This is a genomic window from Enterococcus sp. 5B3_DIV0040 (assembly GCF_002140755.1).
In the GTDB taxonomy this organism is placed as follows: domain Bacteria; phylum Bacillota; class Bacilli; order Lactobacillales; family Enterococcaceae; genus Enterococcus_D; species Enterococcus_D casseliflavus.
The window spans coordinates 205830-263093 of the sequence record NZ_NGLC01000003.1; the positions used below are offsets into that span (position 1 = coordinate 205830).

Here is a 57264-nt window from a genome sequence, read left to right on the forward strand (position 1 = left end):
TGATAAAAGTGAATTAAGAAGTTGATGAACACGTACAGAATATGTCAACTTTTACAAATAAAGTGAGTAGCATAAAGTAGGAGGGTGAAAAGAATGATAGAAATCAAAAATATCTATTATACAAATGGTAATAACTATTCTCCAAATGATCATGGCGCAAATGGTTGGGCTATCCTGTTGAGGAAGAAAGGACTGTATATGGAGAAATCTGAGGTAGAAATAATTCTGATAGAATCACATATGATCTTCCATTACATTTCGCAGAGCTTACTGAATCAAATTATTATTGTCGAGTTGAATTTATTTTGTAAGCCTTCTTCAAACTATATTCAAAAGATTGATCTGATAATCAATCAAGAGTTATCTAGCTTAATCCAGTTACTTTTCACAAGGTTTGAAACGAGAGATCGAACATATGTAGTGAATCCTGCTATCGAAATAATAATAAGAAAGGCATTTCGCTTGAATCTTTCTACGCTAAAAGAATACTTTGAAATATTTAAGTTAATAGCATTCATACAAGAGAATTTATCTGGAAATGTGACCGTTAGTGACTTAGCAGAGTTTATGCACATGTCCAAACCAACTTTAAATCGTTTTTGTATGAACAAATTAAATAAAGTGCCTCAGGACTTAATTAATGATATCAAAATTACGTTAGCGAAAAATTTATTGGAATCGACAGATGAAAAAATTTTTGAGATTGGTGAGAAAGCTGGTTTCTTTAACGCCAGTGCATTTACTATTTTTTTTAAAAAGGAAACCGGGTTATCTCCAAAAGAATATAGACAAAACTATTTTAATTCTTGGAAAGAGCACAGCCTAACTATTTAGAGGTGAAAGTGATATGGGAAGTAGAGAAATAGAAACTCGTCTAATAGAAATCATGGATGAAATTGTTACTTTATCAAAAGAATATGTTCTGTTAAAGAATCAAAGATTTGAATACGACAAGAAAGTTTCGCAAGAGAGAGTTTATGAAGAATATGTAAGAGAGAATTATTACCAAAAATATAAGAATAATTATGACATTATTTCGTTATATATAGCTTCTTTTTTAAAAGAAAAAGGTATCCCAACTAGCTCTAAAACTATTTATGAATACTTGGTGAAAGAAAAGCTAATATCTATATCTTATAGTAATTTGCAAAGCAACTATCTTAAGAGGATGCACAATGATACTCATGTTAATGTTGAGCGAGCATATAAGGGATATTATCAATATAGAAGAAAATCAAAATGAACGATAAATGAATCCAGTGGCGTCTTCAATCACTAACAATTAATTGAAGGAAGGAGACATACTGTTCTTTTAGAATCACTAGTTTTTGTGTTTCGGATCAACTACTTTTCAATATGTGTCATTCTAGCCTGTACTTATATATCTTCTGAAAAAAATTTGGTAAAACTATTTTAGAAAGGAACGCTTTCGTTCTTTTATTGCTCATTGATAACCGAATAGCCCATTTTCTAAATTCTTTTCAGTGATTAAGTAGCAGGCAACTTTTGCGCCAAGATCTCTTAGATTTGAAGGAGCGATAAACCAAAAGTTGCGACTAAAGCATGGAAACTTTAGGCAAAGAGATAATTGTTGAAGATAATGATACTCACGTAAGCGTCCCGCTGATGAACAGGGGGAGGAGGAGACTCCTGTGTACCTTTTCCAAGGTGGTTTAGAAAATGTTTAAAATAAAAAAAGGAACAGCATAAATGTTTTCGAAATGCTTTCGCACCAACATTTACCTGTTCCGTGGGTTTGGCACCCAATGGGCCATGAAGGACTCGAACCTTCGACACCTTGATTAAGAGTCATTAATGTCAATTTTTAAATAAAATTAATATGCTTCTTTTAGTATTAAGCTATCACTCTTTATCCTATGATAAATCAATGTTTTTAAGTATTGGCAGATATATATTAACACCAAATAATATTGATTGAAAAAGATAAGGAAAGGAAAAAATAGAGAAAAACTAGGAAAGAATGTTGGCAAAAATTTTGACAAATTTGAATTAAAAATAACAAAATCACGTTGTATCGACAGTTTAAGTTAAAAAATTGATAAAAGGAGGTTTCTTAATATAATAAGAAATAAAAAGTATTGTTGGAAGCTACTTTTTTTGCAGGCTTAATAATGACACAAGCAGTAGAAACAGCACAAAAAACAACTGCTCCTCAAGTTTTTCCTATTAAAAATGAAGTAGAAGTACATTCTGTTTCATTAAAAAATACAGTCAAAGAAGAAATGCTGGCAGAAATTGTTTCAACGATGGGAGCACCTTCAACAAAGGAAAAAACAGTGCTCGATGAAACGATTGGGAAAAGCCAATAACTGTGAGATAGATCAGTTGGAAGAAACAATAGGGGTTCAAGTAATTCCTAAAAAGGAAAACCCACTAGAAGAGAGTATTCCTACTGAGATAAATGAAGGGACAGAATCAGTCAACCCAGAGAATTCAGAAGAAGTAAAGATATCAATTGAATCTACTAAAGAAGTACTGGATTCTGACATTTCTTCTGAAAAAGAAGAGAAAACAGCTTTTTCGATAGAAACTCATCAACCTGAACTAAAAATAGAAGTAAGAGGATAGAGAAATCTGTCATCTTTTTTGTTGTTCAGGCGGAAGGGGAGATTCATGAAACAACTAACCGAAACGGTCGGTTTAAAGGTTCGATTCCTTATATTTGTATAGGGGCTAGAAATAGCTCCCAAAGCTAATTGATTGATTCTCTTTCTGGATGATCAGTATAGTTTCCGCCGGATCTTTATTGACTATACTGAGCCGCAGGTATTCAGATGTTTTGACATTGGCGAGTACGGGTTCGACTCCCATTGCCTGCTTACAAAATTTTATGAGGTTTTTCTATTTCTCCCGGCGGAGAAGTGGGAAATCCTAGAAAGAAGGATGAACATGGCAGATATTACAGTAAATCAATTAGCCACACATACGTTTTATCAAATTCCCCAAATCTTTATGACACGGACAGAGCGAATCAAAGATAGTATGGGAAAAGTGATTAAAAAGATTCGTTATACGAGCGATTACGCACAATTATCCAATGATGCCAAATTGGCGTATGGGGCATTGTATAATCGCTGTCAGTTATCGATTCGTTCGTACGAATCTGGAAAACGAGAGTTTGTCGATGAACAGGGTTCTGTCTTCTTGATTTTTACGGTAGAAGAATTGATGGAGTTACTAGATAAATCAAAACCAACGGTTACGAAATTAAAACAAGAACTAGCAAAATTGAACTTGTTGCGAGAAGTAAAACAAGGATTAAATAAACCCAATCGTTTGTATCTTCAATTAGTGGAAGCGGATCATCAAATTATTGAAGAATATGATTCAGAAAATCAATTGATCAAGCGGTTGGATTATCTTGGAAATGCCCTTCCTCTTCCAGAGGATAAAAAAAGTGATAATTCAGAAAAAACGGCTGAATCCCTTGGGGGACAAGGACGTGTAAATTTTACACGTGTAGAAAATACACGTCTGGAAGTGAAAAATTTACACACAAGTAATACTGAATTAAGTAATACTGAGAATACAAACGATACCAATCGATACGAGAAACCAACAGATGTTTCTCTTTCAGAAATTCCAGAAGCAGAGCTGCTCAAAATGGGGGACTATCCATTTTTGACGAAGCGAACCATTGAGCTACTTACTCATTTCGGGACAGATGCACAAAGATTGATTGATAAAATCTATACCGCAAAACGCAAAATAGAAAAAGAGTATGCGGATATTCTAGCGATCCATTATCGTGTCTTGCCTCGATTAAACGGAGAGCTTTGGGCACAAGATTTGGAACACGAAGTAGAGAAATTCATTTTTAAATATCGTACGAGTTGTCATGAAGGAAAACCGATTCAAGAACCATTTGCTTATTTTTATCGGATGATGCTTCATTTCTGGAAATTGGTGTTGTTGGCAGAAACCGTTGTTTCTTTTTCTGAGATCGAACGCTTAAGACAAGAATGGTTATCAGGTGAACGGACAGAACCAAGCGTGCTTCAAGCGATTTTCCCTGATAAATATACGTTGACGCAATTGGATCACGAATTGCTTTGTTTGCGCGAAACAGCAGTAAAACGTGGGGACAAGGAGGAAACCCGATGATGTATCAATCAACCAATCGGGCTTGTTACAATAGCTATTATGTGCCGTTTGAGACACTGGCCTATGCCAGCTGGCCGCCAACCTATGTGACGTGTGATTGCGGCAGTTTTGAAGAAACCAAGCGCCTTCATTTCTCAGATGGCTCCATTGAGAAAATTCCTGTTGTTCGATTCTTTGAATGGCACAAACACCAAGGCAAATTTCGTGAATACTTAGTGATTCCTGAACCACCCACTCGAAAAAAGCGATACAACACGCAACGGTTTTACTTAGAGCGCTATGGGTTTGAGGAATTGTTGCCGAAGATCGCAACCATCTATGATTTGAATGGGTTCTTGATTGCCCAACGCAATCATCCGTATCAACCCTTCCATTGGGTCTGTCGAAGGACATTTTATCGGACAGACACCCAAGAATACTTGACCACCTATCAGCTGAAAAGGAGGCGAAAGAACCGATGGAAAAACAATCAAACATCCTAGAAAAACCAATGCCACGAGTGAAAGAACAAGGGATTTTTCGCATGACAGATATTCAACGATTAGGGGCAGAATGCCAGTGTTTTCCCACGCTCGAGACGTTTCATTTGCCGGGAGGAAAAACCCGGATCGTTCGTCGCATGCGCACCTTTCGTATTGATGGCCGAAATGTCGTGGAATTTGCGGAATATCATGAGGGCACGGAGCGCAAGCGCTATGAGAAACAGATATTGCCGTTAAAAGCGATCTATCCAGAAATCAAGCGTGTAACCGATGCTTCTGGAAAGACGATCGCTCGCCGATTGAAACCGGATCAGCCGTTGCGTTGGGTACTTCCAACAACAGGACACCATAGCGAATCCTAAAAACTGAATATACCAAAATAAAATATATCCTGTTCTCTTTTTCGATGTACCTTAACATCTGATCGAAAGGCATTGGAGACTTGGAAAGTCCATGGAGAACTTAGCGAATCCAGTAGCACTTAGGGAATCTGCGGGTAAAGTTAGGGCATACGTGCTAGACCTTTTTTGAAACCAACGTCGGTTCTCTTTTACGCAGGCATAACAACAAATCGGTGCCTGTGAGTCCATGCTGGCAGGAGCTGGGGACGGAAATGAACGGAAACGATGAGGGTTTTCGGTAAACCATGGATGGCATAGGTGAGAAGATGGTCGGAACGATCAGCGATAGCGCCTTATCTAATCAGAACCGCTACTAAGGGGATAAGGTTACGTACATTTATGAAATAGGAAATCAGATCTTCAGTAATGAGGAGATCACTTAGAAAAAAGTTTTTAACAGACTTGTTTCTAAGCGTATGCGGGGAGTACATGTAGGCACTTGCCAGGACCCGATTCAAACGATCGGTGAGCATTTACCGTTGTCTACTAGGGTTCTGGATCCGGACGCCATAATCCAGTCGAATGCCCGTTAGGGTAGATCGAAGAAGAGAACACCCACGAATGGTGGACACAGGAACGAACAACTGACTGCGAAAAAATGAGTTTGTAAGGGAGACAAGAAGTAGATGGAAAACAGAACAACCGAAAAACAGAAAGCCTTTCGACCAAAGAGACCCGTAAAACGAATGCCAAACCAGCAGGAGCTGTTGGCACAAAAGAAAGCGAACTGGTCGATGAGGCGAATATGTATCATTTGTGGGTTTTCCCACCGGGGATAGGACTTCCTTTTGGGTTGACTTAAAAAAGCAAGGGAACGGAGGAAATGAACCATGAGCCAAGTGGTCTATGGATTGGTGTTAGGTGGTACGTGTTTGTTGGTGTGGGGAATGTTTCGTTTGTTGGATCATTTGATCCATTGGTTGGTATCGAAGGTTTGGTTGGTACTAGAGAAACGCCAGAAAAGGCTGGATGCCAAGAAAAAAAGACTGTCGTGAAAGGATAAACGACAGTCCCTGAGCTAGATGGGTTAGGGTTGATGGGTATTCATGAAATCGGTCATATGCAACCATCTAGCTCATGTCTAGTATACAACAGAAAATAACGAAAAAGAAAGAGAAAACAAATGGTTGGTTGACCGGTGCGAGTGTTTCAAAACTCCTTGTAGAAACAATGGATCAAAGACTTTTAGAAAACTTTTCGCTAAAAACTTCCAACATAAATTCTTGACAAAAAATCGACGTGCAGTGAACACTCGTACCGGTCAGTCAATCAAAAAAAGAAAGGCGGTAAAAGAAGATGGAAAAAGCAATCAATGGGTGTGTGCGATTGGAAAAACAAGGGAATCACTTATCGATGGTGTCAGAAGAGTTAGGCGCAATGGAGGTGTTACTCTTCACGCTTTTTAGCGCTGTATCTCTAGCAAAGTCAGAGGGGATTCCCTTGGAACGGCTTCACGAGATGTTAGACACTTTCGATCAGCGCTTAGAGCTAGAGGAGTGTGAACAAAAGCATGAGTGAACACCTGGCCACAAAGAAAAACCACCAGCTAAAGAAGCTGGCAAGAAAAGCATTATTTGAATTAACCGACGAAGAATATCATCCAAATTGGTTCAATGATCCGCAAGCGATTAAACGTCGGGATCGATTACTGGTGATTTTAGGTACGCCGATCGATCCGGTTCGAAAAGTTGGGGAAACAAAAGAAGCCTTTCATCAACGAGCGTGTCAGTATTTCTTCGATGTACGTCCAGGATTAGAAGAACGAGTGATTTCCGACTTGCTTGCAGGAAAGAAAGTCAAGCATGTATCCGAAGCTTATCAGATTCCACCATCCAAATTGACGTATTTACGAAAAAAGTATCATTTGTTTCCTAAGCAGCCAACGAATACCAGTTAGTTTAGTTGATACATGAAGTATTGGTTGCCTTTTTGAGCCAACCCCACTTGTTGGGCAATGACAAGATTCTTTGGTGCATAGTTGACTGTAGGAAGTGTGATTTCGTTTTGATCCTGATTGGTAACCTCAATAGGAAAGCTCAATTCTTTTCCATTTGTGGTAGTGAGAATGGCTTGGGTATTTCCTTTAAAAATGATGGTTTCAATTTGCCAAATGCCGAGATCTTTCAGGTCGGCCCCTTCTTTTTCTTGAAGTTGGGCAAAGTCAAACGTTTGTGCTTCGTTCGTCGTATCGGTTGAAACGATTGATTCTATCGCTGGTTGGTTGTCTTTTGGCTGTTTTTGTAAGTGTTCAAAAGCTAGAACAGCGAACAGCCCTGCTAGTATCAAGAGGGCACCGAATAAGTATTGGAATGGTTTTGTCATCGATCATCGATCCTTTCGTAAGTGTTAGATTCAGTATAAAACGATGGGTTTTCCTCTGTCTAGTACGAAAAAATGAGAGGAATTATTGAGGACCGATTCCATGAAAACAAACCAAAAAGAGATAAGAAAAGAATAAAAAAACTATAGAAAAAATATTGACGGGGGGGGGGTACATGTTAGACTAAGAATATAAGATATCTTAAATCACATGTACAAGGAGTAGATGATGGGAAAAACAAAAGAGAATTATAGCATTGGAATTGATGTCATTACACGTGAACAAATAGAAGCGATAAAAGAAGCCTGGGAGAAAGAGAATCGTCATGTGAAGTATTCTCGTCAAGGCATTGTTGGGCAATTAGTGGAAGATGAGTACGAGCGATTGAAGAAAGAAAACAAAATATAATCCGAAAAATCTATTTACAAAAATAACAGCTTGTTTCAAACTGTTGATAAATAAACGCAAAAACAAAAAAGTAAGGAGAGAAAAAGCAGATGAAAAAAACAGTGTTAGGAAGTTTTATTTTAGGAGCTGCATTAGGCGTGGTGTTTTTCACGAGTGGAAATGAAGCCCAGGCGTCAGAAGTAGATGGTGTGTGGACACCACGTACGGTGGAACAAATCAAAGCAGACATAAACAAAGCCAAAGACAACAAGTATACGATTGTCTGGGGTGATACCCTAAGTGGCATTAGCCAAGCAACGAATATCACGGTACAAAAATTGGCGGACATGAATAAGATTGCGAATGTTGATTTGATCTACGCAGGCAATACGCTCGTCTTTGACGGCAATGTCGTGACAGCTAAGAACGATAAGGGAGAAACGGTGGCACAAACAACGATTCAACCAAAAGACAAGAACGATGCGAATAAACCGGTAGGCAAACAAGAACCTGTAAAACAAGCAGAAGAAAAAGCACAAGGAACACCAGCGTCTTCTCAATCACAAAACAAGCAAGGAACAAAATCAAGCAAACCAGCAGAACAACCAAGCACTCCGGCTGAGAAACCAAGTACACCGTCTCAACCGACAACACCAACACAACCAAGTACTGGTGGAAACCAAGGAGGAACAACCACACCTTCTGAAACACCGAAACCAGAAAAAGATATGACACCTATTAATATGGGAAATAGTGGGAAAGTGTTTGATTCAGAAGCAGCGGCTTCTGAATATGGGTATGCGGAAATTGCGAATGAAAAAAGTCCATGGTATGGGATGCGTTTTGGTTCAAGTCAATTAGTAAATAAAAATTATGAATTGATCGGAACTTGGACAGTAGATTTTAGAGAACATGGTTCAGCTAGCACAAATTATGTAGAGTAAAAAGGTATCAGTAAACACTGGTATCTTTTTTGTTTGGAGGAAACCATCATGAGAAAATACCCACAAATACGCTCCCCGGATCAAAACAAATAGAAAAAATTCACGTCGTTATCCATTCCGATAGCGGCGTTTTATTATACAAAAATTTTGAGAAAGGAAATGATTCTTGTGCAGCTAAAAACAAGAAAGAATTGGTTAAAAGCCGCTGCGGTTTTGGCATTTTCTCAGTTCTGCTTTTTGACCGGGACGTTTCAAGCACAAGCGGAAGAAACAGCTGTTGGACAACCAACGGTAGAAACGACAACACCAGCTCCCGTTGAAGCAGTGGAAGTTCAACCGGTAGAAGAAGCTGTCCCAGCTGTAGAAACACCCACTGAACCTGTGCCAGAGACCGATGCACCGACAACCAATTCAAAAGCAACTCTCGATCAAACGATCGGGGAAACACAAAATCCAGGTGACAGTCCAGCGGTCACACAACCGGTAGAACCAGAAACACCTGAAACAGACAGTTTACCGGAATCATCAGAAGAAAGTACGTCAAGTACCGCATCCTCTTCTGAACCAGTAGAATCAACAGAGCCAACAGAGGCAACCACTCCAGAAACGGATTCAACACCTGCTTCAACAGAACCTTCTGTAGAAAACGCGACAGAAACACCTGTTACGGATACAGAAAAACCAGCGGGACAACCGGTAGACACTAAGGACACGGTAGAGAAAGTAGAAGCTGAAAAAGCAGAAACATCGGTAGTCGCTTCTGACACGAAAGAAACCACGGTTTCCGAGAAAGAAGTAAAAGAAACGTTTGTAGTTACACAACCACGTGCTGCTCGTGTTCGTCGTGCCGCCGTTTCTATCCGTGCCGCAAATGACAATATTGTTCGTGAAAATTTAGTTGGTCAAGGCATTAACTGGGCAATTGTAGATGATCCAGGACGTAAAGGATTTACCTTTAATGGCATTCCAATGTTTACAGTCAATGGACAAGCCGCATTTTGTATTCAACCAGGGGTAGATTTTAAGGGAAATGGACAAGTCCATTCGACTGAAGCGTTGAATACGTATTTAAAAGATCCCATTAAAAGAGATAAGATTACTTTGATTTCTTATTTTGGTTATGTCAATAACCCGGATAAGTCCAAAGAACAATATTTTACCACACAATTAATGATCGGCGAAGTTTTAGGACGTAAAGTCACTTGGACCTATGCACCATTGAATTACAATGCTCGTAAAGCGGCGATCAATAAATTAATTGCTAATTTTGATAATAGAGCCTCTTTTAACAATCAAACAAAGACGGTAAAAGTTGGCGAAACAATCAAAGTAAATGATACAAGCGGCTTTTTATCTCGAGTGAAAGAGGTTAAAGCGCCTAAAGGGATTACCGCAAAAATTCAAGGAAACGACTTAGTCATCACTGTGACAAAAGATGCACCGGAGAAAGCACAAGTAAGATTAGCGCAAATTAAGCTTGCCAGTGCACCAATGGTGTATAAGAAACCAGGCTCACAAACGATCGGGGTATTGAATCCAACAGAACCTGGAGATTCAATCTTAAACTTAAATGTTCTAAAACAAGGCAACCTGGAAATCTTAAAAATCGACGCAGATACTAAGAAACCTTTAGCCAATGCCGAAATCAAAGTCACAATCAATGGCAAAGACCAAACTGTCAAAACCAATGATAAAGGGATTGCGACGGTTAAGAACATTACTCATGGCACAAAAGGCACGGTTGTTGAAATCAAAGCCCCAACGGGCTACGTTTTGAACAAAACAAGCAAAAAGTTCACGATCGAAGCCAATAAAACCATCAAAGTGACCCTTGAAAACAAGGCCCAAAAAGGGATTGCGCGCATTTTCAAAGAAGATGCCGAAACGGGTAATAAAGCCCAAGGTGCTGCGACCTTAGAAGGCGCAGTCTACGGACTGTACCAAGCAGACGGCACAAAAATCAAATCCGTTACGCTAAAAAATATCAATGGAAAAGTCCAAGCAGAAGTGAAAGACTTGAAACTCGGAGCTTATTACTTCTTAGAAGAAAAAGCGCCAGTCGGATACAATCTCAATACGAATAAGATCCACTTTGAGTTAGTCTATGGTGGACAAGACAAAGAAACTGTCACAAAAGAAGTTATCGCAAAAGACCAAGTAATCAAAGGAACGATTGAAGGGGTCAAGGTCGGCAATAAAGACTTTGTGGATACGAAAGATCCTGACAAGAAGCCAAAACTTGCAGGCATTGAAATTTCTTTAACCTCAAAAACAACGGGGAAAGTTGTCAAAGCAGTTTTGACTGACAAAGACGGGTACTTTACCTTCGGTAAAAACGCGGTGGTCTTTGATACCTATATTGTTTCTGAAACCAAAGGTAAGGAAGGCTATAAATTGTTTGAACCGTTCGAAGTAACGATTTCCGAACAAGGTCAAACCTTCCGTTATGTGTTAGAAGACCAAATCATTGAGCAACAAGTCAAAATTGTCAAAGTCGATGCAGAAACAGGCAAAGTCATTCCACTTGCCAATACAGAATTCAAGATCTTTGATACCTTAGCCAACAAGTATGTCACATTTGCCATTCCAAATGATACCGAAGTCACCGATATTTTCCGGACAAATGCCAAAGGCTATCTCGTTACAAACGGTACGTTTACCTATGGAAACAATCGGTACCGTATCGAAGAAATCAATGCACCGAAAAATTATGTCTTAAACAAAACACCGTTGGTGTTCTCGATTACCGATGACACAGAACCAATCAAAGTGATCAATTTTGCGAACCGCCAAGCACGGAAAAATGTGAAATTGTTCAAGTATGAAGAATGGAACAAGAAGAAAACACCACTTTCTGGTGTGACGTTTACGCTGTATAACCAAACAGGCAAAGCCTTAGGAGAATACACCACCGATAAAAACGGGGAACTCCTGGTCAAAGGGTTAGTTGCCGGGGCTTACTATTTCTTGGAAAATGCGCCATTAGAAAGCTTCCAACCAAATACAGACAAACAAGCATTCACCGTCGCATTCAAACAAAATGCGCCCGATGATGGGGAAACGTTGTTGGTTTCTGTACGCAACTATTTGATTCCACCAACCTTGGAAACACAAGCATCGAACAAAGAAGATGGCGAAAAAGTCGTTGATCCATTAGAAACAATCGTGATCAAAGACAGTGTTTCTTATACGAATTTGTTTGTCGGTAAAGAATACACCATTTCAGGGGTATTGATGAACAAGGCAACGAATGCGCCGATCCTGCAAGATGGCAAAGAAATCACCAGTACCTTGACTTTTGTTGCAGACAAAGCCAACGGTACGAAAGACCTGGAGTTTGTGGTCAATGCCAGCGTCTTGAAAGGTCAAACCATCGTTGTCTTTGAAAAACTCTTCCGTGACGGCATTGAAGTTGCGGCATATGAAGACATTACTGATGTAGCCCAAAGTGTGAAAGTAAACAATCCAAGCGTTCATACGACAGCTGTCTTTGAAGATGGCTTAACCGTCGCAGACCCAACGGGGCTGTTTACCTTAAACGATACCGTTGAAATCAAAGAAATCCTTCCAGGAAAAGCGTATCTGGTCAAAGGGATCTTAATGGACAAAGCCACCGGTGAACCATTGCTTGTGCATGGAAATACGGTAGAAACCAGTGTTGGTTTTATCGCCAAAGCAGAAAATGAAACGGTGATCGTACCATTTACCTTTGATCTAACCGGCTTAAATGGTCGTGAAATCGTTGTGTTTGAAAGTCTCTTTAGAAATGACGAAGAGCTGGCAAACCACAAAGACATCAATGACAAAGGCCAAACGGTGCGGGTAACGAACCCAAGTGTTCGTACCACCGCTACGCATAAACCAACGGGACTAAAAGCAGTAAATCCATTAACGAAAGTCACGATTACCGACGCTGTGAAGTATCACGATTTGATCGTTGGAAAGACCTACACCGTCAGTGGTGTGCTAATGGATAAAGAAAGCGAAAAACCAGTCTTAGTGGATGGCAAAGAAGTCACGAGTACCTTGACCTTTGTGGCAGAAAGTACCGACGGTACAGTACACTTAGACTTTATCTTAGACGCTCGTGCGTTACGCGGAAAAGAAGTGGTCGTCTTTGAAGATTTGTTTAGGGACGGTGTATTATTAGCCTCTCATGCAGTGATCACGGATAAAGACCAAACCATTACAATCGTTAATCCAACCATTACCACCAAAGCGACCAACGCCGAAGGTGGAAAAGAGATTTTGGCATTGCCAAATCAAAAAGTATTGGAATGGGTTCAAGTCAACGGTCTAGCAATTGGTCAAATCTACAAACTGATTGTTCAAGGCTACTTAACCCCAGACGGTACACCATTTGAAGGCACCCATGCCGAAAAAATCTTTACGGCAGACAAAGAAACCATGGAATTCTTGTTTGAATTCCTAGTAGACGGTCGGAACCTTGCCGGAAAAGGCTTAAGCTTTGCGGAATGGCTCCAAGCCAAAACCGAAGACGAGGAAGAAATGTTTGAAGAAGTCGCGAAACACAATGTGGATCTAACGAACAAAGATCAAACCGTTCACTTTGTGGAAGCACCAAAACCAGCCACACCAAAAACACCAGAACAACCAGAAGTCAAACCAGCTGCAACAGTACCAATGTTGCCAAAAACAGGCTCTCAAGACAATGGTGTATGGGTTGTAATTGGATTGATCTTTGTCCTTGCGGCAAGCTTGATCGGATATGATTTGTACAAGGTCAAAGACTAAACAAGACGAACAAGCGGTTAGACCACTAGCCGCTTGTTTTTAGACAATTTGGAATGATCAAGAAAGAGTAAGAGAGCGGGTTATTAGACTACTCACAACATTCTAAAAACCGGAAGGGGGAAAGCTCCTTATCGCTTACTCTTCAGTAAAAGGCAGCACCACTCATGAGTGTGCTGCCTTTTTTTTCAATAAAAATAAGCAAGGAAAAGAATTCCCTTGCTCATTGTGCGGCTAATGCTTTTTGACTTAATACATCCAAGACTTCTACTGAAGCTCTCGTAGCGGAAGTGACGGAAAATTGAATGAGTAAATCAACGATTTTTTCAATGGTGGCTGCTTCTTCTAGCGTAAACGCTTTGTCGGGAAACAATGAGATCAAACATTCCACTAACGTATCACGCATTGTATCATGTTCAGCGCCATGATTTCGCTCAATCGCTTTTTCTACAATCTGATTTAGTTCATCTTGTGTCAATGAAAGCTGCATGTTAACCCCTCCGTTTTTATTTTTTATCAAATTATACCAGAGAAAAACAGTTTGTGGAGGTGAATCGGGATGTTTTCTTGTTGTGATTGTTATACGGCAGAGGAATTACTCGAGGGGATTCGAATGTACCAAGAAGAACGTGAGTGGGCAGAGTCGCTTAGGTTGTCATGGGAGTATGAACCCATTGCTTCTTCAGTGATTCAAGCCATCGAAGAAGCGGGCTATTTTTGTGAAGCACATTTTGATGCACTTCATAACATTTCTTATTACAAGTGTTACTTTGTTCCTGTGCCAGAAAAGCAACGAGTGTGTAACCAACAACGAATCAAAGAACAAGAAGAACAGCGCAAGAAGGAACGACAATGGGATATTCTAGAAACGTCGTTGACGATCCTTGTCCTTCTTTTCTTTATTGTGGTGGGTTATCTTTTATGTTGTTAGTTCTATTCATTGATTTGTGGAAATAAGCTGTATTTTGCGATTTGAGACGTTTTAGTCGATCAATGAAGAATTTAGTCGAAAAAGTTTTTAAAACCTCGGAGAACGCAATTCTCGAGGTCGTTTTTTGTTAAAATGCAAATTTTTAGAAGGAGGAGGGAAAAGTTGAATGAGGATGTTTCTTGATTGTTATTTTGAAGAAGAATTACAACGCAATGGATTTGATGTGACATTGGAAGAACTACAAGAGATGTATATCAAAAGTCAGAAAAGAAAAGAGGAAAAAGAGAAAAGAAAAAAGGATCAACAAGAAGCAAACAGCGAGAATGCGAAGGAAAATGCGTCTGTTTTGCGTTCTAAGACGTTTGAATGAATCAATGAAGAAATTAGTCGAAAATGTTTTTAAAACCTCGGATACCGCAATTCTCGAGGTCGTTTTTTTGATAAAATGCAAATTTTTAGAAGGAAGGGGAAGGAAAGCATGTTAATTATACCAAATCTTTTTTTGTGGAAGAATTACAACGCAACGGATTGGATGTGACCTATACAGCCCTAGAACAAATGTATACCAAAAGTCGCTTACGTAACTTAGAAGCGGTACAAAAAGAAAGAAGGGATGCAAAACGCGCATGGGATCGAAAGTATTGGCATAGGTGTGGAAAATATCGAAAAGCAGAAAGGGAGAAAAAAGCAAGTGATCGGACGACGTGATTTAGCGAAAGAAGTAGCCGCAGAGATAGAAATGGATGCCCAAATCATTCAAAATCTGTTTAGTTTACTATTGGATAAAATGATTGAACACTTACAAAATGGGGAAGAAATCCATTTCAAATCTTTTGGGAGTTTTTTGCTTGTTGAGAAAGAAGGGGGCATCCGAGATCCGGAAACAGATGAAGAAGAGATCAAGCGGGAACGATCACTTGTGTTTGTGCCAGGATCTAAATTGAAGGATGCGGCGTTGAATAAGGCAAGTGTTTGAAGACCTAAGGAAATAGTGAGAGAAGCGAGTGAGGTGAATACGCATGGGATTAACGTCAGAACAACGAAAAACGAAAGAGATTGCGATCGCTATTTTAAAGGCTCAAGGAAAAAGCTATGATCTTGTGTTAGATGAATTTCATCAAGCAATCATTCTAAACAATCAAGAATTGATTTTAACTAATTTACAAATACAAGCAGGAAAAAAGAAAGACAGGGAGGAACCGTTTATGCACAGCCAAACACAATTACAGACCAAAAATTTAGCGAATAAAACGACTCATTGGATGAAAATAGGTTTGTTGTTTCTAGCAATAACCCTTCTTTTTACTTTGACTGAACCGATGATTGCCTTTGCGGATATTGAAAGCTCAGTTAATAATGCAGGTAAGTCCATTTTTACAACAATAAAAAATATTTCTGGAATGGTAGGAGCTGCAATCATTGCAGCTGGATGGCTTGGAAACATGCTTCCTATTGTCGAAATTAGTCAAAAGGCAAAAATGTGGATTATTCGTGCAGGAGTTGGAATTGTTGGTATTTCTTTTACCATGCAACTAGTGGAGTGGTTCCAAAAGATGAATTAATGGATGGTGAGAACGTTGATTGAAGTGAAAATTGAAACAACCAATGCGATTCGTGTGACACGTCAACGTTACACTTATGTCGAATTTGAAGAACTTTCTGAAGATCTTCGACCAGGTGATTTTGTGACGTTTACATTGATTCATGGGAAAAAGCAATTATATCAAGGAAAATTCCAAAAAGTTCAAGGATTGACGGTCCATGAATCCATTGAACTGAGAATCTGTGAGATGATCGAAAAAGGATCCGTCAAAAAGAAAAACGGTAAACATTTATTGTATTTATTGGATCAAGAGTTTCAGGCGCTTTCCCATGAGTCCTTGCCGATAAAATCAACGTTCTCACCATCAAAAAAGCAGGAGTTGTCTTTGTTTTCTTCTTTTATGCATGGGAAGAAACGTTGGAAATTGGGGGTTGGACTACTTTTGATCGTGTGTCTCGTAGGTGCTTATTTTCTTTTTTCTCGAACAGATCGACTTTCTCCGGCCCTTCCTTCTTATGATACATTGATTGAACAAAAAGATTATCAAGAAGCATTCAAACAGTATCCTCAAAAAGAAGAAGCGCTGGTTGAACAATTGTATAAAGAAGAAGCGGAGCAGGAGTTGTTTGAATTGTATCAAAAGGGACACTCTACTTTGGCTTATTTTTATTATTTGTTTTTAACGGAACAATGGGAGAAAGTGACAGAAATGAAGGAAATCCCTCAAAATACAACCGTTCAAGGTATGCGAGGATATGCGTATCTTGCACAAGGAAAAATTGAAGAAGCAGAATTGATCAATCAAGTGCTGAATAATGACACGTTAAGTGATCAAATTAAACAAGCAAAAAAGAGGATGGCGTATGAATATTTGCGGGATAAAGATATTTCTAGCGCTGAATCAATCAATAAAGAGCTAAATGATTCTGAATTAGAAGAAGATATCCAAGTAGCGAAGAGTATCGTTAATCTGCTTCATAAATATCAAGAAGATAAAGAAAATACGAAATTATCGAAAGAAGAGAGAAAAGAAGCAGAACGTAATTTTACTTTATGGACAAGTAATTTAAACCAATTAGGAGGGGATCTTGATGACACAAGAAGGACCAAGTAAATCCAAATATACGTTAAAAAAAGGAGGCCTGATTGGCCTTTTTAGTTTGATGATTTTAGGGGGTGTGGGGATTTATGGCTATCAATCGCTACAGTCACAACCTGTAGCGGAAGAAACCAACACATCTTCTGAGGCAAAAGAAAAAGCCTCTTTGCCTCCTTGGGAACAACAAGTGACAGAAAAAAGTGAAGAGAAAAAAGACACAGAAAAAAAGGAGAAAGCAGACAAATCAATCAATCCAGAAAAAGCGCCAGATACTTCATCAGGATTGGATCAAATTTTAGGCGTCATTATTGATCAGAAATCTGAAGATTCTCGAATTTTTGGGATGGATGTATTAGAGAATCAGCCAAAAGAAAAACGTACGTTGTTGAGTCAGTTAGCACAGGCATTTGAGAAACAACTTTCTAAAGAAGAAAAACGAGAAGTGACACAAAAAGCTGAAGAAAACGGCGCTTCTGATAAATTGATAGTAGGTCCAGAAGAACCTTCTTTGGTATTGGATGTACCTATTGATCCAACCGCAGAAACAGGCTTGAATTTATCATTAGAGAATAGTCCAGTTCCTTCTATACCTGAAACGCCGCAACCGGAGATTCCAGTGACACCGACGCCTCTTCCAAGTCCTGATTTGAAGGAAGAAGAGGCGGGGATAGAGGATCGTTTGGTTGAAATGATTTCAGAAAATCGTGTGGCGTTAAATGATGCGACCACCCAAGTAACACGTGTGAATGCGGAATTAGCTAAAATGAAGTCTTCTTTGGATCAGCTTGCATTGCTAGAAGAGACAACGTCGCTGCAGTTTGAAGGTGCGACACAAACTTGGGAACATCTTTCCAGTCTTGTTTCAGAGTACAATCGTTTATCAAAAGAAATCAAGGAATTAGTTGAAGAGAATGAGGAAGTCCTGCCGATTCATTATGATCAATATCATGAATTGTATCAAGGTTTAGCAACAAAAATCCATGAAATGAAAGAAACGCAACGAGAAGCAAATGATCAGACCATTCAATTCAAACAAGCAGTAGTGGTGACAAGTCAAGCCCTTCAATCGTATCCGGAAATAGTAAAAAGTTACGAATCCCTTCAATCAGATGTGACACAAACGGTTTCTAAGGCACAAGCAGTGGTTTCTCAAGCCGCAACCAATCCAAAAGTGAAAAAAGAGGTACAATCAGAAATCCAACAAGCGGTTCAAGCCACAGAAACAGTCACAGGGTTGAATCAGGAAGTAGAAAAACAGTTGGAAAAACAAAATAAATCACTTAATGGATCTGAGAAAATGACCCAACAAGTCACGATGGTTGAACAAGAAGCAGAAAAACAAACAGTCGCAACAGAAGCAGCGTATGCTGATTTTGAAGGGTTGCCTCAAGTGAATTTGAGTGAATCGTCCAATGAGTCTGAAAGCAGTGATGGAACAGAAACAGGCACTTCACCGACCCCTTCAGAAGAAAGCGCGTCAAGTACCGCACAACCTTCTGAATCGGCAGAAACAACTAGTCCAACGGAGACAACAACGCCTGAAGTTGAACCACCCCTGATACCAACTGATGGGGGGGATCCGAATGTCTAAATTTGATTATCTTTTTTTATTGTGGCGAAGATACACGGGTGTTTTTTTGACACTTGTGTGTCTTTGTTCTCTTTTTCTTTTAAGTATGAAAGGATATACGCATCTTTCTCAAAATTATATGCTTTCTACGGTACAATCACCAGATGTGACACTTCCGGTAGGTGAGTTTTTGTTGTTGTGCTTTGTTATGTATCTGTGTGTTGTTTTCTTTCGTGGTTTTCGTTTTTACCTTACTAATTCGATAGGCTCTATGCTTCTTTTTTTGGGAAAGAAGCTTTATGTTTTCTTTTTGGTCATAGGGGGAATTGGTGCGATCGATTTGTGGTTAGGTCAACAGTTAAGTGTTGCCTTGCTACGTTCGTGCTTGACTTATAGTGTGGTTTGTTTTTTGTATCGTCGATGGAATGATTGTCAAGATCAACAATTGATTGAAGCGTATCAACTGTATCAATGAAAAGAAGATCTTCAATGGCTCCGATTTAAAACAAGGACAAAAAAAGTTGTGATTCATCAAGATCGCCATTTTCCCCCTCATTTTCCAGATCGTTTGTTTGAATCCACTCAACTAGTCTATCAGATTCCTTATTCCTGTTTTCAATTAAAGGTTTGTTTTTCAGACCGTTCTTCTGAAGAGGCATTAAAAGCGATAGGGCCTTGTTTTTTGAATATATTTTGTAGTGTTGTTTTTTGCGGGTTTTCTCTCTACGGTCTATTTATGGAACAACGAATCTTGGCTTACGGTGCAATTATTTGTATGAGTGTGGCTCTTTTCTTTGGGGAGAGACGTCACTTTGTTTTGTTATGTAAAAAGCTGTGGCTTATTCAAAAACAATGGTGGAAGACATTGATTGATAGAGGAGAAGGTTAGAAATGGTTCGATGGAAATGGAGAAAACAGCATCAAGATCTTGTTGGATCTCGGTTTTGGCGTGATCCAACTCGTCGTCCGTATAAACATATTGAGCGTTATCTTGGGCAAAAACGTGTGCTTTATCCCCTTTTAGGGGTACTTCTTGTTCTATTTTTACTGGTTGGAAATCTCATTCTTTCGATTCCGGAACTTTTTGTCGCGGTGTTTCCTGAAGGATTAACCAAACCTGGAAAATGGGACAATCTTTTTCAGTGGCGGTTCTTTTTGAGAATACCTCAAACTCCGACTCAATGGGGAGGATATGTCCTAGTGTTGTTTGTTTTAGGAGGGATTATTGGATTTAAACTTTATCGGATGTCAAAGAGCTTTATGCCGTTAGAAGATACGTTGACGGCCGCAACTTCTCGTTGGGCAGATGGGAGAAGTGAATTGGATTATCAATATAAGACGATGGCAACCGATGCATTGACAACCTATAATGGACCATCGGGGATGGTTGTTGGTACGTCACCTCGAACCAAAGAAGATAAGAAACATAACCGGGTTCGGGAATATATTGCTAATGAACCCAGTAATACGTGTATTGTTGGAGAAACACGTGTTGGGAAGGGCGTATTTGGTGTTGAAAAAGCGATTGATGGTTTTAGTCGAACGAATGATTTGCAAGAAAAACAATCGATGGTCATTCATGATCCCTCGGGTGAATTGTATCTAAAATGGAAAAAACTATTAGAGGAACGGCAGTATGTCGTGTATTTATTGAATCTGAATGATACGGCGATTTCTGATACGATGAATCCTTTGACATTGGTGGTTCATTACTATAAGCAGTATTTATTTGGTCAATCACAAGTGATTCGAGATCGAGGATTAGACCAAGCCCAGGCGGAACTTGCGACATTATGTTATATGTATTTTCACGATCCAAATGCTAAAGAACCTATTTGGCAAGATGCCGCGTCTGCGTTATTTACCGCTGGCTGCTTGGCATTGATTGAAGAAAGTTTATTGTTGGAAAACGAAGAATTGGCCAATATCTATACGATTGTAACGATGATTGCGGAAATGAATAGCGATCGTATTACAGACATGAACCATCCGATATTACAAGCTTATGCACCGATAGTAAATGATAGAAAGCGTCTATGGATCAAATATAAAGATAAATCTGTTTTGGATTTCTATTTTCAGGAGTTACCGGATGATCATCCGGCTCATTTAGCGTATTTAGATATTTTGGCTTCTGCGCCTGCGAAAATAACGATTGGGAATGTTGTGACGCATTTGTTAACGCGTTTAAAAGCTTTCCGGCGAACTGGGAATGCAAAATTGATGGCTCAAAACTCCATCAATTATATGAATCTAGGTTACGGGAAAAAGCCAGTAGCTGTTTTTGTGGTAGTATCTGATCAGGATAAATCAAATCATGAAATTGCGGCTAGTTTTTTTGATCAAAGCTTTAAAGAATTAATGAAAGCTGGCCTAAAAGAAGTGAATCGAAAGCTACCTAGAAAAGTGGTTTATCTTTATGAGGAAGCAGGAAACATGGTGAAAATTCCTGAGTTGGCAACAAAAATGACGGATGGTTTAAAGGTAGGAATGAGGCATGTGATTGTTTTGCAAAATTATGAGCAGTTGGATAAATATGGCGCAGATGCCAATACTATTTTATCGAATTGCGGAAATACGATTGTCATTAAAACAAAATCCAAAAAAACACGAGAAATGATTGTAGAGGATTTAGGAAATCGCGCAAATCTTGCCCTTTCGAGGCAGGGGAAGGTAGCAGCTTCAGAGAAGTTGCTTACAGATTCGATGGAACGAATTCCTATGTTAACAAAAGATGAATTATTGCGGTTGCCGTTTGGAGAAACTGTGGTTATTCGAAGTGTCAAAACACATGATTTAGCTGGCAACGTGATCAAGAATATGTATCCTATTTATAATCATGGGGAAACACGCATGATCGAAACATGGAAGTATCTCCCTTACCAAGAATATGTTAGTACGTGGGAAGAAATTGAGCAAGAGTATCACAACGCACCTCATACAACCATTCAGTTGAATAAGTTGTTGTACTTGCTGAATCCGTTGCTCATTAAAGAAAAAGAAGAACGACGGAAGGCACTTTTATCTAGTGAAAAATATTCTGCCTCTGATAAAACCATTGTTTCTTCTACATCATTAAAAGAAGTTCCTAAGAACATGAAGTGTACAAAAGAAACACCCAAAAGGATGGAATCAGATGATGGAAGTGTTCAAAAAGATACAAATCATACAAAGATAACAGAGTTAGATGAATGGTTTGATCAATTTCTTCCTGTGAATCAGCAAGAGCAATTCGTGTTTGATCGATTATCTTATTATTCAGTGAAAGATATGGAACAAATCATTGCTCGATGTTCATTAACACAGGAGGAAACAGAACGTCTCCAAGAAGAATTTAAGCAAATTTATCAAAAGGAAACATTTAAAAGATTGAAAGCGTGGTTAGGGAATGAGGGAAGAGAATGGATTTATGGACAATTCATTGAAATACTTGAAAAACGTGGACTGATGGAGGAGGAATGACGGATAAATGTTTGGAGATCAAAAACCATCGGAAGCTTCTCTGTTGGAGTTGTTAGATACTTATTCTGATTATTTGACGCAAGGGAATCCACTTTGGGATTTTTTACGACCAATTGGGATGAAGATCGCAGAAGGCGGTGCATGGCTCATTGATGGATTATATGGTGTAATGGGTGATTTGCTAAAACTATTAACGATTTTTGACAATGAATCTTTTGTGGCATTGTTAGATAAAATTGAACCACTTAAGTGGTTTTTGTTCACGCTGGCACTTGTCGGCTTTTTTGTTTTACTTATGTTTAGTCGCGCAAAAGATACTGCGCAAGCACCGTTAAATTTATTACTTGTTTTATGTATGACCCTTTTGTTGCCTTCTTTGTGGCAGACAGCTTCTACAGCAACACAGGCGATCTTTACTGAAATTCATACGGTTGAACAAAGTCCTGGAGAACAAATTATTTTAGAGAATACAACAGATATGAAATTAGTTGCTGAAAAAGGCTGGAAGCTAAAAAAAGGTGAGACACAAAACAATTATAAGCATGCACGTCAAATTGATATGAAGGAAAAACTAGAACAACCAGATGAGATAGATAATGGCGAAGCACTGAAGCAACGCTTAGTGACAGATACCAATGGAAACGATCAATTAGAGGAGATTCAACAGCCAGGTGGGATTGCAAAAGAATTGGTAAAGAGCATCTATTCACCTTTTTATTATCGCAATCACGTACGTTTTTTTAATATTTATTTAACTATGCTGGTCTCCATTGTTGCATTAGGAATTTCCTCTTTTAAATTTGCGATTATTATTATCAAAATGTATGGTGATTATGTCTTGTTGTTAAAAGGTGGATTTGCGGATTTTATGGGGTTACAGAGAGTAAAAGCGATCGTTTCTGAATTGGTTGGAAGTTTTGCTTTACTGGTCTATATTCCTATTTTATTTCAAATTTATATCATTTCAACAGTTGTTATTAAATCGATGAATTTTAACTTTTTTTCTTACATTATTGCTATGGCAGGTGCAGCATGGGCATTAATTGATGGACCGAATGGTTTTCAGCGTGTAACAGGTATTGATGCTGGATTGCGTGTAACAGCAGGTGTATTAATGACAGCTCTAGGAAGTTCTAGTTTAGTGAAAGGCGCGACTCATTTAGGAACAACGATTGCAAAATCAGCTGGTGGCGCATTGGCAGATGTTGGTGCTTTTGGACTAGGAATGTCTTTTGCAAATACAGACTCGACACATGCCAATCGATCAATGAAAGGGGTTAATCAACAGGAAAAAGAAGCTGCTAATGGTTCACATGAAGGAAATGAAAGAAAAGGATTCAATGAACAAGTGCGTGAAAAAGAGCAAGATCAAAAACAAGGGATACACAATGAGTCGATGAATCAACAAGATGTATCGAAGAAAGGGACAGAAAGTAATGGTCAAGAAAATCCATCAATGGATGATTCTAATCACAAGATGTCTTCAGAAGAGAATCTAGTGGAACCAACTGTACAAACAGAGCCTGAGAATATGTTTGATCAAACGGAGCCAATAAACAAGGCGGATGAACGGAGCCAGTCGGAAATGTTCAATCAACCAAATATTCCAGAAGCGGAAAATGGACAAGAATATTTAGCGGATTCGAATTCATCGGTTTCCTCCGCGCAAGATAAAGTGGATGATTTTTCAGGAAGTACCGGGGAAAGACCAACTGAGGAAGAGGAGCTTTCGAGATCATTGGATGATGAACGTCAATCGAATAAAATTGGGCAACAATTAGTTGAACATAAAAAATCAAATCCATTGAAAAAAGCTGCAAAAGACAAAATATTCGGGTATTCTAAAGAAGATCCACGTCGTTATCAACCGAAACCAACATTTCGTGAAAAACGTCGTGATGCGTTTGATTTAGGAAAAAATTATCGTGCGTATCGTGATACAAAAAGAGAATTGATGCATCAAAAGAAAAAAATTGGTAAAAAAAGTACAGCTGAAAAGAGAGAAAAATAAAAGGATGAAATTGTTCGTATATTTCGATCTCAGGCGTTTGAATGAATCAACGAAGAATCCAGTCGGAAATGTTTTTAAAGCCTCGGAGAAAGCGATTCTCGGGGCTTTTTTGTAATAATGGTTTCAAAAAGGAGGGTTTTCATGGAAATCGTACAAGGAAACTATTATAAGGAAAAGTTATCAAATCATTTATACAAAGCAATTGGCAACCAGCCATTACCTGATGAGTATAGGGATGAGGAAAGTGATGCGTTTTATAAAGATTATTCCTATTTTTTTGTGGTTGATCCAAAAGAAACTGATTTAAAAAAGCTCATGTTTCTTGATTATGTAGACACTAAAAAATTAGATTTAGTTCCTGCGACAAAAAAGGAAGTAGCGTTCTATAAAGCAATAGAACTCATACTTCAAAATCAAGAAATATAAATAGTATAAAATCATTCTTCACTAAAAGGATTCACACCATCAACTTTAAAAAAAGATGCATGTTATTTCAAAATAAACACTACAAGAGGTGGTAAGTATGTTTACGCGTCCGAATCGAATTACAGATACTACTCGATTTGGTGGGATTTATACCATGGTTGATGTATTGATCTTACTAGTTGTTGTTCTTTATGGATTTGGAACAATTAGTGAGTATATCTATCCGCCATTACGTTTGAGTTTCAAGATATGTTTAGGTGTTGTCGTTTTATTTTGGATGTTGCCCTCACCGATGAAACCAGGACAAAAGAATATTACGACACTGATTGATTTATTGAAAAAAGATCAGACGGTCTATGCACCAGATACGATTTATTCTTCCCAAGAGGAAGCTTTTTTCAGTAGTAAGGAGGAAAAACGATCGAATGCCACTGATAATTGACGACACATTACAAAAAGAAGAAAAACAAAAAAGAAAGAAGAAAAAAGTATATGAGCGGATTCCGAACAGTGTCTTAAAGATGATGAATCACATTGCTTTTCTTGAAGAGGATTGTATTACGACACGCCAAGGATTTACAGATTATGTATTGTTAGAAAATCATCCGATTCGAAAAGAAGCTCCCGCCATTCAACAACAAGGCATTCAAAGTTATGTTGATTTTTTTCGAGGAGTTACGTCAGATATTAAACTGATTTTTATGGGCTATTCTGCAGATACGACGCATCAAATTGAAACAATTTTTGAACGGTTTCCTAAGGATGGCAATGCTTGTTTACGCCAACAGAGAGATCATAAGGTTTGGGAATTAGAAAAGTCGCAGAGTATTTTGGAAGATATTGTTTATGTCCAATTTTTTGGTGATACCAGAGAAGAATTGGAACAGGTGCGTTCAGAAATCATGAATGGGACGAGTAAAATGATTCGAATTCATCCAATAACGGTTTCCCAGAAAAAAAGTTTGTTATATCAATTGTATAATTTAGGCGAGCAACCACCTGTTTTTGATGATTCATTGTCTGATCCAGATCTTTTGAATCACGCGGGAGAAGATCGGAAATTTATGAGTGAGATCATGCCACAAACAGGAATCAGTTCGAAAGGGAATTGGTTTACGAAAACAGGTAGTGGCTATATTGGTGTGTCTCATTTGTATCGTTATGCAAAAAAAGAACATTTTTATTGGGGAGAACAAGTGTTTCGCCAACCGGGGGCGCTCACAACAGTGGATATTTCTCATCGAGGATTAACAAAAATAAGAAAAGAATTAAATCGTTCAATTGGTGATAACGAAGATAATATCCGCAAAGGTTTGACACGAGATGCACAGATGAAAGCACAGATTGAATATCAATTATTATCTGAATTGCTGGAATCGATGATTACTAGTAATGAGAGTGTCAAAGAAACGACAACAAGGTATTATCTTTCAGGAAAAACAAAAGAACTTGTTTGGGAGAAACAAGAAAGCATCAATCAACAACTTTCTCCTAGAGGTTACAAGACCTCTTTCTTTTTGGGGGAAGAGAATACCGAATTGTTGGCGTTGTATTGTTCCCATAAAGAACAAAAACAAATGAAAAATCGCCAAGGAAAAGAACTGACAACAACGGATTTGGGTGCTAGTTATCCATTAAATCATAGTCAACTGATCGATCCACGAGGGCTTTATTTTGGCAGAACCTTTACAGGTGGCTTGGTTATTTTGGATCTGTGGCATAAAGATTATACACGGCTTTCTTATAATTTTGTTTTAATTGGTTTGCCTGGTTCAGGGAAAAGCTCGACGTTGAAAAAAATAGGCAGTCATAATCATTTGTTAGGAAACTACACGTATTATTTCATGGCCAATGCAGAAAATGATCGCTTCATGAACGCTTATGGTGGGGTTTCAATTGATGCATCTGGTCGAGATGGAACAGTTAATCCGTTTCAAATTTTTGCGACAGTCATTCATGAGTTAACAGGAGAAATTGATGAGCAAGAAAGCTACAACGTTAGTAAAAACAAAATCAAAACGATTTATAGTAATATCTATGGTCAGAACGATCCTGACCTGAATCATGGATTAGATAAATACATCGATGTATTTTACCAAGAATGGTTTTCTACGCACGATATGGTATTGGAAAAAGCAACACAATATGCGAATGATGCCTATCCTTTATTAGAGGATTTTGCTTTGTTTATTCAAGAGAAACTTTATGATGGGCAAGGACAGGTGCGTTCAGAGTTATCCTCTTTTGAAGCGAATCGTTTGGATAAAATGGATACAGTAAACCAGGCTATGTTAAATTCAGATCCACAAATTTTTAATCGTCCAACCTCATTGCAATTGGGCGATTATTATTCGGTTTCTTTTGATTTAGGTAGTCTGTTAAACAAAGGGAAAGCAGTTTTTAATGCACAGTTTTATAATCTGCTTTTTTTGGTTTGGAATCTGTCAATGACACGAGGGATGCGAGAAAAATATTTTGTAGATAATCATCTAAAACGACCAGATGAAGCGATTCGTTCGTTGTTGATTATTGATGAATTTCATAATATTACTCGTCAAGAAAATATGGATGCGATTGATCTGTTGGACCGCTATGAACGTGAAGCACGTAAAGCGTTTGGTGGATTGGGGCTTGCGACTCATGATATCTCTGATCTTTTTTCTGAGGGGGCATCTGATTCTTTTCGTGATAAAGTACGAAAGCTATTGAAGCTATCCACCTATATTTTTGTGATGCAGCAGGATCCAAGTTCACAAGAAGAATTGCGACGCTCTTTTAAAGAGACGTTACGGGCGAGTGAATTGGAACAAATTCCCCATTTAAAACAAGGGGAGACGATTTTGGCTATTAAAGGAAAGGGAAATCTACAATTGAAGATTGATTTATCGAAAGAGGAGATTGAGTTATTTACTGGTGGTCATTAAGAAGTGAAAGGAACAAATAAATGAAGCAAAAACTGACGAAGGGATGGAAAAAAATTCGTCTTTTCTTTCTAGAATATGCGGATCTTTTTTATCGCATTGCTTTATTTTTTACCGTTTGTTTAGGTATGTTTTTTGCCATTCCATCCTTTTTATTTGGAACAGAAAAAGATTTAGCTGATACGCCAATTGGTGTTAATTACCGTCTTCAATTAGATGATCTGACACTCACTCAATTGGAACGAGGATATAATGAGAAGTTACATTATGCAGAGATTTTGTTAAAAGTAGATGGTCGAATGCCAGAAGGAGGAGAGTTGAAAATGCTTGCGTCTGAGTCCAAAACAGAACAAAAAATTGTGCATCAATTGATTCCATTAACCGAAAAATATTACTTGATTCAATTGAAACAAATTCCTTCTAATTGGAAATCAATTGTGATAGATATCGGGATTGTTTCACCAACAAATCCGAACTTTGAACCAAAATCGATCGATGATTTGTTTGAAACTTACGGACAAAAAAGGAATGCGCAAAATGAAGAAACGGTACAAGATGCATTGTTTATGAGTCGTAGGAAAGTACCGATAGATGCACAAGCCAAACCACAAAACAAAGCGAATTATTTAGCAAAAGCACTTGGATTACAGATCAATGAATCTCAAAAATTGATTCAAGAAAATCAAGCGTTGATCCGTCAAAGAGAACAAGCCATTGAGGAATTGGAAAAAGAAATTCGTGCATTAGAAGCAGAAAGAAAATACGAAACACAGACAGAAATGGAAGAAACCAATCAGGTGATCCAGGATCGAAAAATGGACATTCAAGCCCATCAAGTGACGATTTTAGAAGCGGAGAAAAACAATCAAGAGTTAGAGGAAAAGATCAAAAAAGTGAAGCAACAGATTCATGATTTTTCGAAATAGGAGTGACAGTTTTAGATAAAATGACAGATGTCATCAAATAAAAATGACGGTCGTTTTTTATTTGGATAATAAAAATGACGATTGTTATCAAACGAAAAGTCGTTCATTGTTTTTCATCTGAGGAATAAAAACGACAATGGTTATTTAATGAAATGTGTCAGATGTTTTTGCGTCTGGTTGATAAAAACGACAAGTGTTATCGAATAAAACGGCGGACTTACTTTTTACAAGAGGATAAAAAGTGTTGAGATTGTGTTTTTGTACAACGAGCGAAAACGTGCGGCATGTTTTGTCAAAAAAGGGTCGATGTTTTTTCAAAATCGCCCTTAAAATAGCCGTCACCTATTGGGTGATTTCGTCACCTATTGGGTGATTTTCGTCACCTATTGGGTGATTTCGTCACCTACTGGGTGATTTTCGTCACCTACTGGGTGATTCTGTCACCTAATCGGTGAAAACAGCGATTTTTGGGGGTACCTCGAAAAGCCCGACACTGTCGGGTTGGGGGCTATTTAGCCCCCCCTTTTCGTCTTATGCTCTTGCATTTGTGAGTGAAAATCACAGTTAAAAATGGAAAAAAAAGAGAGTTTTTTGAGGAAGATAAAAAACGTGTGCGGTGTTTTGATTGATAGAGGAAAAAATCAAGGCGAATGTTTTGAGAAAGAAAGTGTCATGTTTTTTTGAAAAATCGTTCAAACGTTGGCTCTGTTTTTTCAAGTCGAACGAAAAACGATGCGCATCAGTCGTTCAACTAGTTGAAATTGTTTTTTAGGAAATAGAGAAAAACAATACGAATGTTTCGACCAACTATTCGGGAATATTTTTGAGAGAATAGAGAAAACAAGCAATTTTTTTTGTCGAAATATGGAAGGAAAAATACAAAACCGGTGATAGAAAATAATGAAAAAAAGAACTGATTGATAAACAAGAGGAAAGGATCGAATTCAACACATTATGAAGACATTAAAACTAAAAAACATAAGTGAATCTGATTGGATACTGTTCAAAGAGTTTTGTAAGAAGTCAGGGAAAAGTCGAACAAACATGATTGAAACATTTATTCGTGATGCGGGGCGTTTTGAGTTGATCGTGAGTACGGAATTACGCATGAAGGCAATCATTGATGATGTGATCGCACATTTGGATTTAAACACGCAAGCGTATTTGATGAATGTGGCTCAAGGAAATTTGTCGTTAGTGGAAGATATGGTAAAAGTTGTGGAAGAAGAAAATGAGAAAATAAAGTGATGTTTTATTGTATAGATTAAAAGAATGGAGTGAGTTAGATGGTAAAATTTTCAGTTAGTACCAACCAACAAACAGAAGAATTATTGGATAAGTTATTACAAACGATTGGCGGAAAGAAGATCGATGTCATTAATCTTTTAGCTGATCGCTTTCTACGATTGGAAAAAGAAAATCAAGAGTTGAAAGAACAATTGGATGAAGAACGAGCGTTGCGAAAAAGTTTATTTCGGAACATCGAATATAAGGTAGATGTGCTTTATGAAGTAGAAAATACTCGCTTACATGTAGAGCCGTTGCCAGAATTAAAACGTTCAAGTGAAGCTCCGTCTGGTTTGTTTAAAGAAATCGAAAACTATTTGGATACGCAGAAAGCGCAAACGATCTTTCATCAATTAGAGAAGAGAGTGTCTGAATCATGAGTAGCCCCGGAATCATCATGACAGGGAAGTTTGCACGACCAGGATCGTCTGCTTTCCAATCTTATTTGGATTACATGGATCGAGAAGAAGCAGTTCGAAATGAAGCATACAGTTTCTACTCCGCATTTACAAACACCCAAGGAACGAGTGCAACTTATCAAGGAGATGAAGAAGAAACATTAGAAGGCTACATTCATTATATGGAAAATCCAATCAAAACGTCTCGATTGTTTTCAAAAGAGAGTGATTGTTTGACAAAAGAAGAGCTCAAAGAAATGAAACAACAATTTACACTAGCGTCTCAAAATGGCAGTCCAATGTGGCAAGATGTTTTTTCATTTGATAATCAATGGCTAGTCCAACATGGGTACCTTGATGCAAAAACAAATCAGTTGAAAGAAGAAAACATTCATTGTGCGGTTCGCTTGGCAATGGCTACAATGCTTGAACAAGAAAAGATGTCTGCTTCTGCGATTTGGACTGCATCGATTCACTATAATACAGATAACATTCACGTGCATGTCGCTACAGTAGAGCCGCAGCCAACAAGAAAATGGAAAACAGTGATTGACTTTGAGACTGGAGAAAAAAGGGTCGAAAGAAAAGGCTACCGTTCAAAAAAAACGATTCGAAAGATGAAATCTTCTTTTGCCAATCAATTGTTAGGTCTTCAAAAAGAACGAGCACAAATCGATGTATTAAAACGTGTGATGATTGAAGGGATGCGTTCGCAACAAGGAAAACAACAGTTGCATGAAAGACGAGAAGCACTTGTTCAACTTGCGGAAAAACTTCCTGTACAAAAAGGGTATCAAAAATATGGTTATGCAGAAAAATATGGCTTTAAAAAAGAGTTGGATACAATCATTGATTCGTTTCTTTCGAAAAATTATTCTGAGTTGTATCAAGAAATAGTCGATCGCCAAACACGTATTCAATCGGAGGAAGAAGCCGCATTTGGCGAAGGTCGGAATAGTTCGGAGAATAAATTGCATACGTTATATACCCGATTGGGGAATGCTATTTTGAAAGAAATGCAAGCAATGGATCTTGCGCCAAAAAGAAGACAAGTTAACGGTCGCTTGAATGAACGATTAATGGAAGACAGACAAGGCAATCATGTATTGAAACATAAAAAGGAATCCTCTGAAGCGTTTCAACGGGCACTTGAAAGAATTGTGAATAATCCTGCGCAACATCGAAAAAATGAGCCACCTGTTTTAGAAAGTTTATCTTCCTATATTCGTTTAGAAGAACAGGAAATTCAAAAGCTTGAGCAATTCGCAGAAGAACAAGCTGATCAGAAAGAAAAATTGAAGCAATACTTGAAACAAGGTGTAGGGGAAAAACAATCACTAAAACAAGTATCTGGTGAAGAAATCAATCTTCCACCAGCGATGAAAAACATACTGGAAAGTTTTTCGGAAGCACCAACGCTTTCTGATGATGAACGAGAGAAACAGATAGAGCAATTTGTGGAAGAACGCTTATCAAATGAACGATCGATTTCTGATTATCAGATTGAATTTGTTAAAACCATGAAAGAGGCTGTTCGAAAGATTGAAAGGAATCCTTTTCAACATAAAGAAAAGGAGCCACCGACAAAAGAAGAATGGTCAAGATATTTCAAAACAATACAATCAACGATTTCTAATCAAGATTCATACGAAAAATTATTTGAAGAGCAGCCTAAAGAATTAAAATCTATTTATCAGGAATTGAAAAAAGAATCAAAAAGGAATGGTCTTAATAAAACGACTCAATTGCAGAAAAGAAAACCAACACTTACACAAAAGCAACGAATGAAGTTGCAAAAAGAGTGGCAAAAGGAAATAGAACGTCGAAAACAATTTTATCGCTTGCGACGGACACTAAGAGATCAGACACAACAATGGCAAAATGAGCAGTTTTATGAACGAAACATTTTGGATTTTTCTATTTAAGATGGTTTTTACTTTGCGATTTTAGGGGGGAAATCAATGAAAGGGAAACTTTTGATAGTGGTGTCTGCTTTTCTTCTCCTGTGTTTTCCACTCCTTTTTTTCTGTACGTGGTTTGTTCAACTTGTTTCTTTTGTTGGCAGCCAAGAAGAAACCACTGTGTTTGCGGATGGCGTATATACAGGTGTTTATACGGAAGACTTACCGATATTTACAGAAATCAAAGGTCGAGGACCGATCAGCGACGAACACGCACAAGCAGCCGTAGGTACGGCGGTGAAATATCGTTTATTGCCTAGTGTGATCTTGTCTCAATTGGGTTGGGAATCCGCTTATGGGAAATCTGCCTCTGGCCGAAATGATACCAACTTCTTTGGCATTACCTGGTTTCCTGGTTGTACCTATCCGCAAGGATCCGCACGAGGGATTGGCGGGGCAGAAGGTGGGCATTATATGAAGTTCCCGAATCTGAAAGCCTGTTATAGCTACTACGGATGGATGGTTGCGACACAAAATAATTTCAATCAATGTGTCGGTAACAAATATCCGGGTAGTTGTCTATTAATCTTAGGTCGTGGCGGCTATGCGGCGGCAGGGATCACAGAAGGCAGTGCGTACTATCAAGGGGCAATGAGTATTATCAAATCGTACAATTTGACCGAATATGATGATTTTGCGATCAAGCATTGGAATACATTACCGATAACTAGTTCTTCGTTGATTGCAGGAAAAAGCAAAGGCAACGCAAAAGTATTAGACAGTGTGATCGGGCAATCAGTAAACAATGGCGAGTGTTATGGTGGTACAGCGTGGTATGTGTCTAAATTAGGCGGACCGCAATTGATGGGATCGGGTCATATGTACGCTATGTACATTGGAGAGGATTATAATTGGTCTTCCTATGGTTGGCAAGTAATCATGAACCCTAAGCCGAGTGATTTACAAGCAGGGGATGTGATCAACTGGCAAGCAGGTGGCGCCTTGTCTCCAGGAATTTGGGGACATACAGGCATTATCACGAATGTTTCAAACGGCGGACAACATTTCTCAACAGTAGAACAAAATGCCGAGCAAGGTCGTATTATGGCGCGGTATCAACGTACCTATAATCAAACGAAAATTCGAAGCTTGGTTCGTAAGGTCAAATAAAAGAAAGGAGTAGCTGGAACAATGGTACATGAGTTAAAGATTCTCCCTGAATTTTTCGAAGCAGTAACAAGCGGTGAAAAGCAGTTTGAGATCCGTAAAAATGACCGAAATTTTCAGGTAGGCGATTTAGTGATTTTACGTGAATGGATCCAAGGGACATACACAGGTAGTAGTTATTATGCATGTATTACCTATGTCACTGCTTTTGGTCAGCCGTCTGGTCAAGTGGTGTTTGGGTTTCGACCGGTTGTGAATGAATGGATACGAGCAGGTTTAGATGATCGGATGACGGCAGGAAGAAGTTGTGGGAAATCTTTTTAAGATTTTTAAATTTTTTTGTAAAAAAAAGGCAGGTGAATAAAGTTGTGAGAAAAGGAATGAGGTTAGTCGTTAGTTGTTTGTGTTTGATTGGGCTTTCTGGTTGTGGTTGGTTTTCTCCTGAAGAGAAAGAAACAACAGCTACGGTGATAGAAGAAACAACTGAGGATTTCATGAGTGAAACGCAAGCAAGTGATTTAGAAGAACCAAGCCAAGAAACAATAAAAAGTTTTTTAAAAGATTTTGGTAAAAAATGGAGTAATTTCACGGATGTGTACAAACGCAATCAATCAGTCCGAGAATACATGACGGAGCGTTGTATTCAAGACAATGGTATCGATGTAGACCCGCATGTACAAGCAGAGACAAATGGACGAATCTATCAGATAACACAAGATATGGAACAACTTGACCACTATTTATTGTTTGGGGAAGAAACAATGAATGATGTTACTCGTTTGATTGTATTGCAGGTGAAAGTAATCCCTAACGAACCAAAAATCGATCAATTGAAGGTGTATTATGTACGAAGTGCGTATTAGAAAATGAGGGGACAGGTTGTTTCGTGATATACTGTTGTTAGGAAAATGAAATAAGGAGGAATATTTCATGTCAGGCTATTACTCAGATGAATATACTATTGCAAGAAGTCAATTTGAAAACCAACAGTTTTCGTCGGAATATTTAGATGATATTTTGGTTCGATTAGCGCATCATTCTAGTGCGATTGAAGGGAATACGATTTCGTTGCCTCAGACTATTTCCATTCTTTTACACAATACGGTTTCAGAACGTACATCGTTGAGAGAATTGTATGAAGTTGAAAATCACCGAGGGGCGTTTGCTTTATTGTTAGATCGTCTCCAAGAAGGACAAGAAGTATCTGTGCCTCTTATTAAAGAATTACACGAGCGGTTAATGGATAAATTAATTATCGATCGAGGCCGCTTTAAAACAAATGAAAATGCGATTGTTGGTGCGAATTTCGAAACAGCAGGACCAGCAGAAACGCCGTTTTTGATGCAACAACTCGTAGATAATTTAAACTTTCGTTTGGGGATTGCGACAAGCGAAGAAGAGCAGTTAGAAGCAATTTTAGAGACACATATTCAATTTGAACGGATCCATCCTTTCAGCGATGGAAATGGACGAACAGGCCGAGTGGTCATGAATTATTCGTTAATCAAAGAAGGATTTCCACCTTTTATTATTCAGTCGGAAGATAAAGGGGAGTATTTAGAGTATTTAGCCAATCAAGACATGAAGGGATTTACCCTTTATGCATTGGAACAGCTGGAAAAAGAAGAAAAACGTCAGGAAAAATTTATTGAAAAAGAACGTGTGAAAGACCAAGAATTTAACCTATAAATTCTTTAAAAGTTTAATATTCTAACTCTTCTCAATACGCCCTGTACGTGTTATAATAGTCTTGTCAGGAGGTAGTGCGCATGCCTATGACAATACGCGAGGCAGAGAAACTACTCAAAGAAGCCGGGTTCAGAGAAGTGAAGGGTGGGAAAGGTTCTCATAGAAAATTTGTGAAAGAGAACTTTCCCAGACCGATTATTTTAACGAGCCATTCGAAAGAGTTATCAAAAAGAGTAGAAGAATCTGTTCGAAAAGCAGTGGGCTTATAAGCCCACTGTCCTTTGAAAGGGAGGGAAGTAGTTTGAAGAAAGTTTATCCGGCTATTTTTGAAAAAGATCCTGTTGGCTATAGTATTTTTTTTCCAGATATTGAGGGAGCAGTTACGCAATGTGAGAATGTTTCAGAAGGCTTAGAAATTGCTTCAGATGCTCTAGGGATTATGTTAGGAGATCTAGTTGAAAAAAATCAACTATTGCCAGTACCAACTCCTATAAATGCTTTATCTCTTGATTTAGATAAACAATTTGCGACGTTGGTATCTGTTGAATTGAACGATTATTTAAAAGGAGATCAGCTTGATAAGAAAACCATTAAAATTCCTCATTGGCTGAACGTTCGAGCAATGAATGCAAAAATTAATTTTTCTAAAACAATGGCAGAGGCCTTAGAAAAGAAATTAAATCTATAATTAAGTAGTGGGTTAGAAAAAGTTCAGTAGCGTATACGCTATTGAACTTTTTTGAGTTGTTGATAAACTAGTCTTTTTTAGTGTTCATTAGACTTGTTCAAAATAGAGGTGGTTTATGTGAGAACAGAAGTAGAATTTGTCGTTTTTACAGGAAGTCTGAGTTCCATGACGAGAAAACGAGCACAGGCGCTTGTGACGGGTGTGGGTTGGAACGTACAATATACGGTAACAAAACAAACAACACTACTTGTGGTTGGTTCTCATCAAACAAAATTGATGGATTCTTTGGATCAGTCAAGAAAAAAGTTAACGTCTTTAGCATTACAACGAGAGGGACAAAACATACAGTTCCTAAGCGAGAAAGAATTTTTAGGGAAAATAAAGCAGTGTGTGGAGCAGCTTTATCAGAGTTGTCTATGAAAGTGGGAAATAAAATGAGTAGGATCGGTTATGCACGTGTCAGTAGCAAAGAACAGAATTTAAATAGGCAATTAGAAGCGTTACAGAACGTCTCTAAAATCTTTTCAGACAAAATAAGCGGACAATCTATCGAACGGCCACAATTAAACGCCTTGTTAGCCTATATTCGAGAAGGGGATATTGTTGTTGTGACGGAATTAGATCGATTAGGACGCAACAATAAAGAGCTTACGATGATTATGAATGTCATTCAACAAAAGGGAGCGACCTTAGAAGTGTTAAATTTGCCTTCTATGACTGGCATTGAAGACGAGAATTTGAGAAGGTTAATTAATAATCTAGTGATTGAATTGTATAAGTATCAAGCAGAATCTGAGAGAAAACGAATCAAAGAACGTCAGGCACAAGGGATAGCGATTGCAAAACAGCAGGGAAGGTTTAAGGGGCGCAAACCCAAATATACGCTAGAAGATGAACGTCTTCAGCATGCCTTTGCGCTTTATGATCAAGGCTTCACAGAAGCAGCAATTGCACGAAGAACCGGCATTAATCGAACAACTTTTCGAAGATATCGAGAAAAACGGGGAAAGTGAAGCAATCACTGTATTTGGTAATTTTGATAGATTTCGTGAAATTCATTCGTTAATTGTTTGAGTAATTGTTGTTGTAAAAAGCAATTGTTTTGAATTTGTAATTCAGGGTAGCCATCAATGGCTTGATTTTGTTCGTTGTAACGTGTGATTGCACGGTGGTATTCTCGATCTAGAAGATAAAAGGCATCTTGGCCGAATTGTTCGACGGTACAAAGCTTTTGGTTTTTTAGTTGATCAGTGTAGATATTCGCAAAGTGTTCTGCGGACATCAGATTCGTTTCATGGGGCGCAAAAAGATGTTCTTTCTTAAGAATATTTTGTGTCAAGCATTGAGAGAGATAGCGATAATCCGGCTCTCTTTGGTAAGTTACTTCAAATTGATCATACAACAAGGTGATTTTTTGTTTTTCAGCGTTTAGGTATTGGCGCTCTTTTGGGTAAAAGGTATCAATGGCATACATTTTTTTGATGGCGCCTTCGAACAATTCCATGTAATGAGAAACAAATTCTTCTTTTTCAATGGGTTCTCCAAAAGGAGTAAGATCTGTAAACATGAGGCATTTTCCTTTCTCTCAAGGGAAGAAAGCTTCCCTTGAGTATGTGATTGATTTACTTCGTCATTTTTACGGGCTTAATAACAAGATCTCCGGTCTGTTTGGCAATAAGTGTAGGCAAGATCTTTTGTAACCATTGTTGGTTCGGTACCTGGTCTAGAAAATTACCGATGGTTGTTAAAAGTAAGGTATCGCTTGTATGTTCGACTAAATAAACCGATTGAAATGGGCTTAACCCAGCGACATAATTGACAATATTTTCATTCGTTTGTTCAAAAGAGCCTAAATAGTCGTGAGTATTCCGGTCATAACAATCGACCATTGAACAGGTTTTTCTTTTTGTCATGGAAATTGCTCCTTCGGTGTTTTATTTGAACTAAGAGGGAAAAGATCCCTCTTAGTAATAACTGCTTTCATAAACCGGTTGTCCGTCATAGCGGTAAAACGTATCCCAACTGTGATTGCCGTAGAGTTCATTTGGATGGTTCGGGTTGATTCGTTTTTGGACAATGCTGTCTTTGGTTCTTGCGAGTGGATAATCAATAAATTCATTTGGTATTGGCATTGTTTCGCCACTCATAGAAGTATATGTTTTGACAGTCTGCTTTTTTAATGGTCGAAACCAAGCGGTTTTTTCCGTTAATTTCACGATTTGCCAAAAAGTAACATTCGTTTGTTCATAGCCCCAGGAGCTATAAAAGATGTCTCCAACTTGGTACGGTGTGTTTTTTGTTTGTGTGTTCATGGTGATTCCTCCTAAAAAAATATTTTTTTGATACCTTTGGGATTTGTGCCTCCCCCTCCTACCTTTTCGGTGGAGTAAGTTGGCTGGGGTGTTAGGGGCAAAGCCCCTAAGGCCTTGATTGGTGTGACTTCCATAGTCAGCTGTGTAATCAAGAAAAAAGGATTCTGTTGTCAAAGATCAAAAGTGAAAATTCAGAGTAGATTTTCTTTTCGTGCGTCGGTCGTTTGGCATAACCGGCTCGAAAACATGTTCTGACTGCTGGAAAGGGTCAGCGAAAAAATGGAAAAAATCGTGGGGTTCTATTTTTTCTATTTTTGGTCCAAAATTTTCCTAAAATTTTGGCGCTGATACAATTTCCCCTTGGAAGCAGGCAGGTTATGTTTTAGGTTATACTAGTCAAATGACTGAGGAACGAATTAGAAAATCTTCTGAAATTTCGCTTCTTTGACAACAGAAGCACTTGATCCCATTTACAGCTGGAAAGGCACATCCATTCAGGCGCTTAGGCGACTGAAACACAAAACAAGTCTGTTTCTAAGAAAGAAAAGAGGAAGAAGAATGTTGAAGTTACTAAACTGTAAATAAAAGAAAAGAAGAGGAGGAAATGAGATGCATATATCAAGCAATCGTCGTTGTTATAACAGCTATCATGTCCCGTTTGAGACACTGGCCTATGCCAGCTGGCCGCCAACCTATGTGACGTGTGATTGCGGCAATTTAGCGAAACATATCGTTCGTTTTCGGCTTTTAGAGGGTGGTGCACCGCATTTTCAAGACACGTTTATTTGGAAATGCGAGGAGTGTGGGGCATGTTACCGGCAAAGAAAAGGAACCTTTGATTTTGAACGAGTGGAAGAAAAGAGGGAAAAGGAAGATGGCGAAAAAGGAACCACAAATTGAATGTTATATACTAGGCCAGCGTAACGAGCATGGCATGATTGAGTGGTTGATTGATGATCTGGTGTATGATTGGCGGGAGTTGGATCACTATTTGTCACAAGCGGGCTATCTCTGTGACTATGTAGATGGCGAGTGTTGGAAGTATCGCTTAAAAATCTCAAATCAGATTGACTTTTATATTCGCAAAATTCTGATCCCGCAAGAAAGAAAAAACAAAAAAACGACTACTTGAAAAAGTAGCCGCTGGGTTGGCAAAGTGTGTATTTGTGAGATATAGGATTTGCTAAGAAAAGCATACCAAAGAAATAAAAGCAGGAATTGAAAGGATTTCTGTTTTTTTACGGAAAGAACGATATGAGAGGGTGAAAGAGATGAGGCACGTAGCTAAAGAAACAAAGAAAGATCGATTAAAAATCGGCTTACTGCGTTCTCTTTGTCAGAAACAACCAGAGTTGCTTATTGTTGAATTATCTGAGTTGGTTGAAGCACCGATAGAGAAAACGTTTATTTGGATCAAAGCGTATGATTTACCGTATCATTGGAAATATAAACACTGGAAGGAGTGGGAAGCAAATGTCGAGAGAAGAAAAAATCATGTGCATTCTTCAGAATAGTGGATTGACGTATGAAGAACTAGAGCGACTGTCTACTGAGCAATTGGATGATCTAATACAAACATATGTGGAACATAAAAAGGTTTATAAGATAAATTATATATGAAAAAAATAAGAAAAAAAAGTCTGTTTTTTCTTCTAAATCTATGTCAACCTCTGCTTGTGAAGGTTGTTACAAGGCGGAAAGGAGTAAAACAAAAAACGGGAAAAACTTAGCTTTGGGAACAACAAAAATAAATCCTAAATTATATATAAATACTATTCATAGGAGGCAATGCACATGTCAAAAATATTAAAACTTTTTTCTGTGTTGAGTGTCTTGTTAATGGGATTTAGTGTATTCGTGAGTGCTGGAATAAGTGTGTATGCGGCTGAAGTAGCAGAAGAAAAAATCAATGAATCTCATGAATGTTTACAACCTGAAACGATTTATCAAGATAGCGAGGGAAATAATTTACTCGTAACGAAGTAATTGTACAAAAAGGAACTATCGATCCGAGGATTTAAGAAGCAGCGAAACTCTCGCGACTGTTTCGAAAACAAGAAGTGTTTTCGATGGCTGTTCGGGACAACTTATCTCTTGTTTGTGGGTCGCCAGAGCTGGAACAAGTCAATACGGAACTTGTGTCTCGATGGAATAATGCACTGGTCTTTGTGAGTTATTTGCGCCAGTACCAAACTTTTGACGACTATGTGCATGTGGTGATTTATACTCGCAATGATAGCAATTTCACCACGAATAATCTATTGGTGGTTTCTGATTTGGTTTTAGGGGTTTCTGATCCGAGTGTGGATGGGTTTGAAGCATTAATGAACCTAGACGAGCATGTGTCCTTTTTGGCAGGAGAATTGCGGGATCTGTTCACGGGAGATAGCTATGTGCGGGCTAAAGTGGCATTTTTAGGGAATAAAGTTGCTCATAATACTGATGTTTCTCGTCAGTTCAAACAGGTGATTGCAGAAAAGCCATAATTCTTAGGGATCTTTAGGCTTGAACGGTGTTTGATGAAGGAGGATTGTAACAAAAAAATAGTGCTGGATTTATTTGAGAAAGTAAAGTACCAACAAGAGAAATATCGGTCCTTTTGTCAAGAGATTATGTCGATATTTGAAGCGATCAAAGCAACGATTGACACTGTGGAAAACCAGTGCTTGACCTATACTTGAAAATGTAAAATCTATACTAATTAAATAGTGACTAGAAAATGGTCGTAAAGAAAGGATTGAAAAAAAGAGGAAATGTGGTGTATGCTAAAAAATAAAAGGAATGAAAGAGGGAGTCGGAAATGAAACAATTATGTATCGGTCAAGTAATCACTGCCACAACGGTTCATGGGAAGGTATTTACTGGAACAGTGACAGGATTGAATGAACGAACGGTTGTTTTAAGTAACGAGGATTCTTTAGAACGTGTAGTGGTGTCTGAAAAAGAATTACAGAAACAGGGATTGACTTGGAAAAAGCCGAACCGCAAACGGTCGTTATCCGTCGGAGGGTAAAAGGAATGAATCAGGAATATTTGGCTTTTTACCGGTACATTGTCGAGTATGACTTAGGGTCAAGCATTTGTACACGCATTGGGATAAAAAAGAGGAATTGAAACCTGTTCATGTTTCACAAGGTGGTACTCGTTATTATTCTGAAGAGCAACATAATCAATTTTTAGGAATCGCTGGAAGAAAGAAACCTAAACGAATAACTATTGCCTATTGTAGAGTAAGTTCAAACAAAAAGATGACTTAGAACGTCAGATTGAGAATGTGAAAATCTACATGATTGCACGAGGTTATCAATTTGATATTATTCAAGATATCGGAAGTGGGATTAACTACAATAAAAAAGGGGTAAATCTGTTGATAGATAGAATTATTAACGGAGAAATCGAAAAGGTGGTTATTCTATATAAAGATCGGTTAATTTGTTTTGGTTATGAGCATATTGAAAACCACGCTTTAAATCAAAAAAGAAGTCGAAACCAGCTTTTATAATGACAATATCAAGCTGAAAGTAAAACATAAAACAGTGTTACTTGAAAAAATTGGTTGAGTAAAAACAAGTGAACAGCTCCCAATGAATACCAAATATTTCAATTCACGAATTAGTTTTGATGGAAAGTATTGGTATGTTTCAGTTGGTATCGATGAAGTGCAATCAGCGTGGTGAAACATTGGAAATTGACCTCGGTATCAAAGACTTAGAGATTATATCTAATGGTAAAGTCTACAAAAATATTAATAAAACGGGAAAAGTAAGAAAGATTGAGAAACGATTACGTCGGTTACAGCGTAATGTCTCTCGAAAATACGAAATGAATAAAGAGGGGAACCGATTTGTCAAAACATGTAACATCTATAAATTAGAAAAAGCAATTCGTCATATCCATCGAAAACTAAGAAATATTTGCCGGAGCCGCATCCATCAAACAACAACGGAGATAGTGAAAACCAAACCATCAAAAATCGTTGTTGGAACGTTGAATGTAAAGGGAATGATGAAAAATAAGCACTTAGCTAAATCAGTTGCACAACAAAAATTCTATAAGTTTAAACGTCAACTACAGTATAAATGCGAAGATTATGGCATTGAATTAGTAGAAGCAGATAAATTCTATCTAAGTTCAAAACTATGTCATGAATGCGGCTATATGAAAGTAGATTTGAAATTATCTGAACACATTTATCATTGTGAAGAATGTGGTTATACAGCAGATAGATTATAATGCAAGTTTAAATTTAGCGAGTTATATTGCGTAATCTACGAGTTTCTACTGAAATAGAAACGTAGATATGTAGGATTCGTTGTATCCGAATTAACGCCTGTGGAGTGTTAAAGTAATCGAGAGTAGCGAGTAAGTGGCAAAATCGGATACGTAGAAACAGGAAATAAACATAAATCTGACAATTTTTATAGTTGGTTAGAAATATTTATAGATTTTTGGAAACGGTATTATTCAATTGATTGCCTCAGAGAAACGAACCATGAAAGCGATTTTCTTGCAAGAACACCAGAACGCCTTTGCGTTGCATGAATGCTTAAAAGGACAGTCTTTGTGTGGATTTGAACAGGTGGATGAAACAGAAGACGGCATAACCAAGGGAGCTATACGCTTTCAAACCGATCGAGGGGAAGTCAAAGAATATGTCAATTGGCTTAAAAAAAGCCCCCTAGACAAACGCTAGGAGGGGATGGAAAAAAGATCTTTCAATCTTGAAAAAAAGTATTGTAAAGAGGAATTGGGACTATGTACAATACGAGTATAAAAGAAATCGTTTTAAAAGACAATCTTTTTTATGTGAGGAGGAGTACATGTGAAAAAAGTTTTTATTGTTGTAATTGTTGGATTGACAATCTTAGGGAGCTGCTTATTCTTAGGCAATCTTTTTTTTCAAAAGGAAAGAGATAAAGCGACAACTATAAGCACTACAGAAGAACTAAAAGCAGAACTAAAAGCAGAACTTTTTCTAGAAACAGAGATTTTAGACTCAAATCAAGAAAGTCAACAAGAAACAACCATCAACGAGTTCTATCGTGGGAAGTTAGAGTTCCAGCAGGCAGATCCAGCAAAATCGTATGTGGTGACAATTCGTTTGGTGGATAAAGAAGGACATGAGTTTTTGGGACCAGATCAAAAAAACTTAACACTTGAAAAAGAAGTGGTTCTAGGGAAAGAACAAGGGATCATTTTTATTGTGGTAAAGGGAAACAAACCAATGTTGGCACATATTCAGAAATTAAACGATGTGCAAGTTTCAGCATCACTAAAAGAAAAATAGGAGAAGTGGGAAGTTTCTAATGGAAAATGTAGGGAATCAAACGATGTATTCTTACAAAATCTCCATTAGCAAGGTCGTATTAAGAGAAAAATATGATTCATTTATAAAAAACTTTTATGACATTCGTTATTTTGGTAAATTAGGGATAAATAAAAAGTTTTTGCAAGGGAGAAAAAAGTATGAGAAAAAACAAGAACAATATGATCCGAAACCAAGAAATGAGTTTGAAAAACGATTGTTTCGGTATTTTGAACGAGTGGATTCTTTAGAAAAGAGGAGAAAAAATAAGTTAAAAACAAAGGAACAAGGCGGTAAGAAGGAAGAAAACAGATGACTAAATCGGTAGCGGTTTAGTCATTATTTGTTTTACAGGTGAAAAAGAAAAAACGACTACTTTAAAAAAGTAGCCGCTGGGTTGGCAAGTAGTGGATTTGTGGGTTCTGTATTATTGGGATTGCCAACCTAAGAGAAGCATACCAAAAAATCAAAATTAGGAAAAGTAGAAATTGAAATGATTTCTGCTTGCCGTTTTTTGAGAATAACTTGTCTAAAAGAAAAATACGAGAGGGTGAAAGAGATGACGCACGTAGCTAAAGAAACAAAGAAAGATCGATTAAAAATTGACTTATTGCGTTATCTTTGTCAGAAACAACCAGAGTTGCTTATTATTGAATTATCTGAGCTGATTGAAGCACCGATAGAGAAGACATTTATTTGGATCAAAGCGTATGATTTACCGTATCATTGGAAATATAAACATGGAAGGAATGGGAAGCAGATGTCGAGAGAAGAAAAAATCATGTGCATTCTTCAGAATAGTGGATTGACGTATGAAAAACTAGAGGGGCTGTCCACCGAGCAATTGGATAATCTAATACAAACATACGAGGAACATAAAAATTGCTTATAAAATAAATTATATATGGAAAAAAGAAGAAAAAACAGTCTGTTTTTTCTTATAAATCTATGCTAGTGAATGTTGTTACGAGGCGGGGGAAGTAGTGTGAAAACAAAATCACTCAATATCGAAGGCAAACCTAGAAATAAAGTACATGACAAATAAACGTCAAAAACTATAGGTCTGACAAAAAGAAAATTTTTAAGTAGAAACGGTTAGATCTTTTCTAACAAAATCGTCTGGTAATACCTCCACAGAAATAAGTAATTTGGATGCTTGTTTCACTGCTTTATCTTTCTGCTTTTGCACAAGATTATCTGGCATATCAATCTTATACAAATCAGTGGGATTCCAAGCCTTACCAGTTGAAAGCATATGGTAAATTGCAGTAAGCATCATACGGGCAATGATGACACGTTTCTTACATCTTCTTTTGGCGATGCGCTCGTATTTTAAACGATAATAAGGATTTTCGTCTTGATGCGACATTCATGCGCGTAAAAGAAGATCCCATGAAAAATGGTCAACTTAAACCTGCGTATAACCCACAGATCGCTATTTGTATTGGTTACGATGTATTTCAAAATTCAACAGACACTAAAATCCTGAAATCATTACTGGAAAGAATTAAGAGTGTACAAAAATCATCTCACTTTTTTGTCGTCGATGTAGGTTATGTTTCAGAAAGAAATTACGCTATTTAGAAGATAAGTTTCCTCAGTATATTGCAATATTGCGTTTTTTCCTTGTGGAGCGATGTTTTAAATAACAAAGCAAGAAATGACAGTAAAGTAATGAATTGAGTTTACGATTTTGAAACGGACTCTTATATCGACTCCAAAGGGAGATCTTAGAAAGATCAACGTGGAAACAGTCTTCGGATTTATGAAAGCTTGCTTGGGTTTCACTCGATACACGGACCGAGGGTTAGAGAAAGTCAGAAAACAGTCGTGCTTATCACGACAATCAATTTGATGAAATTAACAAAAAGGTACTTGAACTACCCAAGATGAATAGAAAAAACAAGGAGCATTCGAAAAATCATATGATTTTTCGAAAAATACTGCCACAATCAAACAATTGTTCAAAAGGGAAGGAGTTCTGATTCTATCTGTTTACTGATTTAGAATATTGAGATTATTGTTTTTGAAAGCTACTTTCCTTGTAATCTTTATTCGGAATGTATATTAGCGCATTTCAAATAAGATTAATAATGCAACGTTGAACAATTATCGACGGGAAGGTTGTTTTTTGTATTTATCGAGCCTAGAAACACGGAGTGGATTTCTTCACTTAGAAATAACTTTTTGGGATCACTAAATTCCCACTATAATTTTTTTATGTATTATAGAGAAGCATTTAATTTGAAAATAAATCGTTACAGAAGTATGATTAGGTTATAAAATATATAAGGGGTGTTATCTATGGTAAACTATGAAAAAAAGGAAACGCAAGCATTGGTTAAAATTGGAGAAGTTTTAACTAAGTTAGACCAAAATTTAGAAAAATTAGATTTATTGGATAATGATGAAAAGAGCCATAGCATGAAGAAGTGGATTGTTGAGAAAAAAACGATTCATGAAATCAAAAAGATTGCACATGAAGCAGGCAGATATGAAAAGTATGATCAGAGAGAATTGCAGAAAGAGATTGACGAAATGGAAAAAGGTATCTGAAGCAATTTTATCTCTTTATTGCCAAATGTTGTTAAACTAAATGAAGTATAGATGGTATTTTTAGGAGGAAAAATATGTGTACATCAATTACTTATTCAACACAAGATCATTATTTTGGAAGAAATTTTGATTATGAATTATCTTATGAAGAGGTAGTGATCGTAACTCCGAGAAATTTTAAACTAAGTTTTCGCAAGGTAAAAGATTTGGAAACTCATTATGCAATTATAGGTATAGCAGCAGGTGTAGCAGATTATCCACTTTATTATGATGCTACCAATGAAAAGGGATTAAGTATAGCTGGATTAAATTTTTCTGGGTATGCTGATTACAAAGAACCGGTTGAAGAGAAAGATAATGTTTCTCCGTTTGAATTTATTCCTTGGATTTTAGGACAGTGTGCAACAATTACAGAGGTAAAAAGATTGCTTAATCGAATCAATTTAGTTAACATTAACTTTAGTGACAATCTTCCTCTTTCACCATTACATTGGATTGTGGCTGATAAAGAGTCTTCAATAGTCGTAGAAAGTGTGAAAGATGGGCTTCATATCTATAATAATCCTGTTGGAGTATTAACGAATAATCCTTCTTTTGATTATCAATTATTTAATCTGAATAATTATCGTTCCTTATCTAAAAAAAATCTAACTAATACGTTTTCTGATGCAGTTGACTTAAAAGAATACAGTAGAGGGATGGGGGGACTAGGACTTCCCGGTGATTTATCTTCAATGTCTAGATTTGTTAAAGCGACATTTACTAAACTGAATTCTATTTCAGGGGATTCAGAATATGAAAGTATTAGTCAATTCTTTCATATTTTAGGATCTGTTGAACAACAAAAGGGTTTATGTGATGTAGGAAATGGTCAATATGAATATACAATCTATTCATCATGTTGTAATACAGATAAGGGGATTTATTATTATAGAACTTATGGAAACAACCAAATAACGGCAGTAGATATGTATAAAGAAGATTTAGATAGTAAACAATTAGTAAGGTATGCTTTGGTAGATGAGCAAAAAATTCAGTATATACAATAGTTTTTTTGAATACAAGGAAAAATAATGGAGCAATCAAGAGGGACAGTTATCGGAGTTAGTAGATTAAACTATGGAAGTCAATTAGTTAAGTTTTTTGGCAAATACCCTCTCATATTTGATTTAAAACAAATGGTAGAAAACTGTTTGAACTTACAGTTAAATAAGTCTCTCTGATTACGGAAAGTAAATGGCATATTTTCAATTTGAGAAGAGAAGATTTCTTTGCTAATTAACTGATTAAGGATCATAGATTAGTTTTGGGTACGACCGCCAGTCTCTTTGTGTTTAACTTTTTCATATGTAAATAAAGGAATTTAAGAGTGATGTGACGTAAATTAGCTAAAAAAGGAAGCACTCGAAAAGTAGACTTTTTGTCAATAAGTACTAATGAGTTGTATAAAATTTAATCTGGGTCAGAATGAACTTTATGGCTCAGATTTTTTTGGTGTTTTTTTTGATAAATCGTTTAATAGAGCACTTAAAGCGGCAGCATCTTGCTGGTGTTTTTTCTGATCTTAATTCAAGATAATAGTTTTTGGGTAGTGAGGGTTAAATTATGTTCAAGTTTTCTTGAGATATAATCAATACTAATACTTAAAAAAGAAGAAAAGATGCGTGGGTATCATGAAGCCTATGAAATGTTGTTTTCGATAATTCTAGTTTTGTTAGGAGTGTTTGTAGTTGTGCGGCTTGTCTAAATTCATGCCAATAAAAAATACATTCTTTATATCAGCTAGACGTAGTACTGTTATGTAAATATCTTGATTAATGGAAACATCACATTTTGAATAATTTGTTTAAGTTGTTCTAGATTTTAGAAGATGTTTTTGTTAGCACTCCTAAGTGTTTTGAATTAGAAAGTTGAAACAATATAGTAGCCAATATTCATTTCTTTTAACTAAATATAGAACTTATAGTTTAAATTGTTTTCACCTAGTATATATAGGGTTTGTCAACTAAACTATGGAAGTTAAATAGTTAAGAGTTTTTAACAACCAAAATTCTCTTGGCTATTTTGAAATCAGATAAATTTTGATTGGACACATGGTTGAATAAACCTACCGTTGTTACGGAAGGTAAATCGCATACTTTTTAATTCTAGAGGAGAAGGCCTCGTTGATCATTAACTGATTAAGCACCATAGCCCAGTTTTGAATTCGACCACCTGACCACTTCGCGTGTAATTCTTTCGTGCGTAAATAAAGTAGTTTTAGGAGTGTATTCTCATTAGAGAATGCTCCTTTTTTTGTGACTTTTCTGAAGCTGGAGTGAACACTTTCAACCGCATTGGTAGTGTACATAATTTTTCGAATGGCGCTACCATAATCAAATAGTTGTTCAACATGTGCAAAGTTCCGTTTCCAGACATTTACAGCACTAGAATAATGAGACTACCGATTTTGAAAACTGTCAAAAGCAGCATGTGCAGCGTTTAGAGACGAAGCACCGTAGAACTTTTTCATATCTCGGCAGACTTCCTTATAATACTTACTTGGAATATAGCGCAATGCATTTTGAACAAGATGAACAATACAGCGCTGAACAATTACCGATGAAAAGATCGCTTTTGCGTCTTTTTCAAGACCAGAAACCCCGTCCATAGAAATGAAAAAGACATCTTCGACACCACGTGCTTTCAATTCATCGAACACTTGCATCCATCGATTTTTAGATTCTGTTTGATTTAATCATAATCCTAAAATCTCCTTATTTCCTTTGAGATCGTAGCCAAGAATGGTGTATACGGCATATTCTTTGGCTTCATAATTTTCTCTTAAAGTAACATAAATACAATCAACGAATAGAAAAGCATAGCACTTGGCCAATGGACGGGCTTGTCATTCTTCCAATTCAGGAAGAACAGCGTCAGTGATGTCTGAAATCATTAAATACTATTCAATAGGAGGCAATGCACATGTTAAAAATATTAAAACTTTTTTCTGTGTTGGGTGTCTTGTTAATGGGATTTAGTGTATTCGTGAGTGCTGGAATAAGTGTGCATGCGGCTGAAGTAGCAGAAGAAAAAATCAATGAATCTCAAGAATGTTTTCAACCTGAAACGATTTATCAAGATAGCGAGGGAAATATATTTACTCGTAACGAAGTAATTGTACAAAAAGGAACTATCGATCCGAGGATTCAAATCAGGGCACCAAGTGCTTCACCAATTTCAATAGGGATTTTATGGACGTATAAGAATAAAGCGGACGGAAATAAGTTGTGTAATACTTTTAGAAAAGTTGCAATTTCTGATGGTTCATTAGGAGCAGTTGCCGGCATTGCTACAGGTGGAATAACTGCTGTTTTGGCAGCTATTACAGCAGGAATTGGTGGAACAGTGGCGAAACGATTTACGGAAGCCGCGGATAAAATAGCTGCACATCCTAATTCTGGTAAGATATATATGTATATTGATCATGTTACGTACAAAAAGTTATAGGTGAGTGCTATGTCGGTATTTATTGGGGTTTCATTGCTATTTATCTTGTTGGGGATTATGTGTGAACAATCAAAGAAAATGACTGATCAGCAAAAGCGAATCATCAATGTTGTTTTGATCCTTCTTTTTTTGTTGGAAATAGGGATTGTCATAGGAGTCTGGTTTCTATAAGTATTAGAGAATAAAGAAAGACTTCGTTTCTGTGTGAAGAGGAAGCGAAGTCTTTTCTATTCTTCTTAAAAAATGGATATTTTTGGTCCAAAATTTTCCTGAAATTTTGGCGCTGGTACAGTTTATGGTTTAGGTTATCCTAGTCAAACATTAGTGAATTGTAGACAAAAGAGCAACAGCGCTTATTGTGGCTGGCTCAATTGGATCAAGAGACTTTTGATCCAATGTGTGGGGTTCTCAAAAAAATCTAACAGAATCGATCATAAACACGGTGCCTTTTTCTGTAGGAGCAAGTAGAATGAAAGACGAAAAATTATTTTTATCTAATTTTAATATAGCTGGAAATCCCATTGATTAATTAGATAAATATTGTATGTATCATGATTTTTGTTATGGTGCTCGTGATTGGGGAAATAAGCAATGTGATATTGAATTTGTCGCTAATTTGACGACAGGATTGCGAAATAAAACGATTAAAGGTGTAAAAGCACGGGCGTTTGCGAATGCAGCTATTTTGTATTTTGCTAATAAATAATGAAGGGGGAGAATTGTTGTGTCGTTAGGTATTTAGCTCTACTTTCAATACTAATTAATTTGTCTCTTTTGGTGTTGTTTTTCATAGTGAAAAGAATAGATATTAGTATATTGCTTTATAGTATTCCTATAGGTTTATTAGGAGCGATTTTTAGTTTTTATCTTGAAAGTAGAAAAGAAAGGACCATTTTATTCTTAATAAACATATTTTTAAGTATAAATTATGTTTATGCTTTTTTGATTGTAGGTTTTTAGTTTGATAGTTACAAAAGATAACCGTGTTCTCTCTAAAGTTGACGGTTATCTTTTGTTTAATCAGCGTTACCACTAGGCGATTAATGCGATGATCAATGTTCCAAAATTGATTATTAGCCCTAACGCTTCTGAAACAGACAAAAGGAGTTTCCTTTCTCTAGATTTGCTACTTACATACATAAACATCACCTTCTGAAATAGGATTGCCACCATCATAAATCTTTTTTATCCTCAATCAGGTTTCTTCATCGCTCCAACCACCGCCGTCGCTCTTCCGGAACTCCATTTTTATCTGCATAGCATAAAATACAAAGAGAGAATCTATTATATTTATTGATATTATCGGAATTACTATATCTTGTGGTTGGTGCAAAATAAATAACCTGTTGCCAAATCGTTATATGCGAAATACATATTAATCGGCAGCAACTGACAAACGATTTTCCTGCCAATTATTCAAAAAAATGTCAGGAAATTTGTTTATCTATTGTTAGAAAATAATCAGTAAAATCATCGTCATTTTTCGTTATTTGATAGACAAATCATTTCCTTTTTTAGTGACTTATATTCAAAAACTAATTATCAAATTGAAATCATTTGATATGAAAAGCGCATGCGATTCATCGATAAATTAATTGCCTTTTGCAGAAAAACGGCAAATGAAAATTTTTACGTAATGCACAAACAATTTGATCGTCACTCGCATACATTTTGCATGTCAATCACTTGTTTTTCGTGTGTCGTTTTTTCGTTAAAAAAGATGTGAATCAGATATGTTTAATTGATTATTGGATTGATTTTCGCATATAAAATGATTCAAACAAACGAGTAATTATATCGAAATGTGATGGTATATAAACTGAAAAAGATCAATAAAAAATTACTGGTTGACGATCATTTTCCACACGAATCAATTGTCAATTGTTATCCACCGATGTATTTAATTGATATTTATTTTGATTTCAATTATCGATGATTGAGATCAGTTTTGCAAAAAAATTGTTGATGAAAAGACAACTGTTGATAAAAAAATTACGAATCAAATTGACTCAATTGACACACGAAAAACAGAAAAATAAGCAAAAATCGGTTGATTTTTATACCCTTTGGTATATCCTTTCCTACATCTTTTGTTTTTTTGATGGAATGTTCCCGGCGCTTGGTATCAAAGGCTTTCTCCGCCTTGGCAATTCCTGATCACTTTCGCTCAACGCGGAGTAAAAACTCCTCTTATGACCGAAAGTGATCAGGAATTGCCAAACTTCGAAAAAAATATCAAGCGCCGGGAACAACAAAACTAGAAGAGAAGGTAGGCGCATTTTTTACTAGTGAAAGAAACAAAACAAAAGAAAAAGCTCAACCCCTGGGACTGCGCCCCAATATTCTTGGGGCTATCCAGGAAATAAATTTGTAAGAAAGGAAATCCTAAACAGATACAGAAAAAATCAAGATTTAGTTTCAGCGTTTTTTTGTGTCCTGCCACACTCCGACCACCACTACCGTTTAAGCAGGACACAAAAAAGCCGGACAAGCCGGCGGATGGTAAAACTATTTTAAGCAATTTTATCCCAAGCAATTTTATCCCAAAAGAGAGGACGATTATGGTATAATAAATGCGAAAAGAGGAACTGTCAAGCAGTCCCTCTTTGGTAGCACCGTTCAAGACGGTGGCGAGAATTACTTATAAAAAATAGTCGTACCCGCTAAAGTGACGGCTATTTTTGTTTTGTTTAATCAGCGTTACCACTAGGGCGATTAATGCGATGATCAATGTTCCAAAATTGATCATTAGCCCTAACGCTTCTGAAACAGACAAAAGGCGTTTCCTTTCTCTAGATTTGATACTTACATACATAAGCACCACCTCCTGAAATAGGATTGCCACCGTCATCAACCTTTCCTACCAAAACTATTATATCATAAAAAAAGAGACTAGAAACGTTGATTTTTCAATGTTTTTAGTCTCTTTTTTTGTCTGTTTGATTAGGTTCCTTCATCGCTCCAGCTACCACCGCCGCTCTTTCGGGAATTTGAATTTCTTTATATCCATATAAAATGTGATAATATTTTTATGAAATTATTGAATGGAGAGTTTTTTTATGGAAAAAGCTGACCGGTTTCTATATGTTTTACAGTTGGAAAATAACGCATATTATATAGGATAAACACAAAATCTAAAAAAAGGGTAGAAAAACATATGAAAGGCAAGGGAGCTGCGTGGACACGTATGAATAAACCGATAAAACTAATTGAACATAGGAAATTTGAGGATATAACTTATCAAGAAATGGAATTGTTGGAGAATATATTGACTGTAGAATATATGAAAAAATATAATTGGAAAAATGTCAGAGGTGGCTTTTTTCTGATTGTGATTCGTCTCTTATAAGAGAAAAGTTAACTAGATTTTCTAAAGATTTGCCAAAAGAAATTATAGAAAGTATATAAAGACAGTGGAGGATACCACGGTCTTTTTTGTGCGCAAGAGCATGTGTTTCAGTCGCCTAAGCGCCTGAATTGGTGTGCTTTTCCAACTGTAAATGGGATCAAGTGCTTCTGTTGTTAAAGAAGCGAAACTTCAGAAGATTTTCTAATTCATGCATCAGTCATTTGGCTAGTATAACCTAAACCATGTTCTGCCTGCTGGAAAGGGCCAGCGAAAAAATAGAAAAAATGGTGGGTTTCCATTTTTTCTATTTTTGGTCCAAAATTTTCCTAAAATTTTGGCGCTGGTACATTTTCCCCTTGGAAGCAGGCAGAACATGGTTTCGAGCCGATTATGCCAAACGACCGACGCACGAAAAGAAAATCTACTCTGAATTTTCACTTTTGATCTTTGACAACGGAATCCTTTTTTCTTGATTACACAGCTGACTATGGAAGTCACACCAATCAAGACCTTAGGGGCTTTGCCCCTAACACCCCAGCCAACTTACTCCACCGAAAAGGTAGGAGGGGGAGGCACAAATTCCAAAGGTATCAAAAAATATTTTTTTTAGGAGGAATCACCATGAACACACAAACAAAAAACACACCGTACCAAGTTGGGGACATCTTTTATAGCTCCTGGGGTTATGAATAAACCAATGTTACTTTTTGGAAAATCGTGAAACGAACCGTTAAAACCGAAGGGAAGAGATAGAAATGGAAATCAACATTTTTTTAACAAACTTAGGCAGGTATAACGAGGACCATCTAGTCGGCAATTGGTACAGCTTGCTAATGACAAAAGAAGAACGGCAACAAGCTTTCAAAGACATTGAGATAGGGTCTCCTCGTTGGGACGGTGGCGTGTATGAAGAATGGTTTATTACAGACTATGAAGCGCCCTTTACTATTGACGAGTATGACAATCTGGAGATTCTAAACGCAAAAGCCGAAGCCTTACAAGAATTTTTCGACCGGTTCTTTGAGAACAATCCCAAAGAATCGGTTAGAAGTGCCCTATATGGCGACTATCATTTTACGGCCCCTTATGTCACCTTTAACGCTTATGGGAACCTTGAAAGTCTTTCTGAATACCAAGTAAATAAGCGAATCGCAGGCCAAGCTGAGGATATCTTAGACCGGTATTTTGCGGAATCTAGATGAAAGCAGTGATTACTAAGAGGGATCTTTTCCCTCTTGGTTCAAAATAAAAAAATATTTTAAGGAGAGATTTCACATGATGAACAATACAAATTTAATTGGCAGACTAACAAAAGAACCGGATTTTCGCTACATATCAACCAGAAAGGTTGTCGCAAAATTCACGCTTGCAGTGAATCGGAATTTCACAAATACTCAAGGCGAACGAGAAGCGGATTTTATCCCTTGCGTGATCTGGAATAAAAAAGCGGAAACACTCGCAGAACATGTCACAAAAGGAAGCTTGATTGGGGTAAGTGGTCGGTTACAAACGCGTAATTATGAGGATACTGAAGGGAAACGAATGTATGTGACAGAAGTAGTCATTGAAACCTTTAGTTTATAACAGAGTGTTCTACAAGCTTTGTTGACAAAGGATATCCCTTTTGTTTTGCTATCTGTGTAGTTGCCAAACAAGCTACTTTAGTAACGACACTACGGTGTTCAGCTGCTACTTGAACATCATTAAGATGGTATCTTGCAACTTGGCTTCATCCATCTTTTGAAGAAGTAAAGTTTTCTTCTGCATGGGCAGTTATCGCACTTATAGATAATAGAATTGCTATTGGCATTATAAATGATAATTATTTTTATATACTTATACTTCTATTTTCAGTTGATCTGACGAAATTCCTTGTTTCTTCAGATCAACTGAAATACGTTTAGTCATATTAACCATTAATTGTTGCTTGAGAGTTTCTGAAAATTTATCGGCATACTCATTTATATAGATACTTAGTTGTTTGAGAAATGCGTCAGGATTTTCACTTAATTCTATTGTTTTTATTGGATAAATCATTTCATTGACAGAATCAATGACGGCTATTGTAACAACTGAGTTTAGATCAACAGTAATTTTCATATCAACGCTTCCTTATATTATTAATTGTGGGTAGTTCTTGCTGTATTGAGTTATTTTATAATCAATACATGCGTTGTGGATTAGCGTTTCCTCCAGCAGATTTTTTTGAAATAACTAGTATTAAGAGGTTCTATCAACGCCCCCTTGCTTGATTGGTAATTTGTTTGATAATGGCATTGACATTTAATTTCATATAAGGATACAAATATCTTTTAGAAGATACTAGGCTATTGTTTCAGCATCATTATGTGGTTATCAAACATTTAGCTATCATCTGATTTTAATTATAGAGTTTCTGAAAGTGGATAGTACCAGGAACAAAAACTGCTAAAAGGATGTCCTAACAATTGCTAAAAATATTGAGTGATTTGAATTCCTCATTCCATGAAGTTGGCTGCTCTCATCAAGAATTAAAATTCCTAATGAGACGTCGTTTTCGCATTACAGAAAAACGATCTCAATTAAACGATTAACCAGATAAAAGAAAGTGCGAAATAAACAATCATTTTTTATCCACTAGACTGGATTTAGAGCTATTTCAAACAATTGTATACAATATAGATAGTTAAAATCGACGAAGAAATTGATTATTTGCTGATTAAAATTAATGCGCCTATTACTTCCATTACTGGTGTAGGAAATTGGTAACTTTTTATATGGATATTCTCAAAGCGAGATTTACAGAAGCAATGGTACTTATTATTAGTTCGAAACCAACATTAGAGTTGTAAGCTAACATCAATCAAGCTAATAGTGTTTGCGATTATGGGAAACAGCATAAAAAAACGAACCTTCTACGGAGAGTGATTTACATGAAAGATGTGGATATAGAAGGTTCGAAAAAAGGCTACGGAAAACATCAATAAACGAAATTATTTAGGAATGTTCGTATTACATGAACGGGACCAACAAAGGAAGAAGTAGCCTTTTCTATTAGATTAATAGATAAAATTAAATAGTCAATATTATTTAATAAAAAAATAGGCAATCGATCACTGGTTGCCTAAATTAAGTTAAATAGGGAATCAAGAAAAAGAAAAGGAAATGTAAAGAGTCTGTGTGCAATCAATTTAAATGTTTTGTTGGCTAGATTAAGTAAACAATGACTCTGAATTATTTGAAAAGCAGGATACCTTTTCATTTATGGTTATCACTAAATATAGATGATTAGTTATATTTAGAAACGCGTTTCCGTTTTGTAAGGGATATTGAAATGTAAAACATCAGATAATATAATTATTTTGAAAACGCTTGCTAGATAGGGGCTGATATCAAATGTTAATTAAGAAAGATCTTATTCAAAAGCAACTTTAACAAGATTTTCAAAAAAATGTGGTTTTTCTGGATTTACGGAGTTTTTATATCAATATCGAGAAATAATGAGAGAGCAAAATGGAAATAGAAACAGCAGTTATAAACAATGGAATCAAGATGTTTTATCTGATTATGTAGAAATATTAAATAAGAGTTATTCTATTCTTGATGAAGCTCAATTAAAAAGAATTCAAGAGATGATTTTAACGCATCCTAGAATTTATTTTTATGGAAAAGGAAGTTCAGCACTAGCTTTGAAAGAGATGAAAACTCGATTTATGAGATTAGGAATTATGGGAGAACTTGTAGATGATGAGGATATGATTTTATGGAATAGTTTATTAGTTAATGATCAGTGTTTAATTATTGCTGCTTCAATTTCTGGAAGAACAAAGGCTGTTATTGAAGCTTTGATTACAGCTAAAAAAAAGGGGGCAAAAATAGTATTAATGACTACTAAAAATTTTGAAAAACATAATTTTTGTGATGAGTTATTGCTTTTAGCATCGACACAAAACTTATCTTATGGGAATCGAATATCTCCACAATTTCCTATTTTAGTGATGACAGATTGCTTATTTTCTTGTTTTTTTAAAGACGAAAAAAACAAGAAATATTACAACAAAACTATTATAAATAAGGAGGATTTGATTTGAGAAAAGCTGGATAAGAGAACATTTTTACCAGAACGAGGAGGAATTAACTATGTAGAAATGAACATAACGAAATAATCTATGTAATAAAGAAACGGAATTGAGGAAAATCTCCTAAAGAGATTGAAATGACAATGTGATATTGGAAGCTAGATAAGCATAGTATAGGAAAAAAATCATTTGATGATACAAAGTTAAATTTTATAGCTCATTATACCAGTTACGTATTTGTATCACCTGATTTAGTCATCCTTTATAGACTTTTGTTTAGTTTGTGCAGGCTTGGTATCAGGAAAATCTGTAAGAGACGTCTTATTTTGTAGCTAGTATCCCAACAAGAGAAAACGACATTATTGTCAACAGGTTTTAAGTCCGTAAGGACTTATGAACTTGAACTATTATTTGTGGGATAGTTTCATTTTTTATAAATATATTGAGGTGAAAATAATGAATTTAAAGAAAATTGGAAAAAGTTTAATTTTAGTAACATCTATTATTTGGCTTGGAGCTTGTGGGAATGAAAAAAAAGAGAATTCTGATAAACAGACTTCGAGTAATGCGACGGAAATTACTTGGTGGGCATTTCCAACATTTACTCAAGAAAGCTCTGATGATGGTGTAGGAACATACGAAAAGAAAATTATTGCAGCTTTCGAAAAAGAAAATCCGGATATTAAAGTTAATCTTGAAACAATTGACTTTACAGCAGGGCCAGAAAAAATTACAACAGCCATCGAAGCTGGAACAGCACCAGAT

General features: G+C 36.9%; 64 protein-coding genes and 3 pseudogenes (1 of these 67 cut by a window edge). 57 read left to right on the forward strand and 10 right to left on the reverse strand.

The features are described from left to right. Positions 1 to 93 precede the first annotated feature (93 nt). The 10 genes from A5883_RS18180 to A5883_RS18225 all read left to right on the forward strand — a co-directional run bounded on the left by A5883_RS18180 (position 94) and on the right by A5883_RS18225 (position 6905). Positions 94 to 834: a helix-turn-helix domain-containing protein gene (locus A5883_RS18180; protein ID WP_086339281.1), complete on the forward strand. Its 741-nt coding sequence runs from the start codon at positions 94 to 96 to the stop codon at positions 832 to 834. A 13-nt stretch (positions 835 to 847) separates the two neighbouring features. Continuing rightward, on the forward strand, positions 848 to 1243 hold the full coding sequence (locus A5883_RS18185; protein WP_086339282.1) for a hypothetical protein: 396 nt from the start codon (positions 848 to 850) through the stop codon (positions 1241 to 1243). An 856-nt stretch (positions 1244 to 2099) separates the two neighbouring features. Next, on the forward strand, positions 2100 to 2330 hold the full coding sequence (locus tag A5883_RS18190) for a hypothetical protein (RefSeq protein WP_141108431.1): 231 nt from the start codon (positions 2100 to 2102) through the stop codon (positions 2328 to 2330). After that, entirely contained in the window at positions 2305 to 2589 is a 285-nt protein-coding gene (locus tag A5883_RS18195; RefSeq protein ID WP_086339284.1) for a hypothetical protein, read from the forward strand. The genes A5883_RS18190 and A5883_RS18195 overlap by 26 nt, the downstream gene beginning before the upstream one ends. A gap of 321 nt (positions 2590 to 2910) precedes the next feature. Further along, positions 2911 to 4125, forward strand: coding sequence for a replication initiator protein A (locus A5883_RS18200; RefSeq protein WP_086339285.1), 1215 nt, complete (start codon positions 2911 to 2913; stop codon positions 4123 to 4125). Further along, entirely contained in the window at positions 4122 to 4607 is a 486-nt protein-coding gene (locus A5883_RS18205) for a hypothetical protein (RefSeq protein WP_086339286.1), read from the forward strand. Before A5883_RS18200 ends, A5883_RS18205 begins: the two co-directional genes overlap by 4 nt. Next, entirely contained in the window at positions 4583 to 4969 is a 387-nt protein-coding gene (locus A5883_RS18210) for a hypothetical protein (RefSeq protein WP_086339287.1), read from the forward strand. The genes A5883_RS18205 and A5883_RS18210 overlap by 25 nt, the downstream gene beginning before the upstream one ends. Before the next feature lie 869 nt (positions 4970 to 5838). Further along, positions 5839 to 6003, forward strand: coding sequence for a hypothetical protein (locus A5883_RS19325; RefSeq protein WP_176324032.1), 165 nt, complete (start codon positions 5839 to 5841; stop codon positions 6001 to 6003). 301 nt (positions 6004 to 6304) lie between these two features. Beyond that, positions 6305 to 6526, forward strand: coding sequence for a hypothetical protein (locus A5883_RS18220; protein ID WP_086339289.1), 222 nt, complete (start codon positions 6305 to 6307; stop codon positions 6524 to 6526). After that, on the forward strand, positions 6519 to 6905 hold the full coding sequence (locus tag A5883_RS18225) for a hypothetical protein (RefSeq protein WP_086339290.1): 387 nt from the start codon (positions 6519 to 6521) through the stop codon (positions 6903 to 6905). Before A5883_RS18220 ends, A5883_RS18225 begins: the two co-directional genes overlap by 8 nt. Here A5883_RS18225 and A5883_RS18230 read toward each other — a convergent pair. Further along, a complete protein-coding gene (locus A5883_RS18230; protein WP_086339291.1) occupies positions 6902 to 7330 on the reverse strand; it encodes a hypothetical protein in 429 nt (142 codons plus the stop codon). The two genes, A5883_RS18225 and A5883_RS18230, sit on opposite strands and share 4 nt — an antisense overlap. Before the next feature lie 226 nt (positions 7331 to 7556). On the opposite strand from A5883_RS18230, the gene A5883_RS18235 reads away from it, so the two are divergent. The 3 genes from A5883_RS18235 (at position 7557) to A5883_RS18245 (ending at position 13414) form a co-directional block, all read left to right on the forward strand. Continuing rightward, positions 7557 to 7736, forward strand: coding sequence for a hypothetical protein (locus A5883_RS18235; protein ID WP_086339292.1), 180 nt, complete (start codon positions 7557 to 7559; stop codon positions 7734 to 7736). Positions 7737 to 7825: 89 nt separating this feature from the next. Further along, positions 7826 to 8659, forward strand: coding sequence for a LysM peptidoglycan-binding domain-containing protein (locus A5883_RS18240; protein ID WP_086339293.1), 834 nt, complete (start codon positions 7826 to 7828; stop codon positions 8657 to 8659). A 159-nt stretch (positions 8660 to 8818) separates the two neighbouring features. Next, the gene (locus A5883_RS18245) at positions 8819 to 13414 is read left to right on the forward strand and encodes a VaFE repeat-containing surface-anchored protein (protein WP_086339294.1); all 4596 of its coding nucleotides are present in this window, start codon (positions 8819 to 8821) and stop codon (positions 13412 to 13414) included. A gap of 220 nt (positions 13415 to 13634) precedes the next feature. On the opposite strand, the gene A5883_RS18250 is transcribed toward A5883_RS18245, so the two are convergent. After that, complete coding sequence (locus A5883_RS18250) at positions 13635 to 13901, reverse strand: hypothetical protein (protein ID WP_086339295.1); 267 nt, start codon at positions 13899 to 13901, stop codon at positions 13635 to 13637. 69 nt (positions 13902 to 13970) lie between these two features. Here A5883_RS18250 and A5883_RS18255 point away from each other — a divergent pair, with 69 nt between their 5' ends. The 25 genes from A5883_RS18255 (at position 13971) to A5883_RS18375 (ending at position 36443) form a co-directional block, all read left to right on the forward strand. Next, positions 13971 to 14342, forward strand: coding sequence for a hypothetical protein (locus tag A5883_RS18255; RefSeq protein WP_086339296.1), 372 nt, complete (start codon positions 13971 to 13973; stop codon positions 14340 to 14342). A 166-nt stretch (positions 14343 to 14508) separates the two neighbouring features. Continuing rightward, complete coding sequence (locus A5883_RS18260) at positions 14509 to 14712, forward strand: hypothetical protein (protein ID WP_086339297.1); 204 nt, start codon at positions 14509 to 14511, stop codon at positions 14710 to 14712. A gap of 243 nt (positions 14713 to 14955) precedes the next feature. Beyond that, entirely contained in the window at positions 14956 to 15318 is a 363-nt protein-coding gene (locus A5883_RS18265) for an HU family DNA-binding protein (RefSeq protein ID WP_086339298.1), read from the forward strand. A 43-nt stretch (positions 15319 to 15361) separates the two neighbouring features. Beyond that, positions 15362 to 15904 (forward strand): hypothetical protein, encoded by a 543-nt coding sequence (locus A5883_RS18270; protein ID WP_086339299.1) that lies wholly within the window; start codon positions 15362 to 15364, stop codon positions 15902 to 15904. A 15-nt stretch (positions 15905 to 15919) separates the two neighbouring features. After that, a complete protein-coding gene (locus tag A5883_RS18275) occupies positions 15920 to 16999 on the forward strand; it encodes a hypothetical protein (RefSeq protein WP_141108432.1) in 1080 nt (359 codons plus the stop codon). Then, the gene (locus A5883_RS18280; RefSeq protein ID WP_086339301.1) at positions 16977 to 18575 is read left to right on the forward strand and encodes a hypothetical protein; all 1599 of its coding nucleotides are present in this window, start codon (positions 16977 to 16979) and stop codon (positions 18573 to 18575) included. The genes A5883_RS18275 and A5883_RS18280 overlap by 23 nt, the downstream gene beginning before the upstream one ends. Beyond that, positions 18568 to 19029 (forward strand): hypothetical protein, encoded by a 462-nt coding sequence (locus A5883_RS18285; RefSeq protein ID WP_086339302.1) that lies wholly within the window; start codon positions 18568 to 18570, stop codon positions 19027 to 19029. The genes A5883_RS18280 and A5883_RS18285 overlap by 8 nt, the downstream gene beginning before the upstream one ends. 48 nt (positions 19030 to 19077) lie before the next feature. Further along, complete coding sequence (locus A5883_RS18290; RefSeq protein ID WP_086339303.1) at positions 19078 to 19443, forward strand: hypothetical protein; 366 nt, start codon at positions 19078 to 19080, stop codon at positions 19441 to 19443. Positions 19444 to 19445: 2 nt separating this feature from the next. Next, on the forward strand, positions 19446 to 22016 hold the full coding sequence (locus A5883_RS18295; RefSeq protein ID WP_086339304.1) for a type IV secretory system conjugative DNA transfer family protein: 2571 nt from the start codon (positions 19446 to 19448) through the stop codon (positions 22014 to 22016). 7 nt (positions 22017 to 22023) lie between these two features. Beyond that, positions 22024 to 24027 carry a pLS20_p028 family conjugation system transmembrane protein gene (locus tag A5883_RS18300; protein ID WP_086339305.1) on the forward strand — a complete coding sequence of 668 codons (2004 nt, stop codon included), beginning with the start codon at positions 22024 to 22026 and terminating at the stop codon, positions 24025 to 24027. A 141-nt stretch (positions 24028 to 24168) separates the two neighbouring features. Beyond that, entirely contained in the window at positions 24169 to 24453 is a 285-nt protein-coding gene (locus tag A5883_RS18305) for a hypothetical protein (protein ID WP_086339306.1), read from the forward strand. A gap of 97 nt (positions 24454 to 24550) precedes the next feature. Beyond that, positions 24551 to 24895, forward strand: a complete 345-nt coding sequence (locus tag A5883_RS18310) for a DUF5592 family protein (protein WP_086339307.1) — start codon at positions 24551 to 24553, stop codon at positions 24893 to 24895. Further along, positions 24879 to 27377: an ATP-binding protein gene (locus A5883_RS18315; protein ID WP_086339308.1), complete on the forward strand. Its 2499-nt coding sequence runs from the start codon at positions 24879 to 24881 to the stop codon at positions 27375 to 27377. Before A5883_RS18310 ends, A5883_RS18315 begins: the two co-directional genes overlap by 17 nt. 20 nt (positions 27378 to 27397) lie before the next feature. Next, positions 27398 to 28300: a hypothetical protein gene (locus A5883_RS18320; RefSeq protein WP_086339309.1), complete on the forward strand. Its 903-nt coding sequence runs from the start codon at positions 27398 to 27400 to the stop codon at positions 28298 to 28300. 1044 nt (positions 28301 to 29344) lie between these two features. After that, positions 29345 to 29548 carry a hypothetical protein gene (locus A5883_RS18325; protein ID WP_086339310.1) on the forward strand — a complete coding sequence of 68 codons (204 nt, stop codon included), beginning with the start codon at positions 29345 to 29347 and terminating at the stop codon, positions 29546 to 29548. Between the two features lie 38 nt (positions 29549 to 29586). After that, on the forward strand, positions 29587 to 29967 hold the full coding sequence (locus tag A5883_RS18330) for a hypothetical protein (protein WP_086339311.1): 381 nt from the start codon (positions 29587 to 29589) through the stop codon (positions 29965 to 29967). After that, entirely contained in the window at positions 29964 to 31910 is a 1947-nt protein-coding gene (gene mobP2 / locus A5883_RS18335) for a MobP2 family relaxase (RefSeq protein WP_086339312.1), read from the forward strand. The genes A5883_RS18330 and mobP2 overlap by 4 nt, the downstream gene beginning before the upstream one ends. A gap of 36 nt (positions 31911 to 31946) precedes the next feature. After that, positions 31947 to 33056: a glucosaminidase domain-containing protein gene (locus tag A5883_RS18340; RefSeq protein ID WP_086339313.1), complete on the forward strand. Its 1110-nt coding sequence runs from the start codon at positions 31947 to 31949 to the stop codon at positions 33054 to 33056. 21 nt (positions 33057 to 33077) lie between these two features. Continuing rightward, entirely contained in the window at positions 33078 to 33377 is a 300-nt protein-coding gene (locus A5883_RS18345; protein WP_086339314.1) for an ASCH/PUA domain-containing protein, read from the forward strand. Between the two features lie 56 nt (positions 33378 to 33433). Further along, positions 33434 to 33916, forward strand: a complete 483-nt coding sequence (locus A5883_RS19635) for an EF0163 family protein (protein WP_254907907.1) — start codon at positions 33434 to 33436, stop codon at positions 33914 to 33916. 67 nt (positions 33917 to 33983) lie between these two features. Next, a complete protein-coding gene (locus A5883_RS18355) occupies positions 33984 to 34742 on the forward strand; it encodes a Fic family protein (RefSeq protein ID WP_086339315.1) in 759 nt (252 codons plus the stop codon). An 80-nt stretch (positions 34743 to 34822) separates the two neighbouring features. After that, positions 34823 to 35011, forward strand: coding sequence for a type II toxin-antitoxin system HicA family toxin (locus tag A5883_RS18360; RefSeq protein WP_176324034.1), 189 nt, complete (start codon positions 34823 to 34825; stop codon positions 35009 to 35011). A 32-nt stretch (positions 35012 to 35043) separates the two neighbouring features. Further along, positions 35044 to 35430, forward strand: coding sequence for a type II toxin-antitoxin system HicB family antitoxin (locus A5883_RS18365; protein WP_086339316.1), 387 nt, complete (start codon positions 35044 to 35046; stop codon positions 35428 to 35430). A gap of 165 nt (positions 35431 to 35595) precedes the next feature. Further along, a complete protein-coding gene (locus A5883_RS19770; RefSeq protein ID WP_086339317.1) occupies positions 35596 to 35850 on the forward strand; it encodes a BRCT domain-containing protein in 255 nt (84 codons plus the stop codon). A gap of 14 nt (positions 35851 to 35864) precedes the next feature. Then, positions 35865 to 36443, forward strand: coding sequence for a recombinase family protein (locus A5883_RS18375; RefSeq protein WP_086339400.1), 579 nt, complete (start codon positions 35865 to 35867; stop codon positions 36441 to 36443). A gap of 5 nt (positions 36444 to 36448) precedes the next feature. Here A5883_RS18375 and A5883_RS18380 read toward each other — a convergent pair whose 3' ends face one another. Genes A5883_RS18380 through A5883_RS19330 form a run of 3 tightly spaced genes read right to left on the reverse strand, consistent with a single transcriptional unit; the run spans position 36449 to position 37742 of the window. Then, the gene (locus A5883_RS18380; protein ID WP_086339318.1) at positions 36449 to 36997 is read right to left on the reverse strand and encodes a hypothetical protein; all 549 of its coding nucleotides are present in this window, start codon (positions 36995 to 36997) and stop codon (positions 36449 to 36451) included. A gap of 55 nt (positions 36998 to 37052) precedes the next feature. Continuing rightward, positions 37053 to 37343, reverse strand: a complete 291-nt coding sequence (locus A5883_RS18385) for a hypothetical protein (protein WP_254907908.1) — start codon at positions 37341 to 37343, stop codon at positions 37053 to 37055. Between the two features lie 51 nt (positions 37344 to 37394). Beyond that, complete coding sequence (locus A5883_RS19330; RefSeq protein WP_176324023.1) at positions 37395 to 37742, reverse strand: hypothetical protein; 348 nt, start codon at positions 37740 to 37742, stop codon at positions 37395 to 37397. 609 nt (positions 37743 to 38351) lie between these two features. Between A5883_RS19330 and A5883_RS18395 the strand changes: the two genes are divergently transcribed. The 12 genes and pseudogenes from A5883_RS18395 to A5883_RS18450 all read left to right on the forward strand — a co-directional run bounded on the left by A5883_RS18395 (position 38352) and on the right by A5883_RS18450 (position 43939). Then, positions 38352 to 38642 (forward strand): hypothetical protein, encoded by a 291-nt coding sequence (locus tag A5883_RS18395; protein ID WP_086339319.1) that lies wholly within the window; start codon positions 38352 to 38354, stop codon positions 38640 to 38642. Next, positions 38617 to 38874 (forward strand): hypothetical protein, encoded by a 258-nt coding sequence (locus A5883_RS18400; protein WP_086339320.1) that lies wholly within the window; start codon positions 38617 to 38619, stop codon positions 38872 to 38874. The genes A5883_RS18395 and A5883_RS18400 overlap by 26 nt, the downstream gene beginning before the upstream one ends. A gap of 139 nt (positions 38875 to 39013) precedes the next feature. Beyond that, positions 39014 to 39256: a hypothetical protein gene (locus A5883_RS19335; RefSeq protein WP_086339321.1), complete on the forward strand. Its 243-nt coding sequence runs from the start codon at positions 39014 to 39016 to the stop codon at positions 39254 to 39256. A gap of 280 nt (positions 39257 to 39536) precedes the next feature. Beyond that, positions 39537 to 39728, forward strand: coding sequence for a hypothetical protein (locus A5883_RS18410; protein WP_086339322.1), 192 nt, complete (start codon positions 39537 to 39539; stop codon positions 39726 to 39728). A gap of 83 nt (positions 39729 to 39811) precedes the next feature. Beyond that, positions 39812 to 40228 carry a ParA family protein gene (locus A5883_RS18415; RefSeq protein WP_176324035.1) on the forward strand — a complete coding sequence of 139 codons (417 nt, stop codon included), beginning with the start codon at positions 39812 to 39814 and terminating at the stop codon, positions 40226 to 40228. A gap of 314 nt (positions 40229 to 40542) precedes the next feature. Continuing rightward, positions 40543 to 40755: a hypothetical protein gene (locus A5883_RS18420; protein ID WP_086339323.1), complete on the forward strand. Its 213-nt coding sequence runs from the start codon at positions 40543 to 40545 to the stop codon at positions 40753 to 40755. Between the two features lie 79 nt (positions 40756 to 40834). Next, positions 40835 to 41202 (forward strand): annotated as a pseudogene (locus A5883_RS18425) (IS607 family transposase); the annotation flags it as partial. 161 nt (positions 41203 to 41363) lie between these two features. Further along, positions 41364 to 41975 carry an RNA-guided endonuclease InsQ/TnpB family protein gene (locus A5883_RS18430; RefSeq protein WP_254907909.1) on the forward strand — a complete coding sequence of 204 codons (612 nt, stop codon included), beginning with the start codon at positions 41364 to 41366 and terminating at the stop codon, positions 41973 to 41975. Positions 41976 to 42234: 259 nt separating this feature from the next. Then, positions 42235 to 42435, forward strand: coding sequence for a hypothetical protein (locus A5883_RS18435; RefSeq protein ID WP_086339324.1), 201 nt, complete (start codon positions 42235 to 42237; stop codon positions 42433 to 42435). A 129-nt stretch (positions 42436 to 42564) separates the two neighbouring features. After that, positions 42565 to 43029: a hypothetical protein gene (locus A5883_RS18440; RefSeq protein WP_086339325.1), complete on the forward strand. Its 465-nt coding sequence runs from the start codon at positions 42565 to 42567 to the stop codon at positions 43027 to 43029. A gap of 19 nt (positions 43030 to 43048) precedes the next feature. Beyond that, positions 43049 to 43363 carry a hypothetical protein gene (locus A5883_RS18445; RefSeq protein WP_086339326.1) on the forward strand — a complete coding sequence of 105 codons (315 nt, stop codon included), beginning with the start codon at positions 43049 to 43051 and terminating at the stop codon, positions 43361 to 43363. 243 nt (positions 43364 to 43606) lie between these two features. Continuing rightward, positions 43607 to 43939 carry a hypothetical protein gene (locus A5883_RS18450; RefSeq protein WP_086339327.1) on the forward strand — a complete coding sequence of 111 codons (333 nt, stop codon included), beginning with the start codon at positions 43607 to 43609 and terminating at the stop codon, positions 43937 to 43939. 189 nt (positions 43940 to 44128) lie between these two features. Here A5883_RS18450 and A5883_RS18455 read toward each other — a convergent pair whose 3' ends face one another. After that, positions 44129 to 44416: an IS110 family transposase gene (locus A5883_RS18455; RefSeq protein ID WP_086339328.1), complete on the reverse strand. Its 288-nt coding sequence runs from the start codon at positions 44414 to 44416 to the stop codon at positions 44129 to 44131. Between the two features lie 935 nt (positions 44417 to 45351). Between A5883_RS18455 and A5883_RS18465 the strand changes: the two genes are divergently transcribed. Together A5883_RS18465 and bsh are read left to right on the forward strand one after the other, a co-directional pair. Next, the gene (locus A5883_RS18465; protein ID WP_086339329.1) at positions 45352 to 45603 is read left to right on the forward strand and encodes a hypothetical protein; all 252 of its coding nucleotides are present in this window, start codon (positions 45352 to 45354) and stop codon (positions 45601 to 45603) included. A gap of 74 nt (positions 45604 to 45677) precedes the next feature. After that, on the forward strand, positions 45678 to 46652 hold the full coding sequence (bsh, locus tag A5883_RS18470; protein WP_086339330.1) for a choloylglycine hydrolase: 975 nt from the start codon (positions 45678 to 45680) through the stop codon (positions 46650 to 46652). Between the two features lie 1067 nt (positions 46653 to 47719). On the opposite strand, the pseudogene A5883_RS18480 reads toward bsh, so the two are convergent. After that, positions 47720 to 48538 (reverse strand): annotated as a pseudogene (locus A5883_RS18480) (IS256 family transposase); the annotation flags it as partial. Positions 48539 to 48567: 29 nt separating this feature from the next. Between A5883_RS18480 and A5883_RS18485 the strand changes: the two are divergent. Then, positions 48568 to 49092: a hypothetical protein gene (locus tag A5883_RS18485; protein ID WP_254907910.1), complete on the forward strand. Its 525-nt coding sequence runs from the start codon at positions 48568 to 48570 to the stop codon at positions 49090 to 49092. A 1032-nt stretch (positions 49093 to 50124) separates the two neighbouring features. Here the strand turns inward: A5883_RS18485 and A5883_RS18490 are convergent. Then, the gene (locus A5883_RS18490) at positions 50125 to 50232 is read right to left on the reverse strand and encodes a putative holin-like toxin (protein WP_254907911.1); all 108 of its coding nucleotides are present in this window, start codon (positions 50230 to 50232) and stop codon (positions 50125 to 50127) included. Between the two features lie 1501 nt (positions 50233 to 51733). Continuing rightward, on the reverse strand, positions 51734 to 51907 hold the full coding sequence (locus tag A5883_RS18500) for a putative holin-like toxin (RefSeq protein WP_254907912.1): 174 nt from the start codon (positions 51905 to 51907) through the stop codon (positions 51734 to 51736). Positions 51908 to 53196: 1289 nt separating this feature from the next. On the opposite strand from A5883_RS18500, the gene A5883_RS18515 reads away from it, so the two are divergent. Further along, a complete protein-coding gene (locus A5883_RS18515) occupies positions 53197 to 53643 on the forward strand; it encodes an antirestriction protein ArdA (RefSeq protein WP_086339336.1) in 447 nt (148 codons plus the stop codon). Positions 53644 to 53716: 73 nt separating this feature from the next. After that, a pseudogene (ssb, locus tag A5883_RS18520) lies at positions 53717 to 54022 on the forward strand (single-stranded DNA-binding protein); the annotation flags it as partial. Positions 54023 to 54277: 255 nt separating this feature from the next. On the opposite strand, the gene A5883_RS18525 reads toward ssb, so the two are convergent. Next, a complete protein-coding gene (locus A5883_RS18525) occupies positions 54278 to 54541 on the reverse strand; it encodes a hypothetical protein (RefSeq protein WP_086339338.1) in 264 nt (87 codons plus the stop codon). 1379 nt (positions 54542 to 55920) lie between these two features. Here A5883_RS18525 and A5883_RS18530 point away from each other — a divergent pair. Together A5883_RS18530 and A5883_RS18535 are read left to right on the forward strand one after the other, a co-directional pair. After that, entirely contained in the window at positions 55921 to 56511 is a 591-nt protein-coding gene (locus A5883_RS18530; protein WP_086339339.1) for an SIS domain-containing protein, read from the forward strand. Between the two features lie 444 nt (positions 56512 to 56955). Then, positions 56956 to 57264, forward strand: partial view of an ABC transporter substrate-binding protein gene (locus tag A5883_RS18535; RefSeq protein WP_086339340.1) — the beginning only. 1008 nt of this gene lie beyond the right edge of the window; only the first 309 of its 1317 coding nucleotides appear in the window; the start codon lies at positions 56956 to 56958; its stop codon lies off the right edge, out of view.

Coding starts and splice junctions, on each gene's coding strand:
- A5883_RS18355 (WP_086339315.1), top strand. CDS start 33,984: ATGTCAGGCTATTACTCAGATGAATATACTATTGCAAGAAGTCAATTT.
- A5883_RS18325 (WP_086339310.1), top strand. CDS start 29,345: ATGATTGAAACATTTATTCGTGATGCGGGGCGTTTTGAGTTGATCGTG.
- A5883_RS18285 (WP_086339302.1), top strand. CDS start 18,568: ATGTCTAAATTTGATTATCTTTTTTTATTGTGGCGAAGATACACGGGT.
- A5883_RS18345 (WP_086339314.1), top strand. CDS start 33,078: ATGGTACATGAGTTAAAGATTCTCCCTGAATTTTTCGAAGCAGTAACA.
- A5883_RS18400 (WP_086339320.1), top strand. CDS start 38,617: ATGGCGAAAAAGGAACCACAAATTGAATGTTATATACTAGGCCAGCGT.
- A5883_RS18255 (WP_086339296.1), top strand. CDS start 13,971: ATGTTTTCTTGTTGTGATTGTTATACGGCAGAGGAATTACTCGAGGGG.
- A5883_RS18360 (WP_176324034.1), top strand. CDS start 34,823: ATGCCTATGACAATACGCGAGGCAGAGAAACTACTCAAAGAAGCCGGG.
- bsh (WP_086339330.1), top strand. CDS start 45,678: ATGTGTACATCAATTACTTATTCAACACAAGATCATTATTTTGGAAGA.
- A5883_RS18200 (WP_086339285.1), top strand. CDS start 2,911: ATGGCAGATATTACAGTAAATCAATTAGCCACACATACGTTTTATCAA.
- A5883_RS18245 (WP_086339294.1), top strand. CDS start 8,819: ATGATTCTTGTGCAGCTAAAAACAAGAAAGAATTGGTTAAAAGCCGCT.
- A5883_RS18500 (WP_254907912.1), bottom strand. CDS start 51,907: ATGTATGTAAGTATCAAATCTAGAGAAAGGAAACGCCTTTTGTCTGTT.
- A5883_RS18455 (WP_086339328.1), bottom strand. CDS start 44,416: ATGTCGCATCAAGACGAAAATCCTTATTATCGTTTAAAATACGAGCGC.
- A5883_RS18240 (WP_086339293.1), top strand. CDS start 7,826: ATGAAAAAAACAGTGTTAGGAAGTTTTATTTTAGGAGCTGCATTAGGC.
- A5883_RS18530 (WP_086339339.1), top strand. CDS start 55,921: ATGAGAGAGCAAAATGGAAATAGAAACAGCAGTTATAAACAATGGAAT.
- A5883_RS18270 (WP_086339299.1), top strand. CDS start 15,362: ATGGGATTAACGTCAGAACAACGAAAAACGAAAGAGATTGCGATCGCT.
- A5883_RS18315 (WP_086339308.1), top strand. CDS start 24,879: ATGCCACTGATAATTGACGACACATTACAAAAAGAAGAAAAACAAAAA.
- A5883_RS18230 (WP_086339291.1), bottom strand. CDS start 7,330: ATGACAAAACCATTCCAATACTTATTCGGTGCCCTCTTGATACTAGCA.
- A5883_RS18410 (WP_086339322.1), top strand. CDS start 39,537: ATGTCAAAAATATTAAAACTTTTTTCTGTGTTGAGTGTCTTGTTAATG.
- A5883_RS19770 (WP_086339317.1), top strand. CDS start 35,596: ATGACGAGAAAACGAGCACAGGCGCTTGTGACGGGTGTGGGTTGGAAC.
- A5883_RS18395 (WP_086339319.1), top strand. CDS start 38,352: ATGCATATATCAAGCAATCGTCGTTGTTATAACAGCTATCATGTCCCG.
- A5883_RS18305 (WP_086339306.1), top strand. CDS start 24,169: ATGGAAATCGTACAAGGAAACTATTATAAGGAAAAGTTATCAAATCAT.
- A5883_RS18185 (WP_086339282.1), top strand. CDS start 848: ATGGGAAGTAGAGAAATAGAAACTCGTCTAATAGAAATCATGGATGAA.
- A5883_RS18300 (WP_086339305.1), top strand. CDS start 22,024: ATGTTTGGAGATCAAAAACCATCGGAAGCTTCTCTGTTGGAGTTGTTA.
- A5883_RS19330 (WP_176324023.1), bottom strand. CDS start 37,742: ATGAACACACAAACAAAAAACACACCGTACCAAGTTGGAGACATCTTT.
- A5883_RS19635 (WP_254907907.1), top strand. CDS start 33,434: ATGAGGTTAGTCGTTAGTTGTTTGTGTTTGATTGGGCTTTCTGGTTGT.
- A5883_RS18420 (WP_086339323.1), top strand. CDS start 40,543: ATGAAACAATTATGTATCGGTCAAGTAATCACTGCCACAACGGTTCAT.
- A5883_RS19325 (WP_176324032.1), top strand. CDS start 5,839: ATGAGCCAAGTGGTCTATGGATTGGTGTTAGGTGGTACGTGTTTGTTG.
- A5883_RS18210 (WP_086339287.1), top strand. CDS start 4,583: ATGGAAAAACAATCAAACATCCTAGAAAAACCAATGCCACGAGTGAAA.
- A5883_RS18220 (WP_086339289.1), top strand. CDS start 6,305: ATGGAAAAAGCAATCAATGGGTGTGTGCGATTGGAAAAACAAGGGAAT.
- A5883_RS18465 (WP_086339329.1), top strand. CDS start 45,352: ATGGTAAACTATGAAAAAAAGGAAACGCAAGCATTGGTTAAAATTGGA.
- A5883_RS18380 (WP_086339318.1), bottom strand. CDS start 36,997: ATGTTTACAGATCTTACTCCTTTTGGAGAACCCATTGAAAAAGAAGAA.
- A5883_RS18260 (WP_086339297.1), top strand. CDS start 14,509: ATGAGGATGTTTCTTGATTGTTATTTTGAAGAAGAATTACAACGCAAT.
- A5883_RS18195 (WP_086339284.1), top strand. CDS start 2,305: ATGAAACGATTGGGAAAAGCCAATAACTGTGAGATAGATCAGTTGGAA.
- A5883_RS18320 (WP_086339309.1), top strand. CDS start 27,398: ATGAAGCAAAAACTGACGAAGGGATGGAAAAAAATTCGTCTTTTCTTT.
- A5883_RS18385 (WP_254907908.1), bottom strand. CDS start 37,343: ATGACAAAAAGAAAAACCTGTTCAATGGTCGATTGTTATGACCGGAAT.
- A5883_RS18205 (WP_086339286.1), top strand. CDS start 4,122: ATGATGTATCAATCAACCAATCGGGCTTGTTACAATAGCTATTATGTG.
- A5883_RS18250 (WP_086339295.1), bottom strand. CDS start 13,901: ATGCAGCTTTCATTGACACAAGATGAACTAAATCAGATTGTAGAAAAA.
- A5883_RS18430 (WP_254907909.1), top strand. CDS start 41,364: ATGGAAAGTATTGGTATGTTTCAGTTGGTATCGATGAAGTGCAATCAG.
- A5883_RS18180 (WP_086339281.1), top strand. CDS start 94: ATGATAGAAATCAAAAATATCTATTATACAAATGGTAATAACTATTCT.
- A5883_RS18490 (WP_254907911.1), bottom strand. CDS start 50,232: ATGTATGTAAGTAGCAAATCTAGAGAAAGGAAACTCCTTTTGTCTGTT.
- A5883_RS18330 (WP_086339311.1), top strand. CDS start 29,587: ATGGTAAAATTTTCAGTTAGTACCAACCAACAAACAGAAGAATTATTG.
- A5883_RS18485 (WP_254907910.1), top strand. CDS start 48,568: ATGTTAAAAATATTAAAACTTTTTTCTGTGTTGGGTGTCTTGTTAATG.
- A5883_RS18295 (WP_086339304.1), top strand. CDS start 19,446: ATGGTTCGATGGAAATGGAGAAAACAGCATCAAGATCTTGTTGGATCT.
- A5883_RS18235 (WP_086339292.1), top strand. CDS start 7,557: ATGGGAAAAACAAAAGAGAATTATAGCATTGGAATTGATGTCATTACA.
- A5883_RS18415 (WP_176324035.1), top strand. CDS start 39,812: ATGGCTGTTCGGGACAACTTATCTCTTGTTTGTGGGTCGCCAGAGCTG.
- A5883_RS18310 (WP_086339307.1), top strand. CDS start 24,551: ATGTTTACGCGTCCGAATCGAATTACAGATACTACTCGATTTGGTGGG.
- A5883_RS18265 (WP_086339298.1), top strand. CDS start 14,956: ATGCAAAACGCGCATGGGATCGAAAGTATTGGCATAGGTGTGGAAAAT.
- A5883_RS18450 (WP_086339327.1), top strand. CDS start 43,607: ATGACGCACGTAGCTAAAGAAACAAAGAAAGATCGATTAAAAATTGAC.
- A5883_RS18515 (WP_086339336.1), top strand. CDS start 53,197: ATGGAAATCAACATTTTTTTAACAAACTTAGGCAGGTATAACGAGGAC.
- A5883_RS19335 (WP_086339321.1), top strand. CDS start 39,014: ATGAGGCACGTAGCTAAAGAAACAAAGAAAGATCGATTAAAAATCGGC.
- A5883_RS18375 (WP_086339400.1), top strand. CDS start 35,865: ATGAGTAGGATCGGTTATGCACGTGTCAGTAGCAAAGAACAGAATTTA.
- A5883_RS18525 (WP_086339338.1), bottom strand. CDS start 54,541: ATGAAAATTACTGTTGATCTAAACTCAGTTGTTACAATAGCCGTCATT.
- mobP2 (WP_086339312.1), top strand. CDS start 29,964: ATGAGTAGCCCCGGAATCATCATGACAGGGAAGTTTGCACGACCAGGA.
- A5883_RS18445 (WP_086339326.1), top strand. CDS start 43,049: ATGGAAAATGTAGGGAATCAAACGATGTATTCTTACAAAATCTCCATT.
- A5883_RS18340 (WP_086339313.1), top strand. CDS start 31,947: ATGAAAGGGAAACTTTTGATAGTGGTGTCTGCTTTTCTTCTCCTGTGT.
- A5883_RS18225 (WP_086339290.1), top strand. CDS start 6,519: ATGAGTGAACACCTGGCCACAAAGAAAAACCACCAGCTAAAGAAGCTG.
- A5883_RS18280 (WP_086339301.1), top strand. CDS start 16,977: ATGACACAAGAAGGACCAAGTAAATCCAAATATACGTTAAAAAAAGGA.
- A5883_RS18435 (WP_086339324.1), top strand. CDS start 42,235: ATGAAAGCGATTTTCTTGCAAGAACACCAGAACGCCTTTGCGTTGCAT.